This window comes from Microbacterium sp. Leaf203 (assembly GCF_001421275.1).
Lineage (GTDB): Bacteria > Actinomycetota > Actinomycetes > Actinomycetales > Microbacteriaceae > Microbacterium > Microbacterium testaceum_A.
The window spans coordinates 299,722-357,392 of sequence record NZ_LMKF01000025.1 but is presented as its reverse complement, the minus strand read 5'-3'; the positions used below and the strand labels follow the sequence as shown (position 1 = coordinate 357,392).

At 69.6% G+C, this 57,671-nt stretch carries 51 protein-coding genes and 2 tRNA genes (2 of these 53 only partly in view); 39 read left to right on the top strand and 14 right to left on the bottom strand.

Going from position 1 to position 57,671, the window contains the following annotated elements; all coding sequences use genetic code 11:
* From ASE56_RS11600 to ASE56_RS11545, 12 genes are all read left to right on the top strand, one after another.
* Positions 1 to 504, top strand: the 3' portion of a protein-coding gene (locus ASE56_RS11600) for a hypothetical protein (protein WP_056229542.1). 30 nt of this gene lie to the left of the window's left edge; only the last 504 of its 534 coding nucleotides appear in the window; its start codon lies beyond the left edge, outside the window; it ends in the stop codon at positions 502 to 504.
* Between the two features lie 33 nt (positions 505 to 537).
* Entirely contained in the window at positions 538 to 2,232 is a 1,695-nt protein-coding gene (locus tag ASE56_RS11595) for a PASTA domain-containing protein (RefSeq protein WP_056229537.1), read from the top strand.
* Between the two features lie 179 nt (positions 2,233 to 2,411).
* The gene (pstC, locus tag ASE56_RS11590; protein ID WP_056229533.1) at positions 2,412 to 3,461 is read left to right on the top strand and encodes a phosphate ABC transporter permease subunit PstC; all 1,050 of its coding nucleotides are present in this window, start codon (positions 2,412 to 2,414) and stop codon (positions 3,459 to 3,461) included.
* Position 3,462: 1 nt separating this feature from the next.
* Positions 3,463 to 4,887, top strand: a complete 1,425-nt coding sequence (pstA, locus tag ASE56_RS11585) for a phosphate ABC transporter permease PstA (RefSeq protein ID WP_082450510.1) — start codon at positions 3,463 to 3,465, stop codon at positions 4,885 to 4,887.
* Complete coding sequence (gene pstS, locus ASE56_RS11580) at positions 4,884 to 6,503, top strand: phosphate ABC transporter substrate-binding protein PstS (protein ID WP_235556985.1); 1,620 nt, start codon at positions 4,884 to 4,886, stop codon at positions 6,501 to 6,503. Before pstA ends, pstS begins: the two co-directional genes overlap by 4 nt.
* A gap of 194 nt (positions 6,504 to 6,697) precedes the next feature.
* Positions 6,698 to 9,256, top strand: a complete 2,559-nt coding sequence (locus tag ASE56_RS11575) for a hypothetical protein (protein ID WP_056229528.1) — start codon at positions 6,698 to 6,700, stop codon at positions 9,254 to 9,256.
* 71 nt (positions 9,257 to 9,327) lie between these two features.
* On the top strand, positions 9,328 to 10,449 hold the full coding sequence (locus tag ASE56_RS11570) for a substrate-binding domain-containing protein (protein ID WP_056229525.1): 1,122 nt from the start codon (positions 9,328 to 9,330) through the stop codon (positions 10,447 to 10,449).
* 28 nt (positions 10,450 to 10,477) lie between these two features.
* A complete protein-coding gene (locus ASE56_RS11565) occupies positions 10,478 to 11,536 on the top strand; it encodes a hypothetical protein (RefSeq protein WP_056229522.1) in 1,059 nt (352 codons plus the stop codon).
* A 122-nt stretch (positions 11,537 to 11,658) separates the two neighbouring features.
* On the top strand, positions 11,659 to 12,771 hold the full coding sequence (locus ASE56_RS11560; RefSeq protein ID WP_156371692.1) for a hypothetical protein: 1,113 nt from the start codon (positions 11,659 to 11,661) through the stop codon (positions 12,769 to 12,771).
* Positions 12,772 to 12,794: 23 nt separating this feature from the next.
* Positions 12,795 to 13,619, top strand: a complete 825-nt coding sequence (locus ASE56_RS11555) for a hypothetical protein (RefSeq protein WP_056229513.1) — start codon at positions 12,795 to 12,797, stop codon at positions 13,617 to 13,619.
* Entirely contained in the window at positions 13,616 to 14,590 is a 975-nt protein-coding gene (locus ASE56_RS11550; RefSeq protein WP_056229509.1) for a sortase, read from the top strand. The genes ASE56_RS11555 and ASE56_RS11550 overlap by 4 nt, the downstream gene beginning before the upstream one ends.
* A gap of 16 nt (positions 14,591 to 14,606) precedes the next feature.
* Positions 14,607 to 15,557, top strand: a complete 951-nt coding sequence (locus ASE56_RS11545; protein ID WP_082450508.1) for a phosphate ABC transporter ATP-binding protein — start codon at positions 14,607 to 14,609, stop codon at positions 15,555 to 15,557.
* Between the two features lie 80 nt (positions 15,558 to 15,637).
* Here ASE56_RS11545 and ASE56_RS11540 read toward each other — a convergent pair whose 3' ends face one another.
* Positions 15,638 to 17,035, bottom strand: coding sequence for a threonine/serine exporter ThrE family protein (locus ASE56_RS11540; protein WP_056229506.1), 1,398 nt, complete (start codon positions 17,033 to 17,035; stop codon positions 15,638 to 15,640).
* A gap of 181 nt (positions 17,036 to 17,216) precedes the next feature.
* On the opposite strand from ASE56_RS11540, the gene ASE56_RS11535 reads away from it, so the two are divergent.
* From ASE56_RS11535 to ASE56_RS11505, 7 genes are all read left to right on the top strand, one after another.
* Complete coding sequence (locus ASE56_RS11535) at positions 17,217 to 18,503, top strand: aspartate kinase (RefSeq protein ID WP_056229502.1); 1,287 nt, start codon at positions 17,217 to 17,219, stop codon at positions 18,501 to 18,503.
* 211 nt (positions 18,504 to 18,714) lie between these two features.
* Positions 18,715 to 19,785 carry an aspartate-semialdehyde dehydrogenase gene (locus ASE56_RS11530; protein ID WP_056229499.1) on the top strand — a complete coding sequence of 357 codons (1,071 nt, stop codon included), beginning with the start codon at positions 18,715 to 18,717 and terminating at the stop codon, positions 19,783 to 19,785.
* Positions 19,786 to 19,883: 98 nt separating this feature from the next.
* Positions 19,884 to 21,356, top strand: a complete 1,473-nt coding sequence (locus ASE56_RS11525) for a malate:quinone oxidoreductase (protein WP_056229496.1) — start codon at positions 19,884 to 19,886, stop codon at positions 21,354 to 21,356.
* Positions 21,357 to 21,363: 7 nt separating this feature from the next.
* Positions 21,364 to 21,969: a thymidine kinase gene (locus ASE56_RS11520; protein ID WP_056229492.1), complete on the top strand. Its 606-nt coding sequence runs from the start codon at positions 21,364 to 21,366 to the stop codon at positions 21,967 to 21,969.
* Positions 21,970 to 22,018: 49 nt separating this feature from the next.
* Positions 22,019 to 23,047, top strand: a complete 1,029-nt coding sequence (galE, locus tag ASE56_RS11515; protein ID WP_056229489.1) for a UDP-glucose 4-epimerase GalE — start codon at positions 22,019 to 22,021, stop codon at positions 23,045 to 23,047.
* 63 nt (positions 23,048 to 23,110) lie between these two features.
* The gene (locus ASE56_RS11510; protein ID WP_056229486.1) at positions 23,111 to 23,884 is read left to right on the top strand and encodes a FadR/GntR family transcriptional regulator; all 774 of its coding nucleotides are present in this window, start codon (positions 23,111 to 23,113) and stop codon (positions 23,882 to 23,884) included.
* 10 nt (positions 23,885 to 23,894) lie between these two features.
* On the top strand, positions 23,895 to 24,716 hold the full coding sequence (locus tag ASE56_RS11505; protein WP_056229483.1) for a siderophore-interacting protein: 822 nt from the start codon (positions 23,895 to 23,897) through the stop codon (positions 24,714 to 24,716).
* 19 nt (positions 24,717 to 24,735) lie between these two features.
* Here ASE56_RS11505 and ASE56_RS11500 read toward each other — a convergent pair whose 3' ends face one another.
* The 5 genes from ASE56_RS11500 to ASE56_RS11480 form a co-directional block, all read right to left on the bottom strand.
* Entirely contained in the window at positions 24,736 to 25,515 is a 780-nt protein-coding gene (locus ASE56_RS11500; protein WP_056229479.1) for an HAD-IIB family hydrolase, read from the bottom strand.
* 291 nt (positions 25,516 to 25,806) lie between these two features.
* Positions 25,807 to 25,883: transfer RNA gene (locus ASE56_RS11495), tRNA-Pro, on the bottom strand.
* 131 nt (positions 25,884 to 26,014) lie between these two features.
* Positions 26,015 to 27,520 (bottom strand): hypothetical protein, encoded by a 1,506-nt coding sequence (locus ASE56_RS11490; RefSeq protein WP_056229476.1) that lies wholly within the window; start codon positions 27,518 to 27,520, stop codon positions 26,015 to 26,017.
* A 114-nt stretch (positions 27,521 to 27,634) separates the two neighbouring features.
* Entirely contained in the window at positions 27,635 to 28,558 is a 924-nt protein-coding gene (locus tag ASE56_RS11485; RefSeq protein ID WP_056229473.1) for a metallophosphoesterase, read from the bottom strand.
* Complete coding sequence (locus tag ASE56_RS11480) at positions 28,558 to 31,254, bottom strand: transglycosylase domain-containing protein (RefSeq protein WP_056229470.1); 2,697 nt, start codon at positions 31,252 to 31,254, stop codon at positions 28,558 to 28,560. The genes ASE56_RS11485 and ASE56_RS11480 overlap by 1 nt, the downstream gene beginning before the upstream one ends.
* 118 nt (positions 31,255 to 31,372) lie before the next feature.
* Between ASE56_RS11480 and ASE56_RS11475 the strand changes: the two genes are divergently transcribed.
* From ASE56_RS11475 to ASE56_RS11465, 3 genes are all read left to right on the top strand, one after another.
* Positions 31,373 to 31,591, top strand: coding sequence for a hypothetical protein (locus ASE56_RS11475; RefSeq protein WP_056229468.1), 219 nt, complete (start codon positions 31,373 to 31,375; stop codon positions 31,589 to 31,591).
* Positions 31,588 to 32,055: a RidA family protein gene (locus tag ASE56_RS11470; protein WP_056229465.1), complete on the top strand. Its 468-nt coding sequence runs from the start codon at positions 31,588 to 31,590 to the stop codon at positions 32,053 to 32,055. Before ASE56_RS11475 ends, ASE56_RS11470 begins: the two co-directional genes overlap by 4 nt.
* Before the next feature lie 133 nt (positions 32,056 to 32,188).
* Positions 32,189 to 32,932, top strand: a complete 744-nt coding sequence (locus ASE56_RS11465) for a phosphatase PAP2 family protein (RefSeq protein ID WP_156371690.1) — start codon at positions 32,189 to 32,191, stop codon at positions 32,930 to 32,932.
* Positions 32,933 to 32,987: 55 nt separating this feature from the next.
* Here the strand turns inward: ASE56_RS11465 and acs are convergent, their stop codons facing one another.
* Positions 32,988 to 34,955, bottom strand: coding sequence for an acetate--CoA ligase (gene acs / locus ASE56_RS11460; RefSeq protein ID WP_056229458.1), 1,968 nt, complete (start codon positions 34,953 to 34,955; stop codon positions 32,988 to 32,990).
* Positions 34,956 to 35,397: 442 nt separating this feature from the next.
* Between acs and ASE56_RS11455 the strand changes: the two genes are divergently transcribed.
* The 15 genes from ASE56_RS11455 (at position 35,398) to ASE56_RS11385 (ending at position 49,429) form a co-directional block, all read left to right on the top strand.
* Positions 35,398 to 36,378: a TadA family conjugal transfer-associated ATPase gene (locus ASE56_RS11455; RefSeq protein ID WP_176786355.1), complete on the top strand. Its 981-nt coding sequence runs from the start codon at positions 35,398 to 35,400 to the stop codon at positions 36,376 to 36,378.
* Positions 36,375 to 37,283 carry a type II secretion system F family protein gene (locus tag ASE56_RS11450; protein ID WP_082450565.1) on the top strand — a complete coding sequence of 303 codons (909 nt, stop codon included), beginning with the start codon at positions 36,375 to 36,377 and terminating at the stop codon, positions 37,281 to 37,283. Before ASE56_RS11455 ends, ASE56_RS11450 begins: the two co-directional genes overlap by 4 nt.
* 34 nt (positions 37,284 to 37,317) lie before the next feature.
* Positions 37,318 to 37,551 carry a DUF4244 domain-containing protein gene (locus tag ASE56_RS11445; RefSeq protein ID WP_056229450.1) on the top strand — a complete coding sequence of 78 codons (234 nt, stop codon included), beginning with the start codon at positions 37,318 to 37,320 and terminating at the stop codon, positions 37,549 to 37,551.
* Positions 37,552 to 37,592: 41 nt separating this feature from the next.
* On the top strand, positions 37,593 to 37,871 hold the full coding sequence (locus tag ASE56_RS11440; protein WP_156371689.1) for a hypothetical protein: 279 nt from the start codon (positions 37,593 to 37,595) through the stop codon (positions 37,869 to 37,871).
* Complete coding sequence (locus ASE56_RS11435) at positions 37,871 to 38,200, top strand: Rv3654c family TadE-like protein (RefSeq protein WP_056229443.1); 330 nt, start codon at positions 37,871 to 37,873, stop codon at positions 38,198 to 38,200. Before ASE56_RS11440 ends, ASE56_RS11435 begins: the two co-directional genes overlap by 1 nt.
* 60 nt (positions 38,201 to 38,260) lie before the next feature.
* Positions 38,261 to 41,113, top strand: coding sequence for a type I DNA topoisomerase (gene topA, locus ASE56_RS11430; protein ID WP_056229441.1), 2,853 nt, complete (start codon positions 38,261 to 38,263; stop codon positions 41,111 to 41,113).
* Positions 41,110 to 41,784, top strand: a complete 675-nt coding sequence (tmk, locus tag ASE56_RS11425; RefSeq protein ID WP_082450483.1) for a dTMP kinase — start codon at positions 41,110 to 41,112, stop codon at positions 41,782 to 41,784. The genes topA and tmk overlap by 4 nt, the downstream gene beginning before the upstream one ends.
* A 68-nt stretch (positions 41,785 to 41,852) precedes the next feature.
* Positions 41,853 to 43,031: a DNA polymerase III subunit delta' gene (locus tag ASE56_RS11420; RefSeq protein WP_056229436.1), complete on the top strand. Its 1,179-nt coding sequence runs from the start codon at positions 41,853 to 41,855 to the stop codon at positions 43,029 to 43,031.
* Positions 43,028 to 44,569 carry an alpha/beta hydrolase gene (locus ASE56_RS11415; protein ID WP_235556984.1) on the top strand — a complete coding sequence of 514 codons (1,542 nt, stop codon included), beginning with the start codon at positions 43,028 to 43,030 and terminating at the stop codon, positions 44,567 to 44,569. The genes ASE56_RS11420 and ASE56_RS11415 overlap by 4 nt, the downstream gene beginning before the upstream one ends.
* Before the next feature lie 61 nt (positions 44,570 to 44,630).
* Positions 44,631 to 45,302 (top strand): deoxyribose-phosphate aldolase, encoded by a 672-nt coding sequence (deoC, locus tag ASE56_RS11410; RefSeq protein ID WP_056229432.1) that lies wholly within the window; start codon positions 44,631 to 44,633, stop codon positions 45,300 to 45,302.
* Positions 45,303 to 45,367: 65 nt separating this feature from the next.
* Positions 45,368 to 45,440 (top strand) — tRNA-Thr (locus tag ASE56_RS11405).
* 121 nt (positions 45,441 to 45,561) lie between these two features.
* Positions 45,562 to 46,092: a hypothetical protein gene (locus ASE56_RS11400; protein ID WP_056229429.1), complete on the top strand. Its 531-nt coding sequence runs from the start codon at positions 45,562 to 45,564 to the stop codon at positions 46,090 to 46,092.
* 69 nt (positions 46,093 to 46,161) lie between these two features.
* Complete coding sequence (locus tag ASE56_RS11395; RefSeq protein WP_056229424.1) at positions 46,162 to 46,557, top strand: hypothetical protein; 396 nt, start codon at positions 46,162 to 46,164, stop codon at positions 46,555 to 46,557.
* Positions 46,558 to 46,598: 41 nt separating this feature from the next.
* Positions 46,599 to 48,854 (top strand): efflux RND transporter permease subunit, encoded by a 2,256-nt coding sequence (locus tag ASE56_RS11390; protein WP_082450480.1) that lies wholly within the window; start codon positions 46,599 to 46,601, stop codon positions 48,852 to 48,854.
* On the top strand, positions 48,851 to 49,429 hold the full coding sequence (locus ASE56_RS11385; protein ID WP_056229421.1) for an isochorismatase family protein: 579 nt from the start codon (positions 48,851 to 48,853) through the stop codon (positions 49,427 to 49,429). The genes ASE56_RS11390 and ASE56_RS11385 overlap by 4 nt, the downstream gene beginning before the upstream one ends.
* Positions 49,430 to 49,442: 13 nt before the next feature.
* Here ASE56_RS11385 and ASE56_RS11380 read toward each other — a convergent pair whose 3' ends face one another.
* The 3 genes from ASE56_RS11380 to ASE56_RS11370 form a co-directional block, all read right to left on the bottom strand.
* On the bottom strand, positions 49,443 to 50,534 hold the full coding sequence (locus ASE56_RS11380) for a PAS domain-containing sensor histidine kinase (RefSeq protein ID WP_235556983.1): 1,092 nt from the start codon (positions 50,532 to 50,534) through the stop codon (positions 49,443 to 49,445).
* A 128-nt stretch (positions 50,535 to 50,662) separates the two neighbouring features.
* Entirely contained in the window at positions 50,663 to 52,252 is a 1,590-nt protein-coding gene (locus tag ASE56_RS11375) for a molybdopterin-dependent oxidoreductase (RefSeq protein ID WP_056229418.1), read from the bottom strand.
* 79 nt (positions 52,253 to 52,331) lie between these two features.
* Positions 52,332 to 53,264 carry a DMT family transporter gene (locus ASE56_RS11370; protein ID WP_056229415.1) on the bottom strand — a complete coding sequence of 311 codons (933 nt, stop codon included), beginning with the start codon at positions 53,262 to 53,264 and terminating at the stop codon, positions 52,332 to 52,334.
* Between the two features lie 80 nt (positions 53,265 to 53,344).
* Here ASE56_RS11370 and ASE56_RS11365 point away from each other — a divergent pair, with 80 nt between their 5' ends.
* Positions 53,345 to 53,827, top strand: coding sequence for an Lrp/AsnC family transcriptional regulator (locus ASE56_RS11365; RefSeq protein WP_056229413.1), 483 nt, complete (start codon positions 53,345 to 53,347; stop codon positions 53,825 to 53,827).
* A gap of 38 nt (positions 53,828 to 53,865) precedes the next feature.
* On the opposite strand, the gene ASE56_RS11360 is transcribed toward ASE56_RS11365, so the two are convergent.
* The 4 genes from ASE56_RS11360 to ASE56_RS11345 form a co-directional block, all read right to left on the bottom strand.
* Positions 53,866 to 54,051, bottom strand: a complete 186-nt coding sequence (locus ASE56_RS11360; protein ID WP_056229409.1) for a hypothetical protein — start codon at positions 54,049 to 54,051, stop codon at positions 53,866 to 53,868.
* 92 nt (positions 54,052 to 54,143) lie between these two features.
* Positions 54,144 to 55,184 carry an aldo/keto reductase gene (locus tag ASE56_RS11355; protein ID WP_056229406.1) on the bottom strand — a complete coding sequence of 347 codons (1,041 nt, stop codon included), beginning with the start codon at positions 55,182 to 55,184 and terminating at the stop codon, positions 54,144 to 54,146.
* A 58-nt stretch (positions 55,185 to 55,242) separates the two neighbouring features.
* Positions 55,243 to 56,280: a methionine synthase gene (locus ASE56_RS11350; RefSeq protein WP_056229889.1), complete on the bottom strand. Its 1,038-nt coding sequence runs from the start codon at positions 56,278 to 56,280 to the stop codon at positions 55,243 to 55,245.
* Between the two features lie 20 nt (positions 56,281 to 56,300).
* A complete protein-coding gene (locus tag ASE56_RS11345; RefSeq protein WP_056229886.1) occupies positions 56,301 to 57,287 on the bottom strand; it encodes a putative oxygenase MesX in 987 nt (328 codons plus the stop codon).
* Positions 57,288 to 57,404: 117 nt separating this feature from the next.
* On the opposite strand from ASE56_RS11345, the gene ASE56_RS11340 reads away from it, so the two are divergent.
* Positions 57,405 to 57,671, top strand: the 5' portion of a protein-coding gene (locus ASE56_RS11340; protein WP_056229404.1) for a LysR family transcriptional regulator. It continues 675 nt past the right edge of the window; the window shows 267 of its 942 coding nt (coding positions 1–267); its start codon is at positions 57,405 to 57,407; its stop codon lies beyond the right edge, outside the window.

The window sequence follows — 57,671 nt, the reverse complement described above, 5'->3', positions numbered from 1 at the left end:
GCGCACGCGCGCGTGGTGTTCGACACCTTCCGCTCGTCGACAGACCCCATGCTGTCGTCGTGGCTTTCGTTTCGCGCGCGCGTTCTCCCGAAGTCCAGCCCGCCGCAGATGCGATCCGTCGACGGAGTGCCCGGTTCCGGCATCTACGGCGTCTGGCGGCTACTCGCGACCAACAATCGAGAGCTTGCACGGGGGACCGCGCTACACGCCTCGCCCGATGAAGCGTGGGCGGATGCCGAGATGCTCGCGTCCAGGGCAGGTGACCTGTCGCCTCTCACGCTGCGCGGTGACCTGTCGACTCGTCACGGGTGGTTTCTGCGACTGAACGGCGAGCCGGTGCTGATGTGCTCCCGCTGGTATGAATCCCCCGGCGAAGCCGCCGCCGCAGCCCGCACGACCCGCATGCACCTGGGGGCGGCCACCATCACCCGTGCCGTGAACATCGGCACACGATCCGGCCGACGCTACCGGCACACGCGAGAGCCGATGAACCTCCTTGACTAAGGGAACCTCCCCTCGCGGCGATCGAACGAGCCCGTGACGACTCAGGATCCCGCCGGAAGCGAAGGTCGCTTCCGAATCCGAGGGCTCCTCGGCTCGGGCGGCACGGCGTCTGTTTACGACGCGATCGACACCCAGGCAGGTGGACTCGTCGCGCTCAAGGTCCTCCACCCGCATCTCGCCACCGTCCCCGGATCGCGGGCGGCCTTCCTTCGCGAGGCGGAAGCGGCCCAGAGGGTCGCGCACCACGGCATTCCTCGGCTGATCGCGGTCAGCGACGAACCGGACGAGACGGTGTGGGCCGCGTGGGCCTGCGCGCCCGGCGTCACACTGGCCGAGCTCGTTCGCGCGGAGGGTCCCCTCCCGCCGCCGCACGCGGTACGAGTGGCGGAGCTGGTGCTCGATGCGCTCGAGGCGGTGCACCGGGCCGGATTGGCGCACCGCGATGTCTCGGCGTCCAATGTGCTCGTCCACCGCGATGCCACGGGCGGTGTCTCGGACGTGAGTCTGATCGACTTCGGCCTGGCCGACGAAATCGGACGGGCGGCGCGGGCGGGCGACGTGCTGCTCAGCAGCAAGATCGAACCGGAAAAAGGGGGGCCCGCCGCCCTCGGGGAGCCGCACGTCGTCGGTAACCCTGCGTACGCCTCACCCGAGCAACTGCGTGGCGACCCCGTCGGCGCCGCCGGAGACCTTTACCAGGTGGGCGGACTGCTGCACTTCGCGCTTGTCGGCGAGCCGCCGTTCGTGCGTGCGCGCGTCGAAGACACCATCCGCGCCCACCTCGCGGCGGTCCCGCCCGCGGTGTCGATCCGCGTGCGCGGTGTGCCCGTCGACCTCGACCGAGTGATCGTGCGAGCCCTGCTCAAAGAACCCGCTGACCGCTTCGGCTCCGCCGCCGAGATGCGCGCGGCCCTCGTCCACGCGTCGGCCGCCCCACCTCGACGGGCGATGCCCGCGGTCTCACCGATCGAGCCATCGACGGATGCCCCGTCCCCAGCGACGCGAGTGCTCGCCGCCGCCGCTCCACCCCCGGTCGCTCGTGCCGACCAGACCGCAGCATCCCCGGTGCTCTGGGCGCTCCTCGCAGGGGCATCCGTGTTGGTCGGGGCTCTCGTCTTCGCTCTGGTCCCCCGTGGCGCCCCCGTCGACGCATCGGAAGGGGGCCTCGCGCCCGCGGCCAGCGCTCAGCCGACCGTGTCCGTTTCGACGGAGCCGGCGGTCCCCGCGGACGTCCCCGCCATCGAGACGCCTGCGACGCGCACGCGCGTCCCCGACGTGGTGGGTCTGAGCCTCGACGAGTCCCGAGCGGTGCTGGCCGCCGCGGGTCTCGACGCCACCGGCGCCCCCACGTCGTCCGACTCCTCCCGGGCGGCGGGGACCGTGCTGGCCACGACCCCCGCACCGGGCGATACGGTCGCAGGGGGATCAGCTGTCGCCCTGACGGTCGCGAGCGGCTTCATCGCGGTTCCGGACGTCCGCGGGCGCAGCGCCGACGAGGCGCAGTACACAGTGGTGTCCGCGGGTCTCGATATCGCGCTACGCCGCGTATCGACCTCGGCGGCGCCTCCGGGAACAGTGCTGGACGCCGAACCCGCCGTTGCGACACGGGTCGCGCTGGGTACGCGCATCACTCTGCTCATCGCCGGCGAGGCGCCCGCGCCCGGGGTCCTTTCGCCCTCGCCCTCGGCGACGCCGACGCGGACCCCCGCACCCGAGGCATCCCCGTGAGCGTCTCGACCCCGATCACATCGCGGCCAAGCGTCCTTCGCCGGATCGTGGTGCGTCGTTCACCTTCGGACTCCACGCTGTGGAAGATCCGGCAGGAACCCGCCGCCGGTCGCTGCTCTCAGGAAGCCCGATGAGACCATCTTCACGCGCGTTCGCGCGCGCCCTTGGACGGGAGCTGCATGACCACCGCCGGTCCTGACGAGCTCACCGAACTCCTACGCGCGGCCGAGCCGTCGCCGAAGGCGCCGGCATCGCGCCTCGTGCACCGCGAGCTGCGCACCCGCCCTTCCGGCGGCGACGCGATCTTCCGCGTCACCTGCTACGCCGCGGGCGGGATCACCGTCGCGATCATGCTCGCCGTCGGGGTGTTCCTCGGACTCCGCAGCAGCGAGGCGCTCGCCGTGGCGGGGCCGTCGTTCTTCTGGACGCAGGAGTGGAACCCCGAGGCGGGCTCGTTCGGCATCGTCGCGGTGCTGTTCGGAACCGTGTCGATCGCGCTCGTCGCGATGGCCTTCTCCGTGCCGCTCGCGCTGGGGACGGCGCTCCTCATCTCGGAGGTCGCCGCCCCGCGCCTGCGGTCGGCGCTCATCACGCTCGTCGACCTGATGGCCGCCGTCCCCAGCGTCGTGTACGGCCTGTGGGGGGTGTTCTTCCTGCAGGCGGCGGTGATCCCCGTCGCCCAATGGATCTCGTACTACTTCGCATGGGCGCCGATCTTCGCTGTCACCGACCAGGACGGCGCACGAACGACGGCCGCGGGGGAGTTCACCTCCTCGGCATTCATCGCGGGCATCGTGGTGGCCCTCATGGTGGCACCGACGCAGACGTCGGTGATGCGCGAGGCTTTCTCGCAGGCCCCTATCGGTGAGCGCGAGGGGGCACTGGCACTGGGCTCGACCCGGTGGGGGATGATCCGCACGGTCGTCCTGCCCTTTGGTCGCGGCGGGATCATCGGCGGGACGATGCTGGGCCTCGGGCGCGCGCTCGGGGAGACCATCGCGGTGTACATGATCATCTCGCCCATCTTCACCATCAACTGGGAGGTCCTGAGCAAGGGGTCGAACTCGATCTCGGCCCTGATCGCCCTGCGGTACGGCGAGTCCAGCCAGTTCGGCCTTTCGGCGCTCATGGCGGCGGGTCTCACGCTTTTCGTGATCACCCTGATCATCAACTTCACCGCCTCTTCCGTCGTGGCCCGATCGCGCTCCGGCGCGCAAAGCGAGGGATGACATGACCCTGGATGCCACTCTCGCCCGCTCTGATGCGGCCCCGCACGACGACATCACCCGCGTGATCGCGGTCCCGCCGGCGCAGACGCCCAGCCGTGGACGAACGGTCCTGCCCGACCCCGGGACGGAGCCGATCGGCCCGCGTCGCCGGGTGCGGGGAGTGCCGGCCGAAGAGCGCTTCAACCTGGTCGGCGCTCTGTGCGCCGCGCTCGCCGTCGCGACCCTGCTCTTCGGCTGGCTGACGCCGATGACGGGGGCGGTCGGGTGGGCCGTCGTCGCCTACCTGGCGTTCATCGCCATCTACGCGCTACTGATCATCCTGCGAGCCGACCGTCTGGAGGTTGCCGACCGCGTCATGACTGCGCTGCTCTACAGCGCGGGCGCCCTCCTGCTAGCCGCCCTGGTGTTCGTCGTCGCGTTCACCCTGATCCGCGGGTTCGACGCCGTCACTCACCTGAACTTCTTCGTCGAGACGATGAAGTTCGCGGGCCCCCTCGATCCGCTCACGACCGGCGGCATCGCCCACGCCATCGTCGGCACGCTCATCCAGATCTCGATCGCCCTCGCGATCGCCGTCCCCCTCGGCATCGCCACCGCGGTGTTCATGAACGAGATCGGCGGACGCTTCGCCCGGTTCGTCCGCACCATCTCGGATGCAATGACCGCGTTGCCGTCGATCGTTGCCGGTCTGTTCATCTACGCAGCTGTCATCACCCTCGTGACGCAGGAACGGTCGGGGTTCGCCGCATCCCTCGCCATTACGGTGATGATGCTCCCCATCATCATCCGCGCCTCCGACGTCGTGTTGCGTCTCGTGCCGGGCAATCTGCGCGAAGCCTCGTATGCGCTGGGGGCATCACGCTGGCGGACCGTCTGGACGGTCGTGCTGCCGACCTCGCGCTCCGGTCTGGCTACCGCGGTGATCCTGGGGACGGCGCGCGGCGTGGGCGAGACCTCTCCGGTGCTGTTGACCTCGGGCGTCACCGCCGTGATGAACACCAACCCCTTCCAAGGGGCGATGATCTCGCTGCCGCTCCAGGTTTTCGACATGGTCAAGTCGCCCGAGCCGACGATGATCGCCCGCGGCTTCGGCGCGGCAGCGACGTTGATCGTGCTCGTGCTCGTGCTGTTCGTGGTCGCGCGCGCGATCGGCGGTAAGGGTCCCGGCCAGCTGAGCCCGCGACGCCGTCGTGCACGGGCGGCCGCCTCTCTTGACGATCTGGCGCGCATCGAACGTCGCGCCGCGATGAGCGCAGCGGCGGCCAGTGCGGCCCTGATGCCGGCCACCGTGCCGGCCTCCGAGGCACTCTCTGCCGTCGCCGGTGACGGCGAGGAGGCCACTGCATTCCCGCCCCCTGACGACGTCGACGTCTCTTCCCGCATCACGTCCCCGACCCACCCGAACCCCGCCCAGGAGACCTCGTGATCCCCCGCCGTATCCGCATCGTCGCGAGCGTCCTCGCGTCGCTCCTGGTCGCCGGTGCCGTCGGCGCTGGAGGGGCGGCGCCCGCCGCCATCGCCGCCGACGCGCCCTACGCCAACATCTCCGGCTCCGGCTCGACGTGGTCGCAGAATGCCCTCGACCAGTGGCGGCGCAACGTGCAGTCCAACTACGGCATGACCGTGGACTACCGTGGTCTGGGCTCGACCGCCGGTCGCAACGACTTCATCAACCGCACCGTCGACTTCGCGATCAGCGAGATCCCGTTTCAGTTGCAGCCGACCGAGAAGGGCGCGCAACCCGAGAGGCCCCCGACGGGCGGGTATGCCTACATGCCGATCGTCGCCGGTGGCACCTCGTTCATGTACAACCTCAAGATCGGCGGCAAGCGGGTCACCAACCTGCGTCTGGCCGGTGCCACGGTCGCCAAGATCTTCGCGGGGCAGATCACCAATTGGAACGACCCGGCGATCCAGGCTGACAACCCCGGCCTCGCCATGCCCGACAAGCAGATCCAGCGCGTCGCCCGCTCGGACGGCTCGGGCTCGACGGCCCAGTTCACGATGTGGATGAGCAAGCAGCATCCCGATATCTGGACGACGGGCATGACATCGCAATTCCCCGACAACCTCGGGGCCACTCTGCAGAGCGGATCCCTCGGCGTCGCTGCTTACGTCGGACAGAACTACGGCGAGGGCGCCATCACGTACGTCGAGTACTCGTACGCGCTCAAGTCCGGTTTCCCGGTCGCGAAGGTCCTGAACGCCGCCGGTTACTACATCGAGCCCACGGCGTCCTCGGTCGCTGTCGCGATGCTCAAGGCCCAGATCAACACGAATGCCTCGTCGGCGGATTACCTGACGCAGATCCTCGACGGCGTCTATAACAACGCCGACCCCCGCACCTACCCGCTGTCGAGCTACTCGTACATGATCGTCCCCACGCAAGAGGGGGGCACTTTCAACACGGACAAGGGCCGCACGCTCGGCGCCTTCGCGAAATACGTCCTGTGCGAGGGGCAACAGCAGGCGGAGCAGCTCGGGTACTCCCCCCTGCCGATGAACCTGGTCCAGGCGGGTGCCGAGCAGATCAAGCGCATCCCGGGCGCTCAGGGATCCACCGTCGATATCAACTCCTGCAATAACCCGACCTTCCAGCCGGGGGATTCGCTGGACGACAACCGCCTGGCGCAGACCGCGTCCCAGCCAGCCGACTGCGACAAGCAGGGACCCAACCAGTGCGTCACTGGAACGGCCGGTGCCGCAGGCACCGACACCGACGTGACGGGATCCGGCGACGGCGGCGCCGCGGCCGGCGCTGCTGCCTCCACCTCCGCGGGGACGGCAGCAGGGGCCTCGGCGGCGAACGCCGCCGATCCTGCGGCGACCTCCGCAGAGGCGGCTTACGACGCCAACGGGAACCTCCTCTCAGGGGCCGCAGCGGGCGGCGGCCGGGCCGCGGCATCCGCACCCTTCTCGATACCGGATCCGGTTCCGGGAGCCCCCGCGGTGCTGATGACGGTCGCAGCCCTCCTGCTGACTGCGGCGATCGTGGTGCCGCCGCTGCTGATGCGACGGCCACGGCGGTCCACCGGACGCTGACCCTCGCCGGGGGACACCTGCGCGAGCAGGTATTCATCGGCGTGCCCGAAAACGCTCTCACCCGGGCTTTTTCAAGATATTCCCTACGCAATACCTGCGCGAGACGTCGTTGACGGCTCGTTCATCCCTCCGTCATAACCCGCCCATAATTTCGACTCGTCGGCAGGCCTTGTCGACGCAGAACAGGGGACACCGTGCGTCTTCGAGCACCTCACCTCCGCCCCCACCGCGGCTTTTTCTCGGTCCTGGCCGGCGCCGCTGTCGCCGGCATCGTTTTCACCGCGATGTCGGGCGGAGCGCTGCCCGCTCCCGCGGCATCCGCCGACGACACAGCAGATGTGGGCGCCACCACCGTCACGGCGGAGGCGTACGACCCGGACGCCGCGAACGCGCCGTTCCCGAAGCTCGAGGTCTCGGTCTCGCAGACACGAGGCCTCGGAGCCCAGGGCATTTCGGTCTCGTGGAAGAACGCCGCACGCTCCACCCCTCCCAGCCAGCAGACGGGCGGAGAGAACTTCCTGCAGATCATGCAGTGCTGGGGCGACGACCCCGACGACCCCAGTCGTCCCGACCGCACGACCTGCCAGTACGGAGCGAGCGGCACGTTCGGCGGGGGGCGGGTGAGCTCCCGCGAATGGGGGTACGAGATTCCCGCGGAGGACAAGCCGTACACCGTGATGGGCACGGGGGTCACCGAGCCGAGCGAGACGGCTATCCCCTTCAAGTCCTCCACTGTGCGAGACGGCGCGAACGAACGGGTCGACCGCATCGTGAACGGCAAGTTCGTCGACGGTCCCCGCGTTCCGGTCAACCAGAATCCGTTCTTCTCTCAGTACACCTCCAACGAGGTGTCGTGGGCAGGCTCGGGCTCCGATGGCACGGGCAGCGCGAAGTTCGAGGTGCAGACGGCGGTGCAGTCTCGTGGCCTCGGCTGCGGTCGCCCCGGCACGTCGACGGACGGCACCGCTCGCGGTCAATCCTGTTGGCTCGTCATCATCCCGCGCGGCACGGCCGACAACGGGTCGTCGTCTATCAACCAGTCCGGTCTGTTCTGGGACAGCTGGAAGCACCACCTCGCGGTGAAGCTCGACTTCCGCCCCCTCGGCAGCACCTGCGGCATCGGCGCCGCCGAGCGTCAGGTCGTGGGCAGCGAGTTGCTGTCGGCGGCTCTTTCTTCGTGGCAGCCCGCGCTGTGCGCCAACGGCGGCGACATCTACAACATGATCACGAGTAACGAGGCCGACGCGACGACCGCGGCGAACCTCGCGAGCACGTCCGCACCACTCGCTCTAACCTCTCGCCCCTACGCGGGAGAGGGGGCCGACGACCTGATCTACGCCCCCGTGGGTCTCTCCTCCGTCACGATCGCTTTCGCCATCGATCGTTTCCCCAGTTCGGTCACGGCTACCGACGAAGAAAAGGGGCGCGCTGGCCTGCCGTTCACGTCGATGAATCTCACGCCCCGCCTCATCGCGAAACTCCTCACGTCGTCCTACGTCGATTCGCTGCCGACCGAGACCGACCGCAAACACCTCGGAACGAACCCGAGGAACGTGCTTTTCGACGAGGACTTCCTCGCCATCAACGACCCCGAGTGGCGCCACCAGTCCATCGCGGGCGTGGGCGTGTCCGACATGCTCGTCACCCAGGGCCGCTCCGACGTCGCCCTGGCCATGTGGAGCTACGTGCTCGCCGACCCTGAGGCGCGGGCCTTCCTCAACGGCGAGCCCGACCCGTGGGGTACCCGGGTCAACAAGTACAGCTCCACCAACCCCGATCTGAATCCGAACGGGGCGCTCCAGCTCCCCACCGACACCTTCCCCAAGTCCGACCCCACGAAGCGTGAGGCGGTCAAGGGCGGGGCGGGTGAGCTCAACGTCATCGGCTGGCGTCCGTACACGAACGACCTCGACACCTCGGGGTACCTCACGCTACGCGGGGACGCGCAGATCTCCGGCTCCTGGGACCAGCTCGGCAACCCGCCGCGTTACACCAAGGAGCCCCGGAGTCTGCAGGGATCACAGGCGGTGATCGGGCTCACGGATAGTGCGGCATCCGAGAAGTATCAGATCGTCTCGGCACGACTGAAGAACCCGGCGGGGGAGTTCACCGGCGTCTCGACGGACTCGATGCTGGCCGCGGCTTCCGCCATGGTGTCGCCGACCGCACAGACCCAGACCGTGAGCTTCGATTTCGGCTCCGACTCGGCGCGCGGCGCCACGGCGGCGTACCCCCTGACCCTCCCGATCTACGCGGCGGCGAACCCGTACATGTCGGATGCCAAGGCACGCTCCAGCTACGCCACGTTCATCCGGTATGCGTCGGGGTACGGTCAGCAGCCGGGCGCGGGCGTCGGCCAGCTGCCGGTGGGGTACGCCCCGATCCCCGACGCGTGGCACCAACAGGCGGTCGTGGCCGCCAACGTCATCCAGGGCGGTCTCGTCCGCTCCAGCGCACCGGCCGCGACGAAGGCGCCCGCGTCGTCGGGCCCGCTGGCCCGCGGCACCATCCCCGCTGCGGCCGGGTCGTCGTCCGCGGCCGGCTCGAGCGCCGTCCCCGGTGCGGGGACCGCCCACAGCGCCACCGACCCGGTCGCCTCGGGTGCGGTGGCGGGCGCTCTGGCCGGGGCCCAGACCCCCGCCGACCCCGGCGTGGGAGGGCTCCCCGCGGTCTTGCCGGCCAGCCTGCTGGCCGGGGCCCTCGCCGCCGGCGTCGTCTTCCTCATCCCCAGACTTCCGCGTCGCCTCAGCTGACGCGGTCTCCTCTTCCCCTTCCGCGCATCACCCGAATCACATTTCATCCACCACTTCCAGATTGGAAACCCGTGAAGATCAAGAAGATCGCCGCCCTCGGTGCGGCCGTCGGCCTCCTGCTGTCGGGCGTGAGCATCGCCTCGACCGCGTCGGCCGAGCCGGTGTCGAACAGCTACGTGGCTGTCGGCTCCGACACGCTCCAGGACGCGATGAACGCCCTCACGAACGGCTCCAGCGCGTCCGGTTCGTACGTTCGCGTGCTCGCCGACGGCAAGTCGATCGGCAACTTCGACGCGTTCGGTTCGGCCGCGATTCAAGCCAAGTCGAACGGCCCCTTCTTCGCCCGGCCGAACGGCTCGGGCGCCGGTCGCGACGCCCTGCGCCGCTCGATCGACGGGGGCAACTGGTCGGTCAGCGGAAACCTCACCCCGGCGCGCACCATCGTCGGCCAGGTGGATATCGCCCGCAGCTCCGGCGGTCCCGGGTCTTCGGCCAACGCGGATGGTCGCCTGCTGTACGTGCCCTTCGCCCGTGACGCGGTCGCCTACGCCTACAAGGGCGGCACCGCGGCCTGGGCGACGCTCAGCGCGTCGCAGCTCAAGGGCATCTACGAGGGCACCATCACCTCGATCGACGGAGTGACGGTCAAGCCGCGTCTGCCGCAGACGTCGTCGGGCACCCGCACGTTCTTCCTGAACGCCATCGGCGTGACGACTCCCACGGGCGTCGCCGACGCGACCAACACCACCGTTCCCGAGAACGACGCCACCGTGCTCGGCGACGGAGAGATCATCCCCTTCTCGGCCGGCAGCTGGATCGCCCAGGCCAACAACGTCGCCGGTGTCAACACCGTCGCTGCCGCCTCCACCGTGCAGCTGGGTTCGCCCGTCGCCGGTGCCGCGCCCTTCACCGGTACGGCTCCCTCGCTCGTCCCCAACGCGAGCTACTACTCCAACACCACCTTCGGTCGCGACACCTATCTGATCGTCGAGCGCGCGCGCGTCCAGTCGACGTTCACGTACTCCGGCTCCGCCGCGTACGACCCGGTTCTCGCGAACCTCGTCAACTCGGCATCACTCACCAGCCTGACCAACTTCAGCAGCTCGCCCTTGGCGCCCGGATCGGTCAAGCGCAAGTTCGGCTTCCTCGCCCCCTCTTCGACGACCCCTATCGCGGCCTACGCGCAGGGCTGATCGAAATAAAGAAAAGGTAGACATTCCCATGTTCCGCACTTCTGCCCTGAAGGCTGCCGCCGCCGCGGCCCTCGCCCTCGTGCTCGTCGGCACGGGTGTCACGGCCGCCCAGGCCGCGAACATCCCCGCCGGCTCGACCGAGCCGTTCTACATCTTCGACGCCACTACCGAGAACCTGGTCAAGGACGGCGAGGCGATCGCGTTCGACCAGCTCGTGGCCGGTTACCCGGTCGGCGAGGGCTTCTCCGACTACGACAAGATGTTCACCGGTCCCGACAAGGCCACCGGCGTCTTCGTGTTCGTCTCGCCCCGCGGCGGCGAACGAGACACCTCGAAGTGGCTCGGTAGCCAGATGAACGCGTTCAACGACCCTGCGAAGAAGACGGTCCTCACGCCGGCTCTGCTGCTGAACAACCTGGCGGGCGCGAACTACGCCTCGGTCAAGGCCAACGGTGGCGACTTCTCCGCCGGTCTGGCGTTCACGTCGAACAACGGTGTGATCGTCGAGGACGCGTCCTTCGCGTACATCACGGTCAAGCCCGGAGGCTCGTGGAGCTACACCGCGACGGTCGTCGACGGCGGCGCCACCACGCCCCCGGCCGGTGGCACCTCGGGCGACATCTCGCTGCAGGCCACAACGGTCGCGCCGCAGGACGGTTCGCTGTCGCTCTCGGTGCCCGCGGGTGCCAAGGCCACGTTCGGTCAGGCCCAGCTGATCAACAACAAGTCGACCTCAACCGCGAGCCTGCCCGAGGTCACCGTGACCGACGACCGCGTGGTCAGCAAGAAGGGCTGGACGCTGACCCAGACGGTCGCCGCGTTCACGAGCGACTCGGCGACGTTCAGCGCCGCCAACCTCGGTGTGGGCCCCAAGGTCAACCCCACGGGGACCACGTCCACCGGCGTCGTCCCGGCGACGGCCCAGACCGCCGGTTCGGCCGTCTACCCCTCGACCTTCGCCAGCGCGACGGCGGGTTCGGGCGTCGGTGTGACCAAGCTCGGCGCGGATCTGACCCTCGTGGCGCCGACCGATGCACCGGCTGGCACCTACACCTCGAAGATGACGCTCACGCTCGTCTCGAAGTGATCGCAGGCGAAGGGCGGCGCCGTCGGCGCCGCCCTTCGTCCGTGTCCGACAGCCCGATCGGCGTTCAGCCCTCGTTCATGCCGCGGATCGATCGCGGCAAGCATCCTCTGCGGAGATATATCGTGCCTTCCTTCCCCGCCCCCCGCCACCCGAAGGCGTGGGGGATCCGCTCGGTCGCGCTCGCCCTGGTGGGCGCCGCCGCGATCTCCGCCGCCCTCTCAGCGACCCGTCCTGCTCACGCCGAGGACGCCCCCGCCACCGATACGATCGGCGTGTCTGCGGCGCCACTGTCGGCCGACGGTACGTCGCCCCGGTCGCGCTTCAGCTACCAGATGAGCCCCGGGCAGACGATCGACGACACCTACGTCGTCACCAATGTCGGTTCGACTCCGCAGACCTATACCGTCTTCGCCACCGACGCGTTCAACACCGACGAGGGCGGGTACGGCCTGCTCGAGACCGGCGTCGTCCCCATCGATGCGGGCGCCTGGATCGACTTCGGCGGTCAGCCGACCGTGTCGGTGGCTCTTGAGCCGGGCGCGTCGACTGAGGTGCCCTTCCACCTCGCCGTTCCCGCCGACGCGGGACCGGGAGACCACGCCGCCGGTCTGGTCGTGTCCGCCCTCGCCAACGACGGCCAGGTGCTCGTGGACCGGCGCGTCGGCACCCGCCTGTACGTGCGAGTGCCCGGCGACCTGCAGCCGATCATGTCGATCGACGGCATGTCGGCGTCGTACGCACCGAGCCTGAATCCCCTCGACGGCGAGACGACGGTCACGTTCACGGTTCGCAACGCCGGCAACGTGGCCCTCGCCGGGCACCTCAAGGCCGAGGTGCGCGGACCCTTCGGCATCGGCGCCTCGGGCGTCGTGGAGTCCGACGTCGATGAGATGCTTCCCGGCAGCACGCGTACCGTCACGACGACGCTGTCGGGTGTGGGGCAGTGGGTTTATCTCGCGCCGTCGGTGACGCTGTACCCGTCGGTCGACGACCAGGCGCTGAACCCCGGTCCACTGCGCAGCGTGTCGCGCGACACTGTGCTCTTCGTCGTCCCATGGGCCCTGCTGCTCGTCGTGCTCCTCGGGCTGCTCGTGTGGGGGTGGCTGCGTCTTCGTCGTCGTATCGATGCCCGTCGGGCGCGTGCGTGGGTGGAGTACACCGAGGCCGAGGCGCGTCGCAAGGTGGAGTCCGAGCGTGAGCCCGTGGCGTCGGGCGCACCGGGAGGGACGCCGTGAGGCGTGCCGCCAGGGGATGGGTGATGCGCATGTCCGCCGTCGTCCTCGCCGCCGCCGTGGCCGTCATCGGTCATGCGCCGCTGGCGAGCGCCGCCCCCGCGCTCGGCGCTCAGGGCGTGACGTGCCCGACGGCGGCTCCGACCCCCGGATCCACCGGGGCCGTGGACATGGCGGCGACGGTCATCGGCCCGCCCAGTTCGGAATCCTCCCCGTGTCTGTTGGCCCCGGCGGGGTCGGCCGGTGCGGGGGCGCCCGCCAAGGGCACCTCGACGGGCGCGGGTGGACGCTCGAGCGCTGGTACGGGTTCGTCCGTGACGGGTTCGGGCTCCGGGATGGTGTCGTCCGTCTCGCCTTCGCCGTCACCCGGTCCTGGTGACGTCGATCTCGGCGGGGTCGTGCACGTCGGAGGTCTGCTCAGCGACGTCCGCATCTCCCCGAATCCGTTCGGCGGGTCCGCTCTGCTGTCATTCACGGTGCGCAACGTCTCGAAGTCGACGTTCGACGCGACCGCCGACTTCTGGATGGAGGGGCCGTTCGGAAACCGCGTCGCGCAGGTGGATGCCGTGTCCGTTCCCCAGCTCAAAGCGGGGGAGAGTCGCGTGGTGTCGGCCGAGTTGCCCGGCGTCGGGCAATGGGCCGTTCTCACCGCTCACGCGACCTTCCGGCCGCCCGCCGAGGTCGAGGGCACCCAGCTCAGTCCCCTGACGCGTGACGTCACCGTGTTCGTCCTCCCGTGGATGATCGTGTCGGCGCTGCTGCTGGCGGGGATCGCCGTCGTCGCGGTGCAGATGTGGCGATCCCGTCGGGATGCCGCGGCCGACGACCTCGCGATCGGGGTGCCCGCGTGAGTGTCGTCGACGAGCCGGCGGCCCCCGTCGAGCCGTCCGAGGTGCGGGATCGCGCGCCGCGTCCGCCCCGTGTGCCGCGTCCTCCTCGTCGGCCGCCGGCGGCTCCGCGAGGACCGGTCGTCCTCAGCCCGGGTGAGGCGCTCGCGCGCAGCATCGTGGCGACCCTCTTGCTGCTTGTGATGATGTTCGTGCTCGACGTCACCGTCTTCAGCCACGTGCAGCATCTGGCGTCGCAGCAGCGTCTCGAGGACGACCTTCGTGCGCAGCTCGCCGCAGGCACAGCTCCGGTCAGCGAGGGCACGTTCGAGGACGTGCTTCTCGCCGATGGGGCGCCGGTGGCGATCATGGATATCCCCCGTCTGAGGTTCCACGAGGTCGTGGTCGAGGGGACGTCTTCGGCGCAGACGGCCCTCGGCGTCGGCCACCGGCGGGACACCGTCCTGCCGGGCCAGGTCGGTGTCAGCGTCCTGATGGGGCGGGCGGGGGCGTTCGGCGGGCCGTTCTCGGCGATCGCGGCTCTCGAGCCTGGCGACGAGATCACCGTGCGCACCGGTCAGGGGCTGCAGCGCTTCGAGGTCGTGGGCTTGCGCTACGCGGGCGACCCGTCACCGCCCAACCTGACGCGCGGCGAGAGCCGGCTCATCCTCCAGACCGCCCGCGGCGTGCCGTACATCCCGACTGGTATCGCCTACGTCGATGCCCGGTTGGTCTCTGAGACGCAGCCGGCGGGTGCCCGATTGACGACCACGACCACTCTCGATCCCACGCATCGGGCCATGGCCACCGACGTGCGCACGGTGTGGGCGCTGGTCTTCGCCGTGCAATTCCTCATCGCCGTCGAGATCGCGGCCGTGTGGTCTCTGCGTCGATTCGGTGCGCAGAAGACATGGATCGTCTTCCTGCCCGCCGCCGCCTTGGCCGGCTTCTTCGTCGCGGACCAGCTCACGCGACTGCTTCCCAATCTTCTCTGACCCCGAGGACCGCGACATGTCCGATGACATCACCACCGTTCTACCCGCCGCCGGCGACTCCGCGGGCCGCCGGGCTCGACGTGAACCCGCCCCGTCGGCCGCGCAGACGACCGCTTTGTTCCCGCCGCCCACCGCAGGCGGCCCCGCGCAGGCGGCTCTCCCGCTGGACCCGTTCCCGCACTTGCCGTCCGATCTGGCCACTCTCGACGCTCGGGGAATCACCGCCTGGTTCGGGGACCACCAGGTCTTGGACCGCGTCTCATTGACCATGCCCGCGGGAGAGGTGACGGCGCTGATCGGGCCCTCCGGCTGCGGCAAGTCCACCTTCCTGCGCATCCTCAATCGCATGCACGAGCTGGTGCCGTCCGCCTCGCTCGCCGGCGAGGTCCTTCTCGACGGCGTCGACATCTACGACACGGGACGCAAGCTCACCGAGGCGCGCCGCGACATCGGCATGGTCTTCCAGAAGCCCAACCCCTTCCCGGCGATGTCGATCTACGACAACGTCATCGCAGGGCTGCGTCTGACGGGCATCCGCGCGTCACGCGACGAGAAGGACCACCTCGTCGAGCGCTCGCTCGCCTCGGCCGGTCTGTGGAAAGAGGTCAAGGACCGTCTCCGTCAGCCCGGCGGCGGACTCTCGGGCGGTCAGCAGCAGCGCCTGTGCATCGCGCGCTCGCTCGCGGTGAAGCCCAAGGTCCTGCTCATGGACGAGCCCTGCTCGGCCCTCGACCCGACGTCCACGCGTGTGATCGAGGAGACGATGGGAGAACTGCAGAAAGAGGTGACGATCGTCATCGTCACGCACAACATGCAGCAGGCTCAGCGCGTGTCGCAGCAGTGCGCGTTCTTCCTTGCCTCGCAAGGCCAGCCGGGCCACATCGTCGAGCACGGCGACACCGCGGCGATGTTCGATTCACCGATCGACCCGCGCACCTACGACTACGTCAACGGTCGCTTCGGATGAGTCCGTTGTAAGAACCCCGGATGCCACGGCCCGGTGCCCGCGCGATGCGGGGGCCGTGGCATCCCGGCCCTCGTTCGTGACTACCGCCGTGCTCGTGCCCGCACGCGTGTGACGCTCGACAGCGTCGCGCGCACCGGCTGGCCCAGGTAGATGCCGAGCGAGGCGCCCACCGCCAGGGCGATGCCGATGGTCGCGGCCCCGGCGAGCGTGGTCACCCCGGTCATGAGCACGGTGGGGTCGTCGCCGGACTCGACGATCCCGAGCAGGCCGCGGAACACCGCCGCTCCGGGCACCAGCGGCAGGATCGCGGCGGTCGTGATCGCGACCGAGGGCACGTGCAACCGGTAGGCGACGACGATGCCCGCGAAGCTTCCGACGAATGCGCCGACGCCGCTGGCGGCGGCGACCTCGAAGCCGAGGCCCGAGGCGGCGACGTACCCCGCCCACGCGACGAGGCTGAGGGCGGCGCTGACGACGACGATGCGCGCGCCGGCGCCGTTGTACACGGCGACGGCGATCGCGATGACGGCCGCGCCGACGAACTGCACGCTGACCGGTCCGAGGGGGAGGGCGTTCGAGGGTGGGGACATGCCCATGCCGATCACGCGCACCGTCTCGAGCCCGGCGAGGATGCCGAGGACGACGCCGAGGGTCTGCGTCGTGAGCTCGAGGATGCGTCCGGTCGCCGTCAGGGCGAAGCCGTCGATGGCATCCTGAGCCGCGCCCACCACGGTGAGTCCGGCGAGCATCAGGACGATTCCGGATGCCACGATCACCGACGGCCGGATCGCCGCGGCCGCGTCGAGGCCCGTGTAGCGCAGCAACGGGGATAGGGCGGCGAAGACGGTCAGGACGAACCCGCCCGCGATCTGCGCGAAGAAGTACGGCACGCGTGCCCGCGCCATCACGTATTGCGTCGACGCGGCGAGGGCCGCGGCGATGAACGACAGCACCAGGGCGAGCCAGTTCGCGCCGAACATGATCGCGACCCCGGCCGCGAGGGACGCCTGCGAGGCGATGACGATCGCGGGGCGGTAGCGGAACGGCAGTCGGCGGATGGCGCGGCAGCGCACGACCGCGTCGTCGAGCCCGAGACCGCCGGTGATCTCCTGCACCAGAGCCTGCAGACGCTGCAGCTTCGCGTGGTCAGGTACCGAACCGCGCACCACCCGCAGCAGGGTGATCGGGTGGGTCGCGCCGGGGCGGCTGTGGGCGATCGTGATCGAGTTGTAGGTGACGTCGACGTGCACCGGATCGAGCCCGTAGGCCGCGCACACGCGCACGATCGTGAGGGTCACCTCGTTGGCGGGAGCGCCGACGACGAGCATGGTCTCGCCGATGCGGATGGCGAGGTCGAGGATGCGCGTCGAGAGCGCCTCGTCGATGACCGGGATCATCGTCGTGTCGGGCGACGAGGCCTCGTCGACGTGCACCAGACGGCGCAGGGACGACAGCAGTCGCCGCGGGGTGGGGGACAACCGCGGGCCTCCAGGGAACGGGGGAGTGGGAGCGCTCGATCCTATCGACGGGCCCTGCGGTTTCGCCGGGCGTCGGCGCATGGCAGAGGCGGTATGCACCCGCCTCTAGGATGATCCTCGGGCGCGGCACGAGCGCCCCGTCGTGGCATCCCGACGCACGACCCCTCCGGGAGTTCTCCTCATGGCTCTGATCGTCCAGAAGTACGGCGGCTCGTCCGTCGCCGACGCCGAGAGCATCAAGCGGGTCGCCAAGCGCATCGTCGACACGCGTCGCGCCGGCCACGAGGTCGTCGTCGCGGTCAGCGCCATGGGCGACACGACCGACGAGCTGCTCGACCTCGCGGGCCAGGTCGCCCCGATCCCCGCGCCTCGCGAGCTCGACATGCTGCTGTCCAGCGGAGAGCGCATCTCGATGGCCCTGCTGGCCATGGCCATCCACTCGATGGGCTTCGAGGCCCGTTCGTTCACCGGTAGCCAGGCGGGGATGATCACGGATGCCACGCACGGCGCCGCCCGCATCGTCGACGTCACGCCCGTCCGACTCCGCGAGGCGCTCGACGAGGGGGCGATCGTCATCGTCGCCGGGTTCCAGGGCTTCAACCGCGACACCCGCGACATCACCACGCTCGGTCGCGGCGGATCGGACACCACGGCCGTCGCGCTCGCCGCGGCGCTCAAGGCCGATGTCTGCGAGATCTACAGCGACGTCGACGGCATCTTCACCGCCGACCCCCGCGTCGTCCCCCTCGCGCGCAAGCTCGACCGCGTCGGCAGCGAAGAGATGCTCGAGCTCGCCGCCAACGGAGCGAAGGTCCTGTACATCCGCGCGGTCGAGTACGCGCGGCGCCACGGCGTGCTGATCCACGCGCGGTCCACCTTCAGCTCGAACGAGGGCACCTGGGTGCTCGACGCTTCGAAGACCTCCGCACTCGTCCCCGAAAGAGGAGCCATGGAAGAGCCCATCGTCGCCGGCGTCGCCACCGACCTCAGCCAGGCCAAGATCACCGTGATCGGCGTGCCCGACGTGCCGGGCAAGGCCGCCGACATCTTCAAGATCGTCGCGAAGTCCGGCGCCAACGTTGACATGATCGTGCAGAACGTGTCGGCGGCCGCCACCAGCCGCACCGACATCTCGTTCACCCTGCCCAAGACCGACGCCACCACGGCGCTCAAGGCGCTCGCCGGTGAGCAGGACGAGGTCGGCTTCGAGAGCCTCGTCCACGACGACCAGATCGGAAAGCTCTCGGTCGTCGGCGCCGGTATGCGCACGCACTCGGGCGTCTCGGCCACCCTGTTCGAGGCGCTGAGCCTGGCGGGCGTGAACATCGAGATGATCTCGACCTCCGAGATCCGCATCTCGGTCGTGGTGCGTGGCGTCGACCTCGCCGAGGCCGCCCGTCTCGTGCACACGGCCTACGGTCTCGACGGCGACGCCGAGGCCACGGTCCACGCCGGCACCGGTCGCTGACCGGGCTCGCGCCCCGCGGCGCCGCACGAGACTCCTGAGGTTCGCCGACTAAGCCGCGCCACACCCACGCGATTCCGCCATCGTGCGGCGGATTCGCGACGGATTCTCGGGAGTTCGGACCGCTCTCGACGAACCCATCCCACCGCTCGCGCTACCCTGACCCGAACGCCGCCGTCGCGGCATCCATCACCCGAACCCCGAGGTACCTCGCATGACCCGCATCTCCGATTCCGGAATCTCCCTCGCAGTCGTCGGCGCCACCGGCCAGGTCGGCACCGTCATGCTCGAGATCCTCGCCGAGCGTTCGTTCCCCATTCGCGAGCTGCGTCTGTTCGCCACCGCTCGCTCCGCCGGCACCTCGATCGGTTTCGGCGGCCACTCCGTCGTCGTCGAAGACGTCGCCACGGCCGACCCGGCAGGGGTCGAGGTCGCGCTCTTCTCCGCCGGCGCCACCGGTTCGCGCGCCCACGCCCCCCGCTTCGCCGAGGCGGGCGCGCTCGTCATCGACAACTCCAGCGCCTGGCGCATGGACCCCGAGGTGCCCCTGGTCGTCAGCGAGGTCAACCCGCACGCGATCGACGAGGCCGTCAAGGGCATCGTCGCCAACCCCAACTGCACGACCATGGCCGCCATGCCGGTGCTGAAGGTCCTCGACACCGAGGCGGGCCTCGAGCGCCTGATCGTCAGCACGTACCAGGCCGTCTCGGGCTCCGGTCTCGCCGGCGCCCAGGAGCTGCTCGGTCAGGTCGAGGGCGTCCTCGCCCAGGGAGAGGTCGAGCGCCTGGTCCGCGATGGTTCGGCCCTCGACTTCCCGACCCCCGAGAAGTACGTGGCCCCCATCGCCTTCGACGTCATCCCGTTCGCCGGCAATCTCGTCGACGACGGCCTCAACGAGACCGACGAAGAGAAGAAGCTGCGCAACGAGAGCCGCAAGATCCTCGAGCTGCCCGAGCTTCGCGTCGCCGGCACGTGCGTGCGCGTCCCCGTCTTCACGGGCCACTCGCTGAGCATCAACGCCGAGTTCGCCCGCGACCTCTCGCCCGAGCGTGCGCGCGAGCTCCTCGCCGACGCCCCCGGCGTGCGCCTCGAAGAGGTGCCGACGCCTCTGCAGGCCGCGGGCACCGACCCCAGCTACGTCGGCCGCATCCGCGCCGACCAGTCTGCTCCCGAGGGCAAGGGCCTCGCGCTCTTCATCAGCAACGACAACCTCCGCAAGGGTGCCGCGCTCAACGCCGTGCAGATCGCCGAGATCGTCGCGCAGAAGCGGCTCGCCAACGCCTGAGACACGGCATCCGGATGCCGCGTGCGAGGTGTCTCGACATCGAACCGACGGTTCTCTCGATGTCGAGACACCTCTCGGCTCGCACCTAGAATCGACGGGTGACTGAAAACGTCGACGTTCTCCTCATCGGTGGCGGCATCATGTCCGCCACTCTCGGAACTCTGCTGAAAGACCTCCAGCCCGATCTCAAGATCGCCGTGCTCGAGCGTCTGAGCGACGTCGCGCAAGAGAGTTCGAACGCGTGGAACAACGCGGGCACGGGGCACGCGGCCCTGTGCGAGCTGAACTACACGCCCGAGGGCAAGGACGGCTCGATCGATCCCGCCAAGGCGGTCACGATCAACGAGCAGTTCCAGCAGAGCCGCCAGCTGTGGGCCTCGCTCGTGGCCGAGGGCGTGCTCGACGAGCCCTCGACGTTCATCAACGCCACGCCGCACATGACCTTCGTCCGTGGCGAGAAGGACGTCGCCTTCCTTCGCAAGCGTTACGAGGTGCTCACGCAGCAGCCGCTGTTCGCCGGCATCGAGTACAGCGAGGATTCGCGCGTCATCAACCAGTGGGCCCCGCTGCTCATGCAGAAGCGCCGTAAGGGCGAGCCCTTCGCGGCCACCCGCGTGCCCGCCGGCACCGATGTCGACTTCGGCTCGCTCACCCGTCAGCTGTTCGCGAACCTCCGCGAGAAGGGCGTCGAGGTCGCCACGAACCACGACGTCAAGAAGCTCAAGAAGAAGAAGGACGGCACGTGGGAGGTCTCGTACCGCCACGTGATCGGGGGAACGCCCGGCTCGATCAACGCGAAGTTCGTCTTCGTCGGTGCGGGCGGCTGGGCTCTCAAGCTCCTCCAGCGCTCCGGCATCCCTGAGATCAAGGGGTACGGCGTCTTCCCGATCGGCGGGCAGTGGCTCAAGACCTCGAACCCCGACATCGTCTCGAAGCACCGCGCGAAGGTGTACTCGCAGGCCTCGGTGGGGGCGCCCCCCATGTCGGTGCCGCACCTCGACACGCGCGTGATCGACGGGGAGTCGTCGCTGCTGTTCGGCCCGTTCGCGACGTTCAGCCCCAAGTTCCTCAAGAACGGCTCGATGCTCGACATCGTCACCCAGGTGCGACCGCACAACATCGGCCCGATGCTGAAGGTCGCCGTCGACAACCCGAGCCTGATCAAGTACCTCGTCAGCGAGCTGTTGAAGACCCACTCCAAGAAGGTCGACAGCCTGCGCGACTTCATGCCGACCGCCAAGGACGAGGACTGGGAGCTGCTCGACGCCGGTCAGCGCGCGCAGGTGATGAAGCGCGATAAGGACAAGGGCGGCGTGCTGCAGTTCGGCACCGAGGTGGTCACCTCGGCCGACCACACCATCGCCGGTCTCCTCGGCGCCTCGCCGGGAGCTTCGACCGCCGTCTCGATCATGCTCGGCTTGATCAAGACTTGCTTCCCCGAGCGCATGCCCGCCTGGGAGCCGCGCCTGCGCGACCTCATCCCCAGCTACGGCGAGACGCTGAACACGAATCCCGACGCGGCCCGCAGAGAGCTGGATGCCACGGCCCACGCGCTCGCGATCAACCCCTGAGGTCCGCGTGGCGAAGCTGTACTTCCGCTACGGAGCGATGAACTCGGGCAAGTCCACGGCCCTGCTGCAGGCGGCGCACAACTACGAGGAGCGCGGACAGCGGGTTCTGCTGGCCAAGCCCGAGATCGACACCAAGGGCGCCGACCAGATCGACAGCCGGCTGGGCGTGAAGCGACCGGTCGACTTCCTCGTCGCCCCCGGCGACGATCTGCGCGAGGTGTTCCATAGCGCGGCGGGGCACGCGCCGGTGGCCTGCCTGCTGGTCGACGAGGCGCAGTTCTTCACCCCGACCCAGGTCGACGACCTGTTGCGGATCGCTGTGCTCGACGGCATCCCCGTTCTCGCCTACGGGATCCGCACCGACTTCCGCACCGAGGCCTTCCCGGGATCGGCGCGCCTGATGGAGTTGGCCCACAGCCTCGAAGAGCTCAAGACAATCTGCCGCTGCGGACGCAAGGCGATCTTCAACGCGCGCCTGGTCGGCGGTCGATTCGTCTTCGATGGTGACCAGGTCGCGATCGACGAGGGGCAGATCGAGGGCGAAGTCACCTACGAGTCGATGTGCGCCGCGTGCTATCTGCGAGAATCCGGCGGTCGGCTCGACGGGCGCTGAGGCCCTCCGGGCGATCAGCGCCGTCGCTCCCGAGCGATAGCCTGGAACCATGCGCGTACTCCTGGCCGGCGGAGCCGGTTACATCGGAACTCACACGGCCGTGGCTCTTCTCGAAGCCGGGCACGATGTCGTCCTCCTCGACGACCTGTCGGGAACGCACGCCGTCGCCGCCGAGCGGGTCGAGAAGATCACCGGCAAGCCCGCGCCCCTCATCGTGGGCGATGCGGCCGACGAGGCCGTCGTGGCCTCCGCCTTCGACGAGCACGGTCCGATCGACGCGATCATCCACCTGGCGGCGTTCAAGGCCGTCGGCGAATCGACGCAGAAGCCGCTGGAGTACTACTCCAACAACCTCGACACGACTTTCGCTCTGCTGCGGGTGGGCATCGCCCGCGGCATCCGGAGCTTCGTCTTCTCGAGCACCGGCACGGTGTACTCCGACCCGGCCGATCTCCCCTTCACCGAGGAGTCGACGACGAGCATCGACCTCTCCAACGCCTACAGCAAGTCGAAGCGCATGAACGAGGTCGTGCTCGCCGACGTCGCCCGCGTGAACCCCGAGCTGAACGTCACCGTGCTGCGCTACTTCAACCCCGTCGGCGCGCACCCCTCGGGTCTGATCGGCGAAGACCCCGCCGGCATCCCGAACAACCTCATGCCCTTCGTCTCGCGCGTCGCGATCGGCACGCTGGACGAGATCGGGGTCTTCGGGGCCGACTACGACACCCCCGACGGGACGGGCCTGCGCGACTACATCCACGTCGTCGACCTCGCAGAGGGGCACGTCGCCGCCCTCGAGCAGGCGCAGCCCGGGCACCAGGTGTTCAACCTCGGCACCGGTCGCCCCGTGAGCGTGCTCGAACTGGTCGCGTCGTTCGAGAAGGCCGTCGGACGCGAACTGCCCAAGAAGATCCTCGACCGTCGCCCCGGCGACGTCGCCGCCACGTACTGCGATCCCTCGAAGGCCGGCGAGGTCCTGGGGTGGCGCACGCGTCTCGGGATCGACGACGCCTGCCGCGACTACTGGAACTGGCAGACGACGAACCCGGCGGGATACCGCACGACCGCCGACGCCTAACGATCCGCGCATAGGGTGGTGTGGTCGGGCCACATCGCAGCGCCCGCGGGGAGGGGGGATGCCATGCCGAACTCCGCCCCCCGCGCCTGGCAGGTGGTCCTTGAGCGCATCGAGAGCGACCTGCGCGACGGGCGACTGGCCCCCGGCGACCGGTTGACGCCGGAACGCGAACTCGCCGCGCAGCTCGGGGTGGGCCGGTCGAGCGTCCGCGAAGCGGTGCGGGTGCTCGAGGTGCTCGGGGTCGTCCGCACGGCGACCGGCTCCGGCCCCACCGCCGGCGCGATGATCGTCACGACTCCGCGGGGCGGCCTCGCCGCCTTCCTCCGCCTCCAGGTGGCGGCGAACGGCTTCCCCCTCACCGACGTCGTTCGTACGCGCATCGTGCTCGAGTGCGATGTCGCCGAGCGGTTGGCCGAGGATGACGTCGACCTCGCCGAGGTGGTCGGCATCCTGGATGCGATGGATGCCGACGACCTCGCGCCCGACGAGTTCCTCGCCCTCGACGCGCGCTTCCACCAGGCTCTCTCCGAGGCGTCGGGCAATGCGGTGATCTCGGCGATGATGGCGGGGCTGCGCAGTTCGATCGAGGCGTACACGCGCGCGGGGGCGGCCCGCCTCGACGCGTGGCAGGTCGTGGCCGAGCGGCTGCGCTCGGAGCACCGGCGCATCGTCGCGGCGATGTCGGCAGGCGACGCTGCGGCGGCCCGTGAGGCCGTGCGGGCGCACATCACCGACTACTACACCGAAGTGGCGCAGGCGCTGAGTCCGGCCGACGCGGCAGAACCGGCTGTCGCCGACGCTGCTCGCGCCGCGCTGCGGTCCGTCCCGTCCGCGTGAGAGGAACCCCATGAGCGATCGACCCGCGCGCCCGCCGCGCCCCCAGCACGTCCTCCACGTCGTGGGGACCGAGCGACTCACCCCGCATCTCGTTCGGGTGCGCGCACGCGGGCACGACCTGGCGGCGTTCCGCGAGAGCCCGCACACCGACAAGTACGTCAAGATCACCTTCGCCAAGCCCGAGCTCGATCTCGAGCCGCCGTATGACCTCACGGCACTGCGCGAGACCCTGGCGCCCGAGGATCTGCCCGTGACCCGCACGTACACCGTCCGTGCGGTCGAGGGAGATGAGCTCGTCATCGACTTCGTCGTGCACGGTGACGAGGGGCTCGCGGGACCGTGGGCTGCGCGCGCGCAGCCGGGCGACCGTCTCGTGGTCTCGTCGCCGGGCGGAGGCTACGCGCCCGACCCGTCGGCGGATTGGCACCTGTTCATCGGCGACGAGTCGGCGATCCCCGCGATCGCCGCGGCTCTCGAGACTCTGTCGCCGGATGCCGTGGGCGCCGCCTTCCTCGAGGTGCAGGCCGCGGACGAGCAGCTCGCGCTGACGGCTCCCGCCGGGGTCGCGATCGCGTGGGTCCACCGTGGCGGGGCGACGGCGGGCGCGACGAACGTGCTGTCGGATGCCGTGGCGTCATGGCATCCGCTTCCCGGACGAGGACACGTGTTCGCCCACGGGGAGCGCGAGGCGATGAAGCGGATGCGCGATCTCGTCTTCGCGCAGTGGGGACTCGGGCGCGAGCAGGTGTCGCTGTCGGGGTACTGGGCGTACGGGCGCACCGAGGACCGGTTCCAGGCGGAGAAGCGCGAGCCGATCGGTCAGATCCTCTGACGGCTCGCGCTCCGCAGGCTCACTCCGCGGTTCGAGCGGGCAGCGTCGGGACGAGCTTCTCGAGGAACGCGGCGGTGTCTTCCCACCCGTGCACGGCCTGGCACTCGACGCCCATCGCGAGGACGGGGTAGTCGTTGCCGTCGGGGTCGAGGCGGTCGCCGACGAAGAGCATGTCGTCGAGGGGGATTCCGGTCGCCTCGACGAGCTTGTTCATGCCGTAGGCCTTGTCGATGCCGCGGTGGGTGATGTCGACCGAGGTGGAGCCGCCGGAGCGGACCTCGAGGTCGGGGATACGGGAGGCGACGGCCTCGCGCAGGCTGTTCTTCTTCTCGCCGGTGGGGTCCCAGGCCATCTTCGCCTCGAGGGGGGCCGACTGCCCGAGGGCCGAGAACGTGATCTGCGAGCCACGGTCCTCGAGGATGTCACCCCACGGCTCCGCCTCCCAGAGGCCGAGGCGCTCCGCCTCTTCGCGAACGGCGGTGAGGGCGCGCTGCTTCTCGTCGTCGGTGAGCGAGTGGGCGTACACGGTCTCGACGCCGGCGGGCGTGAGGAGGTAGTACTGGGTGCCGCAGGTGGGCATCAGGTGGAAGTGCGCGAGCAGCTCGGGGGAGGCCTGGGGCAGACGCTCGACCACCTGGCTGCGGAACTGCTGGAGCTGTCCACCCGAGATGATCGCCACTTCGACCTTGTCGGCGAGAGCGAGCAGCAGGTCGCCGATGCGCGGGTCGATCGCCGACTTCGAAGGGGCGAGGGTGTCGTCGAGGTCGAAGGCGACGAGGCGGGGCGAGGCGTCGGACACGGTGCTCCTGAGCAGTGAGAGGTCGTCGCACGGAGGTGGCGCGCGCGGGCGGAGGGCGGCGTGGTGGGACGCCATACAGGGGTCGATTCTACTGGGGGTTCCCCCCAGCCTCGTCTCCGGTGGCCCGGGACGGGGATTGCCGTGAACGGCTCGCGCAAAGGTGCGAGAGACGCCGGTCGAGACAGGGTCCGAGCTCGAGCCGGGGGCGCGCCGCGTCGAGGGTGCGCGGTCCACCTCACGCCGATGCAGAGAGGCCCCCCGCAGGAGCGGAGAGCCTCTCTGATGATGCAGTGGTCGGGGTGACAGGATTTGAACCTGCGGCCTCGTCGTCCCGAACGACGCGCGCTACCAAGCTGCGCCACACCCCGTTGCAACTTGAAAAGTCTACCCTGCTCGAAGCCGTGCTTCGAACCACGGAGCACTTTTCGCTCGAAACGGTGGGATGCCACAGGGGGGAGGGTCGGCGATGGACCGATGCCGCCCTCACCCCCGAGGCGGATCAGGCCAGCGCCGGCGCCGCCCCTCGACGCGCGCGCCGCCAAGTGAAGAACCCCGTTGCGATGGCGACAGCGGACAGGCCGCCGGCCATCAGCAACGGCGGCGCGGAGACCCCTGTCTGAGCGAGGGCCGTGGGAACCGACGGGGATGTCGGGGGTTCTTGTGGGATCACGGCGACGGTCGTCGGAGCGGGCGTCGAGACGAGGCCGGACGAAGGAGGAGAGGCCAGCTGCTCCGTCTGTGCGGGCGTGGCGAAGTGCTCCATCCAGGAGTAGTCGGGTGGGAAGTGAGCAACCGAGTCCGCGTCCTGCGACGAGCGCTCGATGCGCCACACGGCGGTGTAGACGCCCGGGCCGGGGAGCGTCGTGGTCGACGCACGATAGACACCGGCCCCGATCTTCGGATCGGTGCGGAGCTCGAGGTGCGCGACCGGGTCCAGATTGGTCGGGATCTCGGGTGCCTCGGCGGGGAAGGCGTTCGTCCGGTAGACGTCTGCCGTCGCACTGACGACGACGAAGGTCCCGTCGCTGTGGCGAGGCCAGACGCCGTCGCCCGCAGAGACGGTGACCTCGTCGACGTACCGGGCCTGAGAGTCGATCGTCGCCGAGGTCGCGATCAGCGGGGAGAAGCGCACAGGTCGCGGAGAGGCGTCTTGCGCCGTGAGGGTGAAGGTGGTTGACCCGGCCGGCCCGGCGGACTCCTGCTGGCCCGGAGTGGAGTAGTACCGGATCGCCGCGGAACGCACCGTGAACGTGCCCGCCGCGCGAGTGACATACGGGCGCCCGCCGTCGGATGCCGTCGGCGGGGCGAGGATCGGGTACGTCACTCGTCCCTGGACCCCGCCGCGCTCAGAGCTCCCGGTGTCGGCGAAGACCGCATTCTCGAGTCGCAACGTCCCGACGGCGGTCGCGTCGACGTCGACCGTCACCGTTCCCCGCGTGGGTTCGTCTTCATCGGTCAACAGCGTGAGCGCACCTCCGACACGGGGGACGCGGATGTTCTCCGCTTCCGCGAGGAGTTGCAGGGTTCGCTCCTGGACCGCGCCGCTGTTCTCGGGGCTCGCCCTCCGCATGATGTAGTCGATCGCCTCGGCCAGATCGTTGCCACCGTAGCCCCAGGAGTGAAGTGTCGTCTCGCGATCGGCTATGGCCTTGACCGCCCATCCGACGCTCGCGGCTTGGATGGCATCATCGGTCTGGCCGTAAGTGGAGACGAGGTAGTTGATCGAGACCAGCTGCTGCGGGCTGAGCCCGTTCACGTCTCCCGTGTCACCGTGGTCGGTCGTCGTGCCGGTCGCAACGGGAAGGCCGGGGTGGATGCAGTACGTATGCACGTCTCCCACGCGCATGGAGCCGTGCCATCCGGTTCGGGAGAGCGGCGCCCACGTGCCGAAGCCCGTGCCGCGGTCGGCGGCGTAGGCCGCAGGGACGACGGCGACGCCGACGAGAACACCCGCCAGGGCCAGCGCGGTGGCGAACCGTCGAAGTGTCGAAGGTGGTCGATGCATGGGGAGTCCCTTTCGGTCGAGGAACTCGATCCTGGGGGAACGCCGACGTTGCCTGACGGCCGAGAGGGTCGATCCGTGAACGGATCGTCCCTCTCGGCCGCTGTGCAGAAGCCGTCAGCGTGGCAGCAGCGTGAGCAGCGACGCCTCAGGTCGGCACGCGAACCGCACGGGCGCGTAGATCGAATGCCCCAAGCCCGCGCTGACATTCAAGGGCACGGTACGCCCGTCGTGCGTCCACTCGCTCAGACCGCGCGCCTGATCGAGCGGGATGTCGCAGTTCGAGACCAGCGCCTCACGGCGGAACGGCACGCGCACCTGCCCGCCGTGGGTGTGCCCCGCCAGAAGCACGTCGGCGCCGAAGTCGGTGAACGTGTCGAGCGTACGCCGGTAGGGCGCATGCATGACGCCGAGCGCGAGGTCGGCGGCATCCAATCTCGCCATGACCGGAGGGATGAGCTCGGGGTGATCCCACCTGCGATGGGCGTCGTTCACGCCGAAGGCCGTCACGCGGAGTCCGTTGACCTCGAGCGAGACGGCCGTGTCGTCGAGCATGTGCCATCCCAGATCGTCAGTGAAGAACCGATCGAGGGCGGCGACGTCGAGGTGCTTGTGAGCCGGCTGGTGCCCGGAGGGGCCGAGGAAATAGCGCAGGGGATTGCGAGGTGCCGGCTCCTGGAAGTCGTTCGAGCCGTGCACGACGAGGCCCGGGACGCCACGAAGGGGCGCGAACGCCGTTCGGATCCCGGTGAGGCCGTCGCGGTGGCCGAGGTTGTCGCCCGTGTTCACAACCAGATCGGGAGACAGCTCGGTGAGACGGGCCATCCACTCCTGCTTGCGGTGCTGCCAGGGAGCCATATGCGCATCGGAGACGTGCAGGACCCGGATCGGGTCGGCCCCCTTGGGGAGGACGCGCAGCGCGTGGTAGCGCACGGTGAAGAGGTAGCGCTCGATGCCCATCCCCCACACGGCGGCCCCGACAGCGGCCGCCCCCGCGACCCCGAGGGGTGCGAGGGCGGCCGTCACGAGAGGACGCGTCATCAGCACTTCTTCGCGACGATGGACAGAGCGATCGCGGTGCTCTTGTTCGTCGCGGTGTCGGCGGCGGGGTTCGTCGCCGTCACGCGGCCCTCATTCGGGGCATTGCCATCGGCCTGGCAGGCGCCGATCGACACGTTGGTGAATCCGGCCGCGTTCAACGCCGCCTGAGCTGCGGGAACGGTCTGCCCGCCGACGTTCGGAACCGTCGCCCCCTGCCCGTTACCGGGGCTGAGCGTGATCTGCGAACCCGCGGGAGCAGTGGCCCCACCCGGATTCTGCGCGGCCACGGTGTCGGGGCCTGAGGGCGAGTCGACGGGGTCGCCGACAGTCACGCGGAAGCCCGCATTCTGGAGGGTCGAGGTCGCCGCGTCGATGCTCTGCCCGACGACGTTGGGAAGGTCGCGCTGTTGCGTACGCAGCAGGTTCGACGCCGGGTCGGGGAACCTGTCGCCGCCGTAGATGTCGTCCGCGGCGCGCTGCACATCGCGAGCCAGTCGATAGCGCAGGTCGCTCAGTTGGATGCGGTTCGCGTATTTGCCGAACAGGGTGGTCGTTCCACCGTCCCAGTTGCCGACCCAGACCGCAGTGGTGGTGTTCGTGGACGACTCGATCATCCAGGTTTCGTGCGCCTCGTGGGTACCGGTCTTGCCGAGCACCGGAGTGCCGTCGCCGGGGTTGGCAGCCGCACCGGTGCCGTTGCCCGTCATGACGCCCTGCAGAGCGTAGGCAGCGGTCGCGGCGATCTCCGGGGTGAGTGCCGTCTCGCACTGCAGGTCAGGGATGCGGCGATCCGAGCCGTCCGGTGCGGTCACCTTATCGATGACCTTGGCCGGGCAGCGGCTGCCACCGTTGGCCACGGTCGCGAAGGCGCCGGCCATCGCGATGGGCGAGATGTTGTCGCTACCGATGACCTCGTTCGCGTTCGCCATGGTGATCTCTTTGCCGTCACCCGTCGTGACGCCCATCTTCTTCACGACCTTGGCGATGTCGCACAGGTCGAGCTCGGCCGCCATGGCGAGGTAACCGGTGTTGAGCGAGTCGCGTGTGAACATCATCGGTGTGCCGACGTATCCGCCGCTGTTGCCGAAGTTGTTGATCGTGTAGTTGCCTTGATTGACCCAGTTGCCGGCACACGAGTTCGTCATGTTCGGCACGGGGCGCAGGCGCCCGTTGAGCGTCTCGTTCAGGGAATGCCCCTTCTCGAGCCAATCGACAAGAGTGAAGAGCTTGAAGGTCGATCCCGCGCTGAAGCCGATCGAGCCGCCGTTCGTCGAATCGCCCGCGAAGACGATCGAGTTGTACGAGGGGTCCGACTCAGCCAGGCTCGGGTCCTGCGTGAACTTCGTGTTCTGCGCGATGGCGAGGAGGCGGCCGGTCTTCGCCTCGAGGCTGACGGCGGTCGCCCCGAACTTCAGCTGGTCCATCGACGCCGGTGCGTTGTCGCTCATCGTCTTCTGCGCGGCATCCTGGACGTTCCAATCCAGCGTGGTCTGGATCGTCAGACCGTCTTGGCGCAGCGCGCGCACGCGGTCGTCGGTCTCCGCGCCGAAGGCGGGGTCGTTGAGGATCGTCGACACGACGTACTGGCAGAAGTACGGTGCCGCCGAAGAAGAGCAGCCCTGGTCGGTCGGGGTGATCTGCGGCGAGATCGGTTCGATCGCCGCGGCGACGTACTGCTCGTGCGTGATCTTGCCGTCGACCTCCATGCGGCTGAGCACATAGAGCTGGCGGCCCTTGGTCTCGCTGTATCCGTCGGCGGCGTTGACCAGCTGCTCCTGCGTGATCTCGCCGTTGTCGCGCAACGTGTAGAGCGCCTGGATCGTGCTTTGGTCGACGTCGTCGATCGAGCCGTCGGGAGCCTTGTTGTAGGCGGTCTCGCCATCGCTGATCGAGCCCTCGGGGCGGTCGATGCGGAAGCGGTTGGGGTTCTGCACCATGCCCGCGAGAACCGCCGCCTGGCCGACGCTCAGGTTGGCGGCCGGAGTGTTGAAGTAATAGCGCGCCGCGGCGTCGATGCCGTAGGTGGTGCCGCCGAAGTTGGCGATGTTCAGGTAGCCGAGAAGGATCTGGTCCTTCGTGTACTCCTTCTCGAGCTGGATCGCGTACCGCATCTCCTGCAGCTTGCGCTGGTAGCCGGCGGCGCCGTCGGACTGCACGGCTTCGAGGGCGCACTTCTGCAGGGCCTCGTCGCGCGTCATCGCGGGCGTGGTGTCGGTCGCCTCGACGGCCTTGGCGTCGCGCTCGCAACGCTGCACGAGCACGTTCTTGACGTACTGCTGGCTGATCGACGAGCCGCCCTGCGTCTCGCCGCCGGAGGCGTTGCTGAGCAGCGCGCGGGTCGTTCCGATGAGGTCGACACCGCCGTGCTGGTAGTAGCGCGGGTCTTCCGACGAGAGGATCGCGTCGTACATGACCGGGTTGACCTGGTCGAACGTGACGGGGGAGCGGTTCTGGTCGTAGAACTTCGCCAGCACCCGGTCGCCGGCCATCAGCGTCGTGGGCTGCATGAGCTCGTCGGGCTTCAGGTAGCTGGGCATGTTGTCGAAGACGGTGATCGCGCTGGAGGCAGCGGCACCGGAGACGGCGATGGCCGGCGTCACGGCAGCGGTGACCAGGAGTCCGGCGACCGCGCTCAGGCCGACGAGGCCGACGATGCCGCCGAGGGCACCGCTAGCCGTTCGTTTGTTCTCGGGCATAGGCTTGATGCTAAGCGACGTTGCTGGGCGATGCCTCGAAGGCGGGCCCTCGCGCGCGTACGCGTCCATCACCGCGCGCACGACGTTGCGCGCTCCGAGCCACCTCCGGGAGCCCGACATGACCACGTGGGAGTACCTCACAACTCCGCTGCTCATCCACAACACCGCCGCGATCCTCAACAACTGGGGTAAGCAGGGCTGGGAGCTCGTTCAGGTGGTGACCGGTCCGGAAGGCGGACTCGTGGCCTACTTCAAGCGCCCCACCGGCGGAGGCGCCGCCAACGCCGGCCTCGGTGCCGCCGAGACCGCTGCCCGTCAGTTCGAGGGCCAGCAGTGAGCGTCTCGGAGCGCCTCGCCGCGCTGGGCGTCGACGTCCCGGCGGTCGTCCCGCCCGTCGCCTCGTACATTCCCGCCACGCGTCACGGTGACCTCGTGTACACCTCGGGTCAGCTGCCCATGGTCCAGGGGGCCCTGCCCGCGACCGGCAAGGTCGGCGAGTCCGACGGACTCATCGCCCCCGCCGACGCGAAGGGCTACGCGCGCCAGTGCGCGCTGAACGCGATCGCCGCGGCTGCGGCTCTCGTCGGCGGCGTCGACAACCTCACCGGCGTGCTCAAGCTCACCGGCTTCGTGGCATCCGTCCCCGAATTCACCGGGCAGCCCGGCGTCATCAACGGCGCGAGCGAGTTCCTCGGCGAGGTGTTCGGCGAGGCCGGCGCACACGCGCGCTCCGCGGTCGGTGTGCCCGTCCTTCCCCTCGACAGCCCCGTCGAGGTCGAGGTGATCTTCACGGTCGCCTGACGACGATCCCGGATGCCGGCACCCCGGCCTCCACACGGAAGGGACGCTCCGGTCGCTCGGGGCGTCCCTTCCGTCGTTCTCGGCCGCGGGGGAACTCGGCTGATTCAGAAGTGAACGGGAGCAGGATTCCCCCGTGACCTCCTCTTCCGGCGTGGGCGGCCCGTCCTCCCCCGAGAACGCCCTCCTCGCTCCCTCGCCCTCCATCCGGCGCGCCGTCGTGTGGGCCGTCTGCACCGTGCTCGCCGTGATCGCGGTGGGATTCCTGCTGCGGTTCGTTCCGCTCGATGTGGCCTTCTCCGACGCGGTGCACCACCTTCACGCGCCCGTGCTCACACAGGTGGCCGAGGCGTTCTACCGCTCGCTCAAGCCGCTGCCCGCCGCGGGCATCATGATCGTCGCCACGGTCGCGGTCGGCCTGCTGACGCGACGGTGGCAGGTCGCGGTCGCCTTCTTCGGTGGGGTCGCCGTGACCTGGGGCCTCGCGGAGGCCGCGAAGCTCGTCGTCGCCCGACCGCGCCCGGGCATGTCCGAGGCCATGACCCAGGCCATCGGCGCGACGGCCGACCCCTCGTTCCCGAGCGGTCACGTGGCGTTCACGGCATCCTTCGCGGCGGTCCTGATCTGCGCACTGTGGTCGACGCGTTGGCGGGCGCTCGGAATCCTCATGGGCGTCGTCCTGGTCGTCGGGATGTCGGTGTCGGTCGTCGTCATCGGCGTGCACTACGCCGGCGACGCTCTGGCGTCGATCGTCTGGGTGGCGGGGGTCTACCCCGCCGTGCGGGCCGTCGGCGCTGCGGTGGTGCCCCGCGTGGACGCACTCGTGACGCGCCGGCTGGGCACTGCCCGATCGGGTCGCGGAACCTCGATCGGCCGCTGATTTCGCTGGCGAGTCGATCCCGGATGCCGTGAATTCCGGCATCCGGGATCAGATCTCACTTCACCTGGGCGCTGATCACGCTCATGACGGCGGTGTCGGCGAGGGTGGTGGTGTCTCCGACCTCGCGGCCCTCGGCGACGTCGCGGAGGAGGCGGCGCATGATCTTGCCCGAGCGGGTCTTGGGGAGCTCGCCGACGATGTAGACATCGCGGGGACGGGCGATCGGGCCGATCTGCTGTCCGACCCAGGTGCGCAGTTCGTCGCCCAGACCCTCGACGGGGTGCTCTTTCAGGTAGCGGCTCTTGATGATGACGAAAGCGACGACCGCCTGGCCGGTGGTCTCGTCGCTCGCCCCGACGACGGCGGCCTCGGCGACCCCCTCGTGGCCGACGAGGGCGGACTCGATCTCGGCGGTCGACAGGCGGTGGCCCGAGACGTTCATGACGTCGTCGACGCGGCCGAGCAGCCAGACGTCTCCGTCGTCGTCGAGGCGCGCGCCGTCACCGGCGAAGTAGTACCCCTTGTCGGCGAACTTGTCCCAGTAGGTCTCGCGGTAACGGTCGGGGTCGCCCCAGATGCCGCGCAGCATGCTCGGCCACGGTTCGGTGACCACGAGAAGGCCGCCGCTGCCGTTGCCGACCGGTTCGCCCTGCTCGTCGACGACGGCGATCGAGATGCCCGGGATCGGGACCTGGGCGGAGCCGGGCTTCGTCTCGGTGACGCCGGGCAGGGCCGAGATCATCATCGCCCCCGTTTCGGTCTGCCACCACGTGTCGACGATGGGGGCCTTGTCGGCGCCGATGATCTCGCGATACCAGATCCAGGCTTCGGGGTTGATGGGCTCGCCCACCGAACCGAGCAGGCGAAGCGACGACAGGTCGAACTTCTGCGGCACGTCGCGTCCGATCTTCATGAACGAACGGATCGCGGTCGGCGCCGTATAGAAGATGGTCACGCCGTGCTTCTCGATGAGCTCCCACCAGCGACCCGGGTGAGGAGTGTCGGGGGTGCCTTCGTAGAGCAGCTGTGTCGCGCCGTTCGCAAGAGGACCGTAGGTGACGTAGGTGTGTCCGGTGATCCAGCCAATATCGGCGGTGCACCAGTACACGTCCGTTTCGGGGTGCACGTCGTGGACGACGCGGTTGGTGAACGCGGCCTGGGTCAGGTACCCGCCCGAGGTGTGCAGGATGCCCTTCGGCTTCCCCGTGGTGCCCGAGGTGTAGAGGATGAAGAGAGGGGTCTCGGCGGGGAAGGCTTCGGCCTCGTGGTCCGCGGAGGCCTTCGGAACCACGTCGTGCCACCAGAGGTCGCGGCCGTCCGCCCAGTCGACCTCGTTGCCGCCGCGCTTGACGACGAGCACGTGCTCGACGGTCTCCTGCTCGCCGGAGCCGTTGCGGTCGGCGAGCGCCTGGTCGACCGCCGGCTTCAAAGGCGAGACCTTGCCCTTCCGCCAGCCGCCGTCGGCGGTGATGACCAGCTTGGCGCCGGCGTCGTCGATGCGCGCGCGCAGGCTGTCGGCCGAGAACCCGCCGAACACGACGGAATGCACGGCGCCGATGCGTGCGACCGCCAGCATGGAGGCGATCGCCTCGGGGATCATCGGGAGGTACAGGGCGACGCGGTCGCCGCGCTCGATGCCGAGCTCGGTGAGGACGTTCGCCAGGCGCTTCACCTCGTCGGTGAGTTCGGCGTAGGTGACGTTGCGCTGATCGCCCGGCTCGCCCTCCCAGCGCAGAGCGATGCGGTCGCCGTTGCCGGCCTCGACGTGCCGGTCGAGACAGTTGTAGGCGACGTTGAGCTCCCCGTCGGCGAACCACTCGGCAAACGGGGGAGTGGACCAGTCGAGCACCTGGGTGAAGGGCTTGTGCCAGTGCAGTTCGCGGGCCTTATCGGCCCAGAAACCCTCACGGTCTGCCGCCGCGCGCTCGTAGAGGTCGTGCTGGGCGACGGCCTGGGCGGAGAACTCGGCCGACGGCGCGAACCGGCGGGTCTCGTTGAGGAGGTGGTCGATCTGGCTGCTCATCGCGGCGCTCCTTCGCGTTCACGGACCCGCGCACCTGCGCGCGGCGTCCTCACCCCGGTCACGCTAGCGACCCCCTCCGACACCGGCCACCTCCGATAGATGGGATCTCGGACGGTGGGAAACAGGTGATATATCGCAATGAATAGGTCGGGTTGAGTTGGCCGGACTCACCTGCACGCGTACTCTAGCTAGCGCCCGAACATCGCTTCCGGCACTCGCGTCGGGGGGAGCCCCCCAATTTTTCCCCGGCGCGTGGCGGCATCCCTCGCCCCCCACTGTAGGGATGCCGCCCCCTTCTTTTTCCGGCGGAGTTCCTCCCCGATGACGATTCGAGCGACGTTCTCGTCGCTCGCTCCTCCACAGGTGGGGATCTTCGCGGCGAATCCACTGATCGCTTCTGCGGGCCCGCGGATCGATCCGGCCCGACCCTACGGTCGTCGTCGTGACCTCCCTCGCCCCGCCCTGCAGCGGCCTCGACCCCGCGACAGTCGACGCCCCCGACCCGGCGGTGGCGTTCCTGCGTCCGTTCCTCGACGACCCTCGCGTGACCGATCTCTTCGTCAACGGCGATCGGGGGCTCTTCGTCGATCGCGGTGACGGCATCGAGCATGTGCCTTCGTGGCGGGCGTCCGAGACCGAGGTCCGCCGCCTCGCGGTCCGCCTCATCGCGCTCGGCGGGCGGCACCTGGACGACGCCACGCCCTGCGTCGACGTCCGGCTCGATCGGGGCGTGCGAGTACACGCCGTGCTCGCCCCCGTGGCCGCGAGCGGCACGAGTATCTCCGTCCGCGTGCCGGCGTTCGCGCGGCCCGACCTGCAGGCTCTCCAGCGCGCGGGGATGTTCTCAGCGCGCCAGCGGGACAGGCTCGAACGTCTCGTCGATCGACGCGAGAACACCCTCATCGCCGGCGCGACGGGCGCGGGCAAGACCACGCTCCTGGCTGCTCTGCTGTCGCGGGTGCCATCGACCGAGCGCATCATCACGATCGAGGAGGTGGCGGAGTTGCACCCCGACCACCCGCATCACGTCGCGCTCGAGGCGCGGCAGGCCAACATCGAGGGCGCCGGCGGCATCTCCCTCTCGCGGCTGGTCAGGGAGGCCCTGCGCATGCGTCCCGACCGGCTGGTGCTGGGGGAGTGTCGCGGAGAGGAGATCCGCGAACTGCTGATGGCGTTGAACACCGGGCACGACGGGGGAGCGGGGACGCTCCACGCGAGTAGCCTCGTCGACGTCTCGGCGCGACTGGAAGCCCTGGCAGCGCTCGCCGGAATGGATGCCGAGACCTGCGCGCGGCAAAGTGCCGGGGCCATCGACGCCGTCGTGTACGTCGAACGGATCGCCGGGCGACGTCGCGTCACCGGGTGGGGACGACCCGTCGTGCACGAGGGGCGTCTCCGAATCGAGCCGGAGAAGTGGACGTGAGCGCTCACGGCTCGAGGACGCCGCATCTTCGCGCGCGACGCGACCCTCGGACCGCTGATCCGATCGAGACGGTTCTCCGCCTCGCCGTCCTGCTGTCCGGGGGAACAGCCCCGGCGTACGCGTGGAGATACCTGGCAGAGGGCGGCGACCCCACGCTGAGCGCGGCAGCCGACGCCGCTGCCCGTGGGGCGGATGTCGGTGGCGTCCTCCGAGCGGCGGGTGAGTCGTGGAGCGGGACCGCCGCGATCTGGAGCGTGGCCGTAGCCACGGGAGCGCCGCTGTCCGATGCCCTGCGCTCGGTCGTGGGCGCCCTCCGTGACGCGGTGGAGGTTTCGGCCGACATCCGCGTCGCTCTCGCGGAGCCGGTCGCCACGGCCCGGCTCCTCGGGTGGCTTCCCCTCGTCGGCATCCCTCTGGGCGGTCTTCTCGGCTTCGACCCCGTCGGTGTTCTGCTCCGGGATCCGCTCGGGCAAGGATGCCTCGCCCTCGGGCTCGGCCTGATGGGTGCAGCGTACGTCTGGATGCGCAGGCTGTCCCGCCGGGCTCAGCCCCCTCCGGTGATCCCGGGACTCGAGGCCGAGCTCTGGGCGGTCGCCCTTTCGGCTGGCGTGTCGATCGACCGGGCCCGCGGACTGATCGAAGGTCTGGGCGTCGGCACGATGAACCGCACCGCCGTCGCCGAGACGCTGGACCTGGCGACCCGAGCGGGAGTGCCCGCGGCCGAACTCCTGCGGGGGGACGCGTGGATCGCGCGGTACCGGTCCCGAACCGACGGTCGGGTGGCTGCGGCGAGACTCTCCACCCGCCTGCTCGTGCCGCTCGGGCTCTGCACGCTGCCGGCGTTCCTGCTCATCGCCGTCGTCCCTGCCGCGCTCGCGGTCCTCCGCTCCACGGCACTGCCGTGACCTCGATCGTCCACACAGAAGAAGGAGTAGTTCCATGATCCGATCCCCTCGACCCGTCTCGAAGCGCGGCCCCGTCGATCTGCCGCCCTTGACCAGCGCACGCGCGGGCGCCCTGTTCCTCGACGAGCGGGGCGCGGCGACCGCCGAGTACGCCATCGCGACCATGGCGGCTGTCGCCTTCGCGGGCCTGCTCGTGATGATCATGCGCAGCGACGAGGTGCGGGGGATCCTCACCGATCTCGTGCGTCGCGCGCTGACTGTTCAATGAGAAGGCTGGGGGAGCGCGGGGCGGTCACGGCGGAGTTCGCGGTGGCTCTGCCCGCCGTTCTGGTCGTCCTGGTCCTCGGGGCCGGCGTCCTCGCGTCGTTCGCGACCACGGTACGGGTGCAACAGCTCACCACCGAGGCCGCGCGTCTGCTCGGCAGGGGCGACGACGCCGCCCTGCAGCGGCTGGCAGAGGTGGGGGCGACGGCGTCGGTGGACCGCGGCGGCGGAGTGGTCTGCGTACGAGCGTCTGCTCGCGTGCCGATGGGCCTGCCCCTCCCTCCGGTCTCGGCGCGCGCCTGCGCCCTCGACGGAGGTCGCTGATGCCCGCGAGCGTGTCGACCCTCGGAGTGATCTCTGTGGTCGCCGGTCTCGCGGTCGCCCTGGCCGTCGTCGGCGGTGCCGCGGTCGCCGCCGAACGACTCGCGGGGACCGCGGATGCCGCCGCCCTGGCTGCGGCGGATGCGGCCAGCGGGGCAGTATCGGGGGTGCCGTGCGACGAGGCCGCACGGGTCGCTTCGGCGGGGGAAGCGACCCTGCGAGAGTGCGATGTCGAGGGCCTGGTCGCCACCATCACCGTCGGTGGGGCGTACGGTGGGATTTCATTCGATGCGCGCTCGCGGGCCGGACCCCCCGAACGGTCGAGCCCGTGAGACCTCCCGGAACCCGAACAGGGAGGCGTGTGTATGGTGTGCATCGACGAAAGGACCCCAGTGGCAAACGGAAAGAAGCTCGTCATCGTCGAGTCCCCGACGAAGATGAAGTCGATCCAGGGATACCTCGGCGACGACTACGAGGTGCTCAGCTCGGTCGGTCACATTCGCGACCTCGCGTCGAAGAAAGAGATCCCGGCCGACAAGAAGGCGGCGTACGGCAAGTACTCCATCGACGTCGAGAACGACTTCGACCCCTTCTACGTGGTCAACGACCGCAAGACGAAGACCGTCGCCGAGCTCAAGCGCGCCCTCAAGACGGCCGACGAAGTCCTCCTCGCCACTGATGGTGACCGCGAAGGCGAAGCCATCGCATGGCACCTCCTCGAGGTCCTCAAGCCCAAGGTCCCCGTGCGTCGCATGATCTTCCACGAGATCACCAAGGACGCCATCAAAGAGGCCGCCGAGCACACCCGCGAACTTGACGTCTCGCTCGTTGACGCGCAAGAGACCCGCCGCGTGCTCGACCGGCTCTACGGCTGGGACGTCTCGCCCGTTCTGTGGCGCAAGGTCGGCTCGGGCCGCGAAGGCACGGCCCTCAGCGCCGGTCGCGTGCAGTCCGCGGCCACCCGTATGGTCGTCGAGCGCGAGCGCGAGCGCATGGCTTTCGTCTCGGCCTCGTACTGGGACGTCGAGGCACTCGCGTCGCAGTCCGGCTCCTCGTTCACCACGCGCTTGAACCGTCTCGACGGCGCGCCCATCGCGCGCGGCGGCGACTACGACGACAACGGCCAGCTCAAGAAGGCGGTCGTGGTCCTCGATGAGGCGCAGGCACGCGCACTCGCGGACGCGATCACCGCCGCCGGCACGGCGACCGTCGCCAAGGTCGAGGCGAAGCCCGGCACGCGCAGCCCGCGCGCCCCCTTCACGACCTCCACGCTGCAGCAGGAGGCCGGCCGCAAGCTCTCGATGAGCGCCAAGCACGCCATGGGCGTCGCCCAGCGACTCTACGAAAAGGGCTTCATCACCTATATGCGTACCGACTCGGTCGCCCTCTCGGGGCAGGCCATCTCGGCAGCGCGTGCTCAGGCCGTCGCTCTCTACGGCGACAAGGCCGTTCCCGCGAACCCGCGCGTCTACAAAAGCAAGTCGAAGAACGCGCAGGAGGCGCACGAGGCCATCCGTCCCTCGGGCGAGACCTTCCGCACGCCCGCGTCGCTCGCGTCCTCGCTCGATCGCGACGAGCAGAAGCTGTACGACCTGATCTGGAAGCGCACCGTCGCGAGCCAGATGGCGGATGCCAAGTACGAGACGACGACCGTCACGCTCACGGTCAAGGCCGGTGCCCAGGTCGCCGAGTTCACGGCATCCGGAACCGTTTACACCTTCAAGGGGTTCCTCGAGGCTTACGAAGAAGGCGCCGACGAGAAGCGCAACGACGACGATGCCGACCAGTCGCTGCCGGCGGTCGCCGTGGGCGACACGCTGTCGGTCAGCGATGTCGAGCCCAAGGGGCACAGCACCTCTCCGAAGCCGCGGTACACCGAGGCCAGCCTGGTCAAGGCCCTCGAAGAGAAGGGGATCGGTCGCCCGTCTACCTTCGCCAGCATCATCGGTGTGATCCTCGACCGTGGGTACGTCAGCAAGCGTGGTCAGGCGCTCGTGCCCAGCTGGCTCGCGTTCAGCGTCGTCCGCCTCCTCGAAGAGCACTTCGCCGACCTCGTCGACTACGACTTCACCGCCGCCCTCGAAGACGATCTCGACGCCATCGCGCGTGGCGAGCAGCGCCGCACCGAGTGGCTGAAGTCGTTCTACTTCGGCTCCGAGAAGCAGGTGGGACTGCGTCACATCGTCGACAACCTCGGCGAGATCGACGCTCGCGAGCTCAACTCGACGCGCATCACCGACACGGCCACGCTGCGCTTCGGAAAGTACGGCCCGTACCTCGAGGCGACCGATCCCACGGCCGCCCCCGACGCCAAGCCGCGCATCGTCAACATCCCCGAGGACCTCGCGCCCGACGAGCTCACGCCCGCGAAGGCGCAGGAGCTCATCGACGCCCCCGTGGCCGGCGACCGGGTGCTGGGCGAGAACCCCGAGAACGGCAAGCTCGTCGTCGTGAAGGACGGACGCTTCGGCCCCTACGTGCAAGAGGTCGACGCCGAGGAGCCCGAAGAGGTCGACCAGGCCACGGGCGAGGTCGTCGAGGCCCCCAAGAAGCGCGGAGCCAAGAAGGAAGCGGCCCCGAAGCCTCGGACCGCCTCGCTCTTCCGGTCGATGTCCGTCGACACGGTCGATCTCGATACGGCCCTGCAGCTGCTCTCCCTTCCCCGCGTCGTGGGTACCGACCCCGCCTCGGGTGAGGAGATCACCGCGCAGAACGGTCGCTTCGGTCCCTACCTCAAGAAGGGCACCGACTCCCGGTCGCTCGACGACGAGAAGCAGATCTTCGACATCACGCTCGACCAGGCGCTCGCGAAGTACGCCGAACCGAAGTACGGCGCCCGCCGGGCCTCGAGCGCTCTGAAGGAGTTCGACGCCGACCCCGTCAGCGGCAAGCCCCTCAAGCTGAAGGACGGTCGCTTCGGTCCCTACGTCACCGACGGCGAGACCAACGCCACTGTCCCCCGCGGCGAAGACGCGATGGCGATCACCTTCGAGCGCGCCGTCGAGCTGATCGCCGACAAGCGCGCCAAGGGTCCCGCGCCGAAGAAGACCGCAGCGCGAAAGGCCCCCGCGAAGACCACGGCCGCCAAGACCACGGCCGCCAAGACCACGGCGGCCAAGACGACGGCGAAGACCACCGCGGCGAAGACGGCTGTCACCAAGACGGCGGCCGCCAAGACGACGGCCGCCAAGACCGCCGCCCCGCGGGCGACGACCACGCGCAAGGCCCCGGCGAAGAACTCGTGACCGACGACCGCACCCGGCCGCTGACTCTCCCTCGGGCGTCCGCGGCCGGGGGGCCCGGCCTGTTCGTGACCTTCGAAGGTGGGGACGGCGCCGGCAAGACCACTCAAGCCTCGATGCTCGAGGACTGGCTGCGCTCCGGTGGCCGGAACGTCGTTCGCACGCGCGAGCCCGGTGGCACCGACGTGGGAGTGCGCATCCGCGACATCGTCCTGCACCACCGCGGTCACATCGCCGCCCGCGCCGAGGCGCTGCTCTACGCGGCCGACCGTGCCCATCATGTCGAGACCGTCGTCCAGCCCGCCATCGCGCGCGGCGACGTCGTGATCCAGGACCGGTACCTCGATTCCTCCGTCGCCTATCAAGGCGCCGGTCGTGTCCTGGATGCCGATGACATCCGCGCCCTGTCGCTCTGGGCGACCGGCGGGCTCCTGCCCGATCTCACCGTGCTGCTCGACCTGGACCCCGCCGCGGCGCGCCGTCGCCTGGACGCGGACGACAAGCCCTTCGACCGTCTCGAAGCGGAGAAGAGCGAGTTCCACGCGCGCGTGCGCGCCGGCTTCCTCACCCTGGCCGCCGCCGAGCCCCACCGCTTCCTCGTGCTCGATGCCACACAGGCGCCGGACATGCTGGCGGGTCAGGTGCGCGCGGCGATGCAGGAGCACCTCGGCTGAGGCGAGCGTGGTCGATGCACAGCCGACCGCCAGCGGCCGTGTCCGACCCCCCGATTAGGCTGGAGCCCATGTCCGTCGCCCTCGATCCGTCCGCGTCCGCCGCCGGTACGGCGTCGTTCCCCTGGGACGCCGTGTGGGGGCAAGACGAGGCCGTGCAGACGCTGCAGGCCGCGGCATCCGACCCCTCGGCGCTCGCGCACGCGTGGCTCATCACCGGACCTCCCGGTTCGGGGCGGTCCACCCTGGCCTACGCGTTCGCCGCCGCTCTCATCGCCGATCCGGGTGACGAGAACGCGCAACGCCAGGTGCTCGCCCGGACCCACCCCGATCTCACCGCCCTGCGCACCGAGCAGGTCGTGATCCGCATCGACGAGGCGCGTCGACTCGTCGAGCGCGCCTCTTTCGCCCCCTCGCTCGGTCGTCACCGCGTGATCGTCGTCGAAGACGCCGACCGGATGGCCGAGCGCACCTCGAACGTGCTGCTCAAGGCCCTCGAGGAGCCGCCCGAGAAGACCGTCTGGGTGCTGTGTGCACCCAGCGACGCCGACCTGCTGCCGACCATCCGCTCGCGCGTGCGCGTCCTGCGTCTGCGCGAGCCGTCGGTCGCCGATGTCGCCGCCCTGATCGTGGAACGCACGGGAGTGAGCCCCGACATCGCGGAGGAGTCCGCACGCCACGCGCAGCGCCACATCGGCATGGCGCAGCGCCTCGCGACCGACGACGACGCTCGCGGCCGCCGCGCCGAAACCCTCGCGGCGGTGCTCGCCGTCCGCGGGATCGGCGACGCCGTCGATGTGGCCGGACGCATCGTGCGGCTGGCCACCGATGACGCCAAGGCCCTCACCGCCACCCGCGACGAAGAAGAGCGCCGATTGCTTCTGCGCATGCTCGGCGTCGCCGAGGGGGCTGCGGTGCCGCCGTCGGTCCGCGGTCAGGTGAACGCCCTCGAAGACGACCAGAAGCGCCGGGCGACCCGCAGCCTGCGCGACGGTATCGACCGCGTGCTCACCGACCTGCAGTCGCTCTTCCGCGATGTCGTGATGATCCAGTACGGCCGCGACGGCGACCTGGTCAACAGCGAACGCCTCGACGCGCTCCGCGCCCTCGCCGGGGAGTGGTCTCCCACGCGCACGCTGGGAGTCCTCGACCGCATCTCGGTCACCCGCCGCAACCTCGAGCAGAACGCCGCCCCGCTGCTGGCCCTGGAGAGTCTTATGATCACCGTCGCCAACGGATCCGCTCCGTGAGCGTCCGCCGTCGTCTCGCCGCCGTCATCGCGGGCGTCGCGGGTCTCGCCCTCGCCCTGTCGGGCTGTCTGTACGCCCAGATCCCTCCCCTGGCTCCCGCGGTCGGGCCGTCACTCGCACCGCAGACCGAGGGCATCGACGCGTCGCTCCTGCCCTACTACGGGCAGACGCTCACCTGGACCGGCTGCGGCTCGGCCGGTTTCGATTGCACGACGGTCACCGCGCCCCGCGACTACGCCGATCCGTCGGCCGGCGACCTCACGCTGTCGGTGATCCGGCATCGGGCGACGTCGGGCCAGCCGCTGGGCTCTTTGCTGACGAACCCCGGGGGCCCCGGTGTGAGCGGTGTGTCCACCGTGCGCGACTCCCTGTCGCTCGTGGCCGACGAGACGCTGACGAAGACGTACGACATCATCGGCTTCGACCCTCGCGGGGTGGGCCAGTCGGCACCGGTCACCTGCTACGACGCGGCGGGCATGGATTCGTTCCTCTACGACATCCCCCCGGGTACGCGCGGCAGCGACGAGTGGAACGCCGCGCTCGAGAAGCGCCAGGCCGACTTCGCGCAGGCGTGTCAGGCCAACAGTGACGGCATCCTTCCCTACGTCTCCACCGAGAACGCCGCGCGCGACATGGACCTGCTGCGTGGCGTCCTGGGGGACAAGAAGCTGAACTACCTCGGCTTCTCGTACGGGTCGTTCCTCGGCACGACGTACGCGGGGCTCTTCCCCGATCGTGTCGGGCGAATGGTCCTGGACGGGGGAATCGACCCCAGCCTGCCGAGCAGCGCGAGCGGTATCGCCCAGGCGGTCGGGTTCGAGAATGCCCTGCGCGCTTTCATGGCGGACTGCCTCGAAAACTCGGACTGTCCGTTCACCGGTTCCGTCGACGACGCGATGAACGATCTCTCGTCGCTGCTGGAACGCGTCGACGCCCGCCCGCTGACGGGCCCCGACGGGAGGCGGCTCGGCGCGGACACCCTCGTGACCTCGATCGTGGCGGCACTGTACAGCGACCAGAACTGGCCCTACCTGCGCATGGCTCTCACCGGGGCGCAGAACGGCGATGCCTCCGTCGCCTTCCAACTCGCGGACTTCTACAACGGTCGTGTCGGCGGTCAGTACCAGGACAACACGATGCAGGCGTTGCGGGCGTACAACTGCGTCGACTATCCCGACGAGGGCGACGAGGACAACCCGCAGATCGAGAAAGAGCTGCAGCAGAAGGCCCCGGTGGTCGCCCCCTACTGGCTGGGCCCCGACGCGTGCGCCGCGTGGCCCGCCCCACCGACGGGCACGCGCCAGGCGATCACCGCCCCCGGCTCGCCGCCCATCGTGGTGCTCGGCACGACGGGAGACCCGGCGACCCCGTACGCCGAGGCGCAGGCCCTCGCCGGTCAACTCTCGCAGGGTGTGCTCGTGACCTACGTGGGCGAGGGGCACCTCGCCTACAACAAGGGCAACGACTGCGTGAACTCGGCCGTCGACGACTACCTGGTCGACGGCACCGTGCCCGCCGAGGGGCTGCGCTGCGAGTAGCGCCCCGCTCCCTGCCGCCCGCGCGCCTAGGCTGAAGACGTCATACCCCGAGGAGACCCCCATGACCGCGCCCATCGCCGACCTGGCGACCTACATCGACCACACGCTGCTCAAGCCCGAGGCCACCCGCGCCGACGTCGAGCGCCTCATCGCCGAAGGCGCCGAGCTCGGCACCTACAGCGTGTGCATCTCGCCCTCGTTCCTGCCGGTGCAGCTGCCGGAGGGGCTCAAGCTCGCCGTGGTGTGCGGCTTCCCGAGCGGAAAGCACCACGCCGAGGTCAAGGCCGCCGAGGCCGCTCTGTCGGTCGCGCAGGGTGCCGACGAGATCGACATGGTCATCGATGTGGGCGCCGCGATCGAGGGTCGCTACGACATCGTCGAGTCCGAGATCCGCGCCGTCCGGGCCGCGGCCCCCGCGCCGACCGTCCTCAAGGTCATCATCGAATCCGCCGCGCTGAGCGACGAGGCCATCGTCGCCGTCTGCGAGGCGGCAGTGAACGCGGGCGCCGATTTCGTCAAGACGTCGACCGGTTTCCACCCCGCCGGTGGCGCGAGCGTCCACGCGGTCGAGCTGATGAAGCGCACGGTCGGCGACCGCGCCGAGGTCAAGGCATCCGGGGGAGTGCGCACGCGCGCGGCCGCCGAAGAGATGATCGCCGCGGGCGCCACGCGTCTGGGGTTGTCGTCGAGTCGTGACATCCTCGCGGACCGCACCGCCGCCGGCGACTACTGAGCGCGTACCTGAGCACGCGCTGGAGCATGTAAGATCGATGATCGTGCACGCTCCAGCGCGCACATGCCGCCTTAGCTCAGACGGCAGAGCGATTCACTCGTAATGAATAGGTCAAGGGTTCGATTCCCTTAGGCGGCTCCGAAGGCCCTCACCCGCTTCCACCGGGTGGGGGCCTTTCTTCGTCGGTGGAGCATTTCGCCGCGTCGCGCACGCGCTCGGTCGTACGCTCGCCCCAGGGGTCGGCATCGAACGGGGGGCCATGAACGAACGAACCGCTCTCATCCGTCGCATCCGGGTCTGCCTCGCGATCGTCATCGCGGGACTCGCCGTCAGCGGCCTGACCGCCTTCCCGCTGCGCGAAGAGCTCGCCCTCGGTCGCCAGATCCTGCGCGGGCTCGGGGTCGCGGCCTTCGCTCCGGAGGCGGTCGGCTGGGTGGATCGGGTGGGGGAGGGACTGGATGCCACGGCCGCGGCGTTCCCGTTCATCGCCTACGGCACCGACTGGTTGGCGTTCGCCCATCTGCTGATCGCCGTCGCCTTCATCGGCCCGTGGCGCGATCCGGTTCGCAACGTGTTCGTCCTCCAGTGGGGGCTCGTCGCGTGCGCGGGGATCATTCCGTTGGCGCTCATCGCGGGGGCGATCCGCGGTCTCCCGCTCGGCTGGCAGCTCATCGACATCTCGTTCGGTGTCGTGGCGGCGGTGCCGTTGGTCATCGCGTTGCGCGCGACCCGACGGCTCGAGGCCCTCGGGACGGTGGCTCGAGAGGTTCGGCCCGACCTCGCCCGATAGGCTGAACCCGCCTCGTTCCGCGTCCGCGTGACGGCTGTCCTCCGCCCGTCGAACCCTGCTGGAGCCCCCGTGTCGAACGCCCTCGATGCCGTCATCGAGATCTTCACGTGGGTGGGTCTGGGTGGCGGTCTTCTGCTCGCCTTCGTCGCGGTCTTCCTGCTTCTGGCCGATGGCACGTGGTTGCCGACTCGCGCCGTGGTCGAGCATGTCGACGGGGGCCGCGTCGTGCGGTGGTTCGACGCCGACGGGGGAGTGAATGAGGCTCCGCTCTCGGCCCACGACGACGCGAAGATCGGGGCGGCCGACATGGCCGACATCTTCTACCGCCGGGGCCGCGTCGATCGCATGCGGCTGACGCGCTCTTCTCCGCTGGTGCGCTTCGTCTCCCTGCTGGCGGCCGGGGTGCTGACTCTGGGTGCGGTGGCGTTCGTCGTGTCGATCGTGGTGCTCTTCGCGCGCGGGTGACGGACTGGCGCGAAGCACGTATTGCTAGATAAGCTAGCTATATGTCCGCTTCGCCTGCTTCAACTCGCCGCTCCTCCCGCGGACGCACCCGCCGATCGACGAACGCCCCGCGCGTCTCGCGGTGGCTGAGGGTCGGCATCCCCAGCCTGCTCGTTCTGCTCTGGGTGGTGGGCGGCTCGATCGGCGGTCCCTTCTTCGGCAAGGTCGACCAGGTCGCGACGAACGATCAGTCCTCTTTCCTGCCGCAGTCGGCCGACGCGACGCGAGTGAGCGAGCGCCTGACCGACTTCACCGGGAGTGACACGATCCCCGCGATCGTCGTCGCCTCGACCGCTGACGGCTCCGCGCTCAGCGATGCACAGGTGACCGCACTGCAGACCCTCGCGACGGACCTCGCCGCCGTCGACGGCGTCTCGGGTGACGCGTCGCCTCCCGTGGTCTCGGAGGACGGTCAGGCCGCGCAGATCTTCGTACCTATCGACAGCTCCGGTGAAGTGCGCGACGTCGTCGAGCAGGTGCGCGAGAAGGTGTCCGCCGAGGTCCCGGCGGGCGTCGAGGCGTGGGTCACGGGCCCGGCCGGGTTCACCGCCGATCTCGTGAAGGGCTTCCTCGGCATCGACGGCCTTCTGCTGATCGTCGCGATGGTGGCCGTCTTCGTCATCCTCGTCATCGTGTACCGCTCACCGCTGCTGCCGATCCTGGTGCTGCTGACCTCGGTCTTCGCCCTCTGCGTGGCCCTGCTGACCGTGTGGTGGCTCGCTTTCGCCGGCATCGTGGTCCTCAACGGTCAGGTCCAGGGGATCCTGTTCATCCTCGTCATCGGCGCGGCCACCGACTACGCCCTCCTGTACGTCGCACGCTTCCGCGAGGCCATCGGCGAGGGACGTCCGCGGTGGGATGCCACGGTCCGGGCGTGGAAGGGAGCGTTCGAGCCCATCCTGGCTTCGGGGGGCACCGTGATCGCCGGGCTCCTCTGCCTGCTGCTGTCCGATCTGGCGACCAACCGTGCCCTCGGGCCCATCGCGTCCATCGGGATCGCCTTCGCCGTTCTGTCGGCGCTGACCTTCCTTCCCGCTCTCCTGGCGTTGGTCGGCCGGGCGGCGTTCTGGCCGTTCCTGCCGAAGCCCGGTCAGTCGGCCCTGCCGGCCGACCTCACGCAGCCAGCGAAGGGGTTCTGGTCGCGCCAGGCGCGCTTCGTCGCCCGCCGGGCCCGGCCGGTGTGGATCGTGTGCACGCTCGTCCTCCTCGCCGCGTGCGTCGGTGTCACCCAGCTGCGCGCCGACGGCGTGCCGGCGAGCGACCTCGTTCTGGGGGCGTCCGAGGCGCGCGACGGTCAAGCCGCCCTCGCCGAGCACTTCCCGGGCGGCTCGGGCAGCCCGGCGTACGTTCTCGTCCCCGAACAGGACGCCGCTCGGGCGGCGACCGTCCTTCAGAGCGCGTCGGGAGTCGACGCGGTCGCGGTGCTCAGCGCCGACGCCCCCGGTGGGCAGTCGCCGGTGAGCGTATCCGACGGAGCTCTCCAGACGACGGCCTTCGGTGCGCCCGGGACGCCCGCGCCCGCCCCGACCGTCGCGGACGGCGACGTCCTGCTGGCCGCGACCCTGGCGGATACGGCCGATTCACCGGCGGCGGACGAGACCGTCCGTCAGCTCCGCGCCGATCTCACCACCGAGCTCGGCGAGGGCACCGCCCTGGTGGGCGGTGTCACCGCCACCGACATCGACTCGATCGACACCTCGATCCGTGATCGGACGCTCATCATCCCGATCGTTCTCGCCGTCATCCTGCTGATCCTCATGGCTCTGCTGCGCTCGATCGTGGCCCCCCTCATCCTCATCGGGACCGTCATCGTGTCGTTCGGGGCGGCGCTGGGCGTCAGTGCCCTGGTGTTCGACGGCATCTTGGGCTTCCCGGGCGCGGATCCGGCGGTGCCGTTGTACGGCTTCGTCTTCCTCGTCGCGCTGGGTGTGGATTACAACATCTTCCTGATGTCGAGGGTGCGGGAGGAGTCCCTCGCGCACGGTACGCGTGCCGGGATTTTGCGTGGCCTCGTCGCCACGGGCGGAGTGATCACCTCGGCGGGGCTCGTGCTGGCGGCGACGTTCGCGGCTCTCGGGGTCATCCCGATCCTCTTCCTCGCGCAGATCGCCTTCATCGTGGCCTTCGGTGTGCTGCTCGACACCTTCGTGGTGCGCTCGTTGCTGGTGCCCGCTCTGGCGTACGACCTCGGCCGGCGCATCTGGTGGCCCTCGAAGCTCGGGCGGACGGATGCCGCGGAGCGTAGGCTCGACGCATGACGCGCGCCCTGTTCATCGTCGATGTCCAGAACGACTTCACCGAGCACGGCGCCTTGGGCGTCGAGGGCGGTGACGCGGTCGCCGAACGCATCTCGCGCTACCTCGCCGTGCACGCCGATGAGTACGCGCTCATCGTCGCGTCGCGGGACTGGCATCACGGCGACGACGACAACGGCGGCCACTTCTCGGACAGCCCCGACTTCGTCGATACGTGGCCGGTGCACTGCGTGGGCGGCACCTTCGGTGCCGAGTACGACGAGGTCTTCGACACCTCGCGGGTGACGCACCATCTCAAGAAGGGGCAGGGCAAGCCCGCCTACTCGCTGTTCGAGGGCGTCACCGATGCGGGCGAGACCGCGGCGCAGCTGCTCGAGGTCCACGGCATCCGGGACATCGACGTGGTGGGCATCGCGACCGACTACTGCGTGCGCGCGTCCGCCCTCGATGCGATCGGCGCGGGACGCCGCGTGCGCGTTCTCACCGACCTGGTCGCGGGTGTGCATCCCGACGCCAGCGCGGCGGCCCTGGCCGAGATCGAGGCTGCGGGCGCGGAGCTCTCGACCGCGGGCTCCTGAGGCGAGACCGGGTTCAGTCGATCCGAACCGGGTCGACCTCGTCGTCGGCGCGGGGGACTGTGAGGGAGACGCTCGTCCCCTCACCCGGTGCGCTCGTGATGCGCACCGTTCCGCCGTGTGCACCCACGATGCGCTGCACGCTCGCGAGCCCGATCCCTCGTCCCCCGTCGCCGGCATCCGCGAGCCGACCTCGGTTGCCTTCCTGCGTGATCGAGGCGAGATCGTCGGGATGGATGCCACGACCTCGGTCGCGCACGCGCACCACGGCCCCCTCGTCGGTTTCGAAGACGTCGACCTCGATGAGGTCGTCGGAGTACTTCGCGGCGTTCTCGAGCACGTTGGCGATCGCGCGTCGGAGTCCGAGCACATCGCCCCAGATGGGAACGGCATCCATCTGACCGAACACGACGCGGCCGGGCGCATCGCCCGGCAGGACGAGTGAGACGGCTCCGCGGGCGATGAGGTCGAGGCTCGCGCGCCGCCGTCCCCGCTCGGCGGCGGTGTTGACGTCGGCCATGAGGGCCTGGGCCATGGCGACGATGTGGTCGCTCGCCTCGCCGGCGAGGCGCAGGAGGCGGTGGTCAGGGGGCAGCTCCTCGCCGATCAGGTCGAGGTAGCCACGGAGAGCCGTGACCGGCGAGAGAAGGTCGTGCGCGAAGGTGCGCTGCAGGGACTGGCGCTCATCCGCTTCCTGCTTCTCGGTCGTCAGATCGCGCACGATCTTGACGAAACCGAGGACCTGACCCTGGTCGGTGCGGATGGCCGAGATCGTCACCCGCGCCCAGAACTCCGAGCCGTCGCTGCGCACGCGCCAGCCGGTGTCTTCGACGTGGCCGTCGCGTTGGGCGGCAGCGAGCAGCTGGTCGGGCTTGCCGCGCCGTCGGTCCTCTTCGCGGTAGAAGCGCGAGAAGTGCGAGCCGAGGATCTCGTCCTCGCTGTACCCCTTGATGCGTTCCGCTCCGAGGTTCCACCCGCGGACGAACCCGCCGCTGTCGAGCTTGACGATCGCGAAGAGGTCGACCTGCTCGTCCCAGTCGCGCGGAATGGAGCGTCGGATGCTCGTCAACGGATGGTCGGGGTCGACGCCGGGAGGGGCGGGGGACACAGGGGGCTCATTGGGGACCGTGGTCATGCGGAAGCACCGGCTCGGGTCGCAATGCTTGCTGAAGGCATAGTGCGATCATGCCCCTCGCGACGCGCCCGGGAACAGCGATTGACATTGCCCTGCCGGGCTTACGACGAGACGGTGACCAGCGTCCGCTGCCACCCGCTCGAGCCGTTCGGGGCGATCGGAGCCGCATCCTGGATCTGCAGGTTGCCCTGCTTGTCGGTCGCGCGGACCGCGATGTAGTGCGTCCCGGCCTCGGCGGTCCAGTCGAACTTCCACTGCACCCACGACTGGTCGTTGATGGGGGTGGAGAGCTGCGTCTCCTGCCATTCGCCGTTGTCGATGCTGACTTCGACCTTCTGCACGCCGACGGGCTGGGCCCACGCCATGCCGGCGACGACCACGGCGCCCGCGGCGACGGGCGAGCCGATCTTGGGCGTGTCCACGCGCGACGACATCTTGATCGGCGCTTCGGCCGAGTATCCGCGCGGGGTCCAGTACGCCTCGTCCTTGTCGAACCGCGTGACGGTCAGCTTGGTGACCCACTTCGTGGCCGAGACGTAGCCGTAGAGCCCCGGGACGACCATGCGCACGGGGAATCCGTGCTCGAAGGGCAACGGTTCGCCGTTCATCTTGACCGCGAAGATCGCGTCGAGGTTGTCGTCGGTGAGCGACGAGAGGGGAGTGGATGCCGTGTACCCGTCGACGCTCTCCGAGAGCACCATGTCGGCGTCTCCCTGCACGCCGGCCATGCGCAGCACGTCGCGGATGGGGACGCCGGTCCAGATGGCGTTGCCGACCAGGCCGCCGCCGACCTCGTTGGAGACGCAGGTGAGGGTCACACCGTACTCGTCGAGGCCCATGTTGACGAGGTCGTCGAAGCTCAGCTCCACGGGGTTGTCGACCATGCCCTCGATGGAGAGGCGCCATGTGGTGGGGTCGACGTTGGGGACGGTCAGTGCGGTGTCGACGCGGTAGAAGTCGCCGTTGGGGGTGACGATCGGGGTGAGCCCGTCGATCTCCCAGTTCGCGCCCTCGGGAACGGTCACGGTGGAGCGGGCGGCCGGGATCCGCAGCGCGTCGCGTGCGGCGGCGACAGACGAGGTCGCGGCGTTCAGGACGCGAGCACCGACACCCACGACGACCGCGCCGACCGCGGTGAGGCCGGTGAACAGCAGGAAGTGGCGTCGATCGGTGCCGGAGGCCTGGGCGTTCTGCGCAACGGCGGCCGAGACCCAGCGTCGCAGACGCACGATCGCCAGCAGCAACACGAGGATGCCCGCGACCGTGCCGACGACGGGGGGCAGCCACGCGAGAGCGCCGGCCCCGGCGCGCGTGATGATCGCCGCCGTGGCGAGGATGCCGCCGATTCCGAGGAGGACGACGCCGACGAAGCGGAAGCGGTACTCGAGCACGCCCGCGACGGCGGCGGCGACGGCAGCGCCGAGACCCACACCCGCGAGCAGGGCGATCTTGTCGCTCTCGCCGAACAGCGTGATCGCGAGCTCTTTCAGGGGGCGCGGGACGATGTCGACGATGAACGAACCGACGGCGAGGATGGGGCTCGCCGATCGAGCGACGAGCGCCGCGAGCGCCTCCGCGACAGCCAGCAGGGCGGCGGCCGAGACGATGCCGGCCAGGGCTGCCCAGATCCAGGCGTGCGGTCGGCGGACCGTGGTGGCCTCGTCGGTACGGGCCGCGGTGTCGGTCGTCATGGCATCCCTCATCTCCGCTCCTCGCGCGTGCGCGACGAGTCTCCCCCTCTCTTCGGAGCGGAGGGCGGAACGGATGCCGTCAGCGCGGAGTGCTCTGCCCGCTCGGCGTCGCGGGTGACAGGGCGAAGACGGCGACCCCGGTGACGATGAGGGCCAGTGCGACCCCGAGGCCGAGGCCGAGCGACTCTCCCAGGAGGGGGACGGCGACGACGGCGGTGAGGACCGGGCTCAGGGCCCCGGCTGCGGCGGGCAGGCTGCTGCCGAGGTTCTTGACCGCGACGACGTAGCACGCGGTCGAGAGCAGGCCCGTCCCGACCCCCTGCACGAGGGCATAGCTTCCCACCGTCGACAGATCGGCGGTGCCGGCGAGCAACGCGGACGGGAGCACCCCCGTGACCGCGAGCAGAAGAGCGGATGCCACGGACGTGATCGAGACGATCACGATCACGCCGACGGGATCGAGGCGCGTGCGGGCGACGCCGAGGGTGTACGCGGCCCAGACGAGGCCCGCCGCCAGCAGGACGGCGATGCCGCCGGCCCCGGTCGGTCCGCCGGTGAACAGGGCGCTGGCCGCCACCCCCGCCACGATCGCGGCGAGGGCGAGTACGCGTCGTCGCGACACCGTCCGGCGGACGCACAGGAACAGCAGGAGGGTGACGAAAACAGGGACGGTTCCCGGCACGAGCAACCCGGTGAGAGCCGCGGAGGTGAGGTGAGCGCCCCAGGCGAACAGCAGGAAGTGCGGCAGCCCCGCCAGCAGTACGAGAGCCAGAACCGTCGGGCGCTCGGTACGGAGGGTGCGCAGCGTGCGGGGGATCCACGGGCTCAGGACCACCGCGGGCACGGCGAAGCGCACGATCGCGGCATCCGCCATGGTGAGTCCGGCCCCCTCGAGGGCGCGCGTGGAGAGGGCGAACGACGACCACAGCATGACGACGGCGGTCAGGGCGGCGACGCCGACCAGGGTGCGGCGTGGAACGGCGCGAGGCAGGGAGAGAGCGAACGTCGTCACCCTGCGAGCGTAGAAAGGACGGCGCCGCAGGCGATTGCGATGATTGCTCGATCGGTCTAATTTTTGGCAGAATCTGCTACATGGTGGACCTCGACCGCATCGACCGTCTCATCCTGCGCGAGTTGCAGCAGGACGGACGCCTCTCGAACCAGGAACTCGCCGATCGCGTCGGCCTCTCTCCATCGCCGTGTCTGCGGCGTGTGCGCCACCTCGAGCAGGCCGGGGTCATCGAGGGCTACCGCGCCGTCGTCTCGGCGAAAGCCGTGGACCTCACCATCACGGCTTTCGTGCGATTGCGGCTGGCCTCGCACGAGGGAAGCACCGTGGACGCCGTCGAAGAGCGGTTGCGCGCCATTCCGCACATCGTCGAGGCGCACCTGCTCGCCGGCGACTGGGACTACCTCGTGCGGATCGTCACGCCGAGCTTCGAGGAGTACGAACGGCTCCTGCGCGAGCACCTGCGAGCGATCCCCTCGCTGTCGTCGATCGACACGACCTTCGCGTTCGGGGTTACCAAGCCCGTCTCGCCCCTGCCCCTGGGGACGGAGCCGGGGCCCACGTGAGACCCGGGTCGACGATCGCGACCCGGGCCCGGGATCCCTCAGCGCGGCGAGCGCTGTTTGAGGACTTTCGCCTGCACCTTGCGGCGGATCTTCTGCACCTTCGGGTCCTTCCAGACCCGGTAGGCGACCGTTCCGGCGGCGGCCGCGCGGCCGATCGCCGTCCGGGCGAGCACCGCTCCCGCGAGTGCGACCGCTCCGGTTCCGATCCAACGTGCGACACCCATAGCGCCTCCTCGATTGCCGTGTGGAATCTCACCTCACACGATCGGAGGGCGGATGCCGCGCCGCTTGCGCCGACGCCCGCGGTGTGCGTCGGTCAGCGCAGCGACCCGCCCGAGGGGGCGGCGAACGGCTCGAGGGCGGCGATCACGTCGTCGCTCAGCGTGGCCTTGCTCGCCTCGACCGCGTCGTCGATCTGGCTCGGGCGCGAGGCACCGATGATCGCGGTCGTGACGACCGGGTCGCGCAGCACCCAGGCCACGGCCAGCTGCGGGATCGAGAGTCCGGCTTCGCGAGCGACCCCGTCGATACCGCGGATGCGCTCGAGGTAGTCGTCGGTGAGCGCCGATTCGTCGAGGAAGCGGCTGTCGGCCGCGCGCGAGTCGGCGGGCACCGTGCCGTCGAGGTACTTGGCGGTCAGCAGCCCCTGCGAGAGCGGCGAGAAGACCGCGCTTCCGACCGAGAGCTCGCGCAGCGTCGGGAACAGCTCCGACTCGGGCGTGCGGTCGAACAGCGAATAGCGCGGCTGGTGGATGAACAGGCGGATGCCCTCGGCGGCGAGCAGCTCGTGCGCGCGGCGGGTGAGCTCGGCCGGGTAGTTCGAGATGCCCACGTACAGCGCCTTGCCGCTGCGCACGATGTCGGCGAGCGCGGTGACCGTCTCTTCGATCGGCGTCTCGGGGTCGACCCGGTGCGAATAGAACACGTCGACGTAGTCGGTGCGCATGCGGGTGAGGCTCTGCTCGAGAGAACGAACGAGGTACTTGCGCGACCCGCCGTCGCCGTAGGGGCCCGGCCACATGTCGTAGCCGGCCTTGGTCGAGAGGAACAGTTCGTCGCGGTACGCGCGCAGATCGCTGTCGAGGACCGTGCCGAACGTCGTCTCGGCGGCACCGTAGGGCGGGCCGTAGTTGTTGGCCAGGTCGATGTGCACCACGCCCCGGTCGACGGCGTGACGCAGGATCTCGCGCTGCGAGTCGAGGGTGCGTCCGCTGCCGAAGTTCTGCCAGAGCCCGAGCGAGATGCGGGGGAGAGGGATGCCGCTCGCCCCGGCGCGCAGGAACGGCACGTCGTCGTAGCGGGTGGAGGACGGCGTGAACGCGGACGTCAGGCGGGGGTCATCGGCGGCGATGGGCATGGTTCTCCTCGGCGGTGAAGGGGGACACCGTCGACTCTGCCACGGATCGCAGCGGAGCTCAGGCGAGAACGCGCGAGAGCTCTTCGCGCAGGATGCCGGCACCCGCCGACAGCGCGCTCAGCTTCTCGAACGCCACCTGGCGCGGCAGAGGGGCCATTCCGCAGTTCGAGCTGGCGATGAGCTTGTCGGCATCCACGAACTGCAGAGCCCGCCGCAGAGTGTCGGCCACCTCTTCGGGAGTCTCCACCTCGTGACTGGCGACGTCGATCGCGCCGAGCATGACGTTCTTGCCGCGGATGAGCTCGATGAGGTCGATGGGCACGTGCGAGTTGTGGCTCTCGAGCGACACGGTATCGATGCTCGAGCGCTGCAGCAGGGGGAACGACTCCTCGTACTGACGCCACTCGGCGCCCAGGGTGGCCTTCCAATCGGTGTTCGCCTTGATGCCGTAGCCGTAACAGATGTGGACGACGGTCTCGGCGCGCAGCCCCTCGGCGGCGCGCTCGAGGGTCGCAACTCCCCAGTCCTTCATCTCGTCGAAGAAGACGTTGAACGCGGGCTCGTCGAACTGGATGATGTCGACCCCTGCCGCTTCGAGCTCGCGGGCCTCCTGGTTGAGGATGGTCGCGAACTCCCACGCGAGCTTCTCGCGGCTGCGGTAGTGGTGATCGGCGAGCGTGTCGATCATCGTCATCGGTCCGGGCAGGGCCCATTTGATCGGGCGATCCGTCTGCTGGCGGAGGAACGCGGCATCCTGGACGAAAACCGGCTGGCGACGGCTCACCGCGCCCACCACGGTCGGAACGCTCGCGTCGTAGCGATCGCGGATGCGGACGGTCTCGCGATTCTCGAAGTCGACACCCTCGAGGTGCTCGATGAAGGTCGTCACGAAGTGCTGGCGGGTCTGCTCGCCGTCGCTGACGATGTCGAGGCCACGGCGTTCCTGCTCCGTGGCGGCGCTGCGCAGGGCGTCGTGCTTGCCTTCGACGAGTGTGTCGCCCTCGAGCTCCCAGGGCGACCAGAGCACCTCGGGCTTGGCGAGCCACGCGGGCTTGGGAAGGCTTCCGACGATCGAGGTGGGGAGGAGGGTGTTCACGGGGCGGGTCTCCGGGGAGGTCATCGGGTCGGGAGGGCGTCGGCGACGAGCCACGCGTCGAGCACGGCGCGGTGGGGCTTCACGAAGTGCTCCTCGGTGTAGCGACCCTGGGTGATGCCGAGGCGGCTGCGCTCTTCGCGGTCGTACGCGATGTTCGTGCGGGTGAAGTCGTCGTGCGCGAGGGTGGGACGGTAGACCTCGCCCGCCGGCTCGTGGGCGTTGTAGATCTCGGGACGGTAGATCTTCTGGAAGGTCTCCATCGTGGCCACCGTGCCGGCCAGCTGGAGATCGGTGTAGTCGGCCAGAAGATCGCCGCGGAAGTAGAACGCCAGCGGTGCGACGCTGCCCTGCGGCATGAAGTACCGCACCTGCAGGCCCATCTTGCCGAAGTACTCGTCGGTGAGGCTGAAGCTATCCTGCTCGTACTCGAAGCCGAGTACGGGGTGCTCGACACCGGTGCGGTGGTACTCGCGGCTCGTCGACACGCTGATGCACACAACCGGGGACTGCGTGTAGCGCTCGCGGTACGCCTCGGAATCGAGGAAGTGCTGGAAGAGCTTGCCGTGCAGGATGCCGAAACCCTCGGGCAGCGTGAAGGGCTTGCCCTCGCCGTTGGCCGCCGGCAGCAGCACGCTGAAGTCGTAGTCGCGCAGGTAGGACGAGAAGTTGTTGCCGACGATGCCCTGGTGGCGCTCGCCGGTGACCGTGTCGACGACGTGGATGTCGAGCACCTCGAGCAGGGGGAACTCGCGGTCGTCGCCGGCGTCGTCGTCGAAACGGAGTTCGGCCGAGACGATGTCCAGCTCGACGCGGTAGCGGTCCGCGTCGTCGCCGACGAGCTCGTTCATACGGCGATCGATCATCGCGAGGGCGTTCCGCAGGTTCTGCTGGCGGTGCTCGCCCCGGGCGAGGTTGGCGAAGTTCGTGGTGATCCGCGAGCTGGCCGAGGGCGCGTAGTCCTCGTCGAAGCGCGTGGTGGAGATGCGGAACGTGATGTCGTTCGCCATGTCGAGCCAATCGGGTAGGGCCGGGGTGGGCCGTGCGGTGATCGTGTCCTCATCGTGCGCCTTCGGTCGGGTCATCGGGTAATACAGTGCCGCTATGTCGCGGTATAGCCTCGACCTATGGCGAAGCGGGCGAGCGGCATCACGCTGCAGCAGATGCAGTACTTCATCGAGGTGGCCGCCGAGGGGTCCATCAGCGCCGCGGCCGACCTGCTCTACGTCGCGCAGCCCACGATGTCGGCCGCGATGCGCGATCTCGAGACGCGCGTCGGCCGCGACCTGCTCACCCGTTCAGCGCGCGGGGTGACGCTCACCGTCGACGGAGTGGAGTTCCTCGGCTACGCCCGCCAGGTGGTCGAGCAGGCGGAGTTGCTCGAGCAGCGTTAC

What these genes read in the sequence shown, in the direction of transcription:
- ASE56_RS11360 (WP_056229409.1), bottom strand. Translation starts at nt 54,051, where the DNA reads ATGGGTGTCGCACGTTGGATCGGAACCGGAGCGGTCGCACTCGCGGGA.
- ASE56_RS11505 (WP_056229483.1), top strand. Translation starts at nt 23,895, where the DNA reads ATGAGCGATCGACCCGCGCGCCCGCCGCGCCCCCAGCACGTCCTCCAC.
- ASE56_RS11485 (WP_056229473.1), bottom strand. Translation starts at nt 28,558, where the DNA reads ATGACGCGTCCTCTCGTGACGGCCGCCCTCGCACCCCTCGGGGTCGCG.
- ASE56_RS11555 (WP_056229513.1), top strand. Translation starts at nt 12,795, where the DNA reads ATGCGCATGTCCGCCGTCGTCCTCGCCGCCGCCGTGGCCGTCATCGGT.
- ASE56_RS11385 (WP_056229421.1), top strand. Translation starts at nt 48,851, where the DNA reads ATGACGCGCGCCCTGTTCATCGTCGATGTCCAGAACGACTTCACCGAG.
- pstA (WP_082450510.1), top strand. Translation starts at nt 3,463, where the DNA reads ATGACCCTGGATGCCACTCTCGCCCGCTCTGATGCGGCCCCGCACGAC.
- ASE56_RS11475 (WP_056229468.1), top strand. Translation starts at nt 31,373, where the DNA reads ATGACCACGTGGGAGTACCTCACAACTCCGCTGCTCATCCACAACACC.
- ASE56_RS11390 (WP_082450480.1), top strand. Translation starts at nt 46,599, where the DNA reads ATGTCCGCTTCGCCTGCTTCAACTCGCCGCTCCTCCCGCGGACGCACC.
- ASE56_RS11355 (WP_056229406.1), bottom strand. Translation starts at nt 55,184, where the DNA reads ATGCCCATCGCCGCCGATGACCCCCGCCTGACGTCCGCGTTCACGCCG.
- ASE56_RS11530 (WP_056229499.1), top strand. Translation starts at nt 18,715, where the DNA reads ATGACCCGCATCTCCGATTCCGGAATCTCCCTCGCAGTCGTCGGCGCC.
- ASE56_RS11565 (WP_056229522.1), top strand. Translation starts at nt 10,478, where the DNA reads ATGTTCCGCACTTCTGCCCTGAAGGCTGCCGCCGCCGCGGCCCTCGCC.
- pstC (WP_056229533.1), top strand. Translation starts at nt 2,412, where the DNA reads ATGACCACCGCCGGTCCTGACGAGCTCACCGAACTCCTACGCGCGGCC.
- ASE56_RS11480 (WP_056229470.1), bottom strand. Translation starts at nt 31,254, where the DNA reads ATGCCCGAGAACAAACGAACGGCTAGCGGTGCCCTCGGCGGCATCGTC.
- ASE56_RS11400 (WP_056229429.1), top strand. Translation starts at nt 45,562, where the DNA reads ATGAACGAACGAACCGCTCTCATCCGTCGCATCCGGGTCTGCCTCGCG.
- ASE56_RS11535 (WP_056229502.1), top strand. Translation starts at nt 17,217, where the DNA reads ATGGCTCTGATCGTCCAGAAGTACGGCGGCTCGTCCGTCGCCGACGCC.
- ASE56_RS11490 (WP_056229476.1), bottom strand. Translation starts at nt 27,520, where the DNA reads ATGCATCGACCACCTTCGACACTTCGACGGTTCGCCACCGCGCTGGCC.
- galE (WP_056229489.1), top strand. Translation starts at nt 22,019, where the DNA reads ATGCGCGTACTCCTGGCCGGCGGAGCCGGTTACATCGGAACTCACACG.
- ASE56_RS11435 (WP_056229443.1), top strand. Translation starts at nt 37,871, where the DNA reads ATGCCCGCGAGCGTGTCGACCCTCGGAGTGATCTCTGTGGTCGCCGGT.
- ASE56_RS11375 (WP_056229418.1), bottom strand. Translation starts at nt 52,252, where the DNA reads ATGACGACCGACACCGCGGCCCGTACCGACGAGGCCACCACGGTCCGC.
- ASE56_RS11445 (WP_056229450.1), top strand. Translation starts at nt 37,318, where the DNA reads ATGATCCGATCCCCTCGACCCGTCTCGAAGCGCGGCCCCGTCGATCTG.
- ASE56_RS11545 (WP_082450508.1), top strand. Translation starts at nt 14,607, where the DNA reads ATGTCCGATGACATCACCACCGTTCTACCCGCCGCCGGCGACTCCGCG.
- ASE56_RS11510 (WP_056229486.1), top strand. Translation starts at nt 23,111, where the DNA reads ATGCCGAACTCCGCCCCCCGCGCCTGGCAGGTGGTCCTTGAGCGCATC.
- deoC (WP_056229432.1), top strand. Translation starts at nt 44,631, where the DNA reads ATGACCGCGCCCATCGCCGACCTGGCGACCTACATCGACCACACGCTG.
- ASE56_RS11365 (WP_056229413.1), top strand. Translation starts at nt 53,345, where the DNA reads ATGGTGGACCTCGACCGCATCGACCGTCTCATCCTGCGCGAGTTGCAG.
- ASE56_RS11420 (WP_056229436.1), top strand. Translation starts at nt 41,853, where the DNA reads ATGTCCGTCGCCCTCGATCCGTCCGCGTCCGCCGCCGGTACGGCGTCG.
- ASE56_RS11345 (WP_056229886.1), bottom strand. Translation starts at nt 57,287, where the DNA reads ATGGCGAACGACATCACGTTCCGCATCTCCACCACGCGCTTCGACGAG.
- acs (WP_056229458.1), bottom strand. Translation starts at nt 34,955, where the DNA reads ATGAGCAGCCAGATCGACCACCTCCTCAACGAGACCCGCCGGTTCGCG.